Genomic DNA, 57,671 nt, shown 5'->3' with positions numbered 1-57,671 from the left:
GAAGTTGAAGAAGCAATGCTCATGAAGGAAACCGATGAACATTACGAAGTTTCCATTCGGACGGATAACGAAGCCCATATTCACTTGATCGAACATCGTATGGAAGGATGGGAAAGCATTGATGGTGAAGTTGATGATGATACCTTTGATTCGATTGATATTGAGCGGATTGACATGCTTGCATGGATTAACAAGGAAACCTATCAGTTAGACGGCTTTTCAACTAGATATCGCTTTAATATTGAGACTGGCGCGCAACCTTTGCAGATCGATGAAAGACAGGATATCTTTTACAGTTACCATAATAATGTCCCTGAAGACTTGGAAAGCTTTGTTCAACAGGTGCCCGATGAAGAAATAGAAGAAGATCTGTGAATTGAATGTAAAAAGGCGAATGCAGCGAAATATGCATTCGCCCTTTTTACGTGCGAAAAGGGGGAGAAACAGCTAGAAACGAAGATAAATATTCGAATATTGTATATATAAGGGGAAAAAGAAGTGATCATTTGTCAGATCATCCATAAAACAAATTAGGAATGTAGAAAAATATGAGATGATATTAGGAAATAAAGTCTAGTTTTTAATTGACAGGTGATTTTGAAAGTCTTTATAATTATGTTTGTTAGTTCTTAAATACTAGTTCATTGGAAGTGACTGTATTGGGCAATGTCACAATAATCTCAAATCGAGAGCGCAACCGGTTGCTATTAGAGATTGTCTAAAGTCATTACCATGAGCAAAAAATGCACAAGACCATTTTATGAAAGGCTTGTGCCCGATGAATAAGGAGGAGGATGGATTAATGGCTTATCAACCAAAATCTTATCGAAAGTTTATTGCAGGTACAATGACGGCAGCCATGGCTGCGTCTGCATTTGCTGTTTCAACACCTCAGCAAGTGGCTGATGCACAAGATCAAACATTTTCAGATGTATCACCTGATTATTGGGCATTTGAAGACATTGAGCGTATCGCTGAAAGGGGTATTGTAACTGGTTATGAAGACGGTACATATGGCCCTGGGGAGAGCATAAGCCGTGGACAAATTGCAGAGATGATCGCGAATGCAGTCGGCCTTGATGTGCCGGATCGAGAAGATTTAAATGAAGTGCCTTTTGAAGACCTTACCACTAATTCTTATTCTGCACCTGTGGCAGTTGCAGTACAAGAAGCAGGTATCATGCAAGGGCGTGAAGGTGGCACACAATTTGATGTGGCAACGGACCTAAGCCGTGAGCAAATGGCTACAATTCTTGTTCGTGCTTTTGATCTGGAAGATTTGGGGATTGATCATGGCATTGAAGATATTGATGATGTTCATGCGTCCCATGTGGAAAATGTTAAAATTCTTGGTCAGTATGGCATAACGTCAACTGAAGATGGGGTTTTTGACCCACAAACTTCTGTCACTCGAGCACAAATGGCATCATTCCTTGAGCGTGCACTTAATGTCTCTCACACGATCGATTCAGGTCTTATTGATATTGAAGCTGTAAATGAAAACACCGTCGACATTGCATTTGAAAGACCACAAGAAGATGTAGATGTTGACCAGTTCGCATTTAACGATGAGGAACTTGCCGTACTAGATGTACAAATTGTTGGAGGCGAGGAAAACGTCGTCCGTTTGACAACATCGGATCAAAATGAGGATCAATTGTATGAGTTATACTATAATGATGAGCGCACAACACTTACATTTACAGGCAGTGGCGACCTTGAAGCTGCTACACCAACAAACGTAGAAGGTGTAACGGATGGAAGCACATGGTTAACAACCATTACTGCTGATGTTCTTGGTGCAGGTGAAGATGATACTGCGGACATCACAGTAACGACAGAAGATCTCGACGATGAAAATATCGAGGTTGAAGAAGTAGAAATCGTTGATGGCAAATTGGAATATACGTTTGAAGAACCATTGCCAGTAGGTACACATATTGCAGTAGTTAGTGTAGGTGATGTTGACTCCGAACCCGTTGAGTTGACGGTCGAAGAGCCTCAGGTAGAATCTATAGAAGCAATCACCCATCAATTGTTGGTATCAGAAGCGCCACAACAACTTGGTTTTACGGTTAATAGTGGGGATGAAATGTTAATTGGTTTACTTGAGGAACTAGGTTATCAAGTGCAATTTAACTATAATTCTGCTGTCATCAATAGTGGGCAAGATCAAGAGAGCTTGGAAGCTGGACTCGTAAATACATCAAAATTAGCAGAGGATACCTTCGTTTACCAGGTGGAAATCCTTGATGCTGAAGGGAATCGAGTAGCATTAAGCAATCAACAAACGGTTGAGTTATCTGATGCCAGTGAAGTTACGAAAGTTACGGAAGTTGGACTCTTAGACGGAGATGAAGAAGTAGCTGCAGATACCGTTACAAGCAACAATGACGGCGCTATAATTCAAGCCGTTGAAGGATTGAATGCATTCGGGGAGCCAGTTGAAGACTTAGAAGACCTTAAACTCGGCACGGTAACTTCTAGCGATGTAACGGTAGCATTTTATGATCCAGATAACGGGCTTCGGGTTCTTGACGAAGGTGAAGTTACTTTAACCGTAGAATTTGAGGGTGTCAATGAGACCGTGGACCTTAGCTTAACCATTGTAGAAGAAGAGGAAATTACTTCAGTTAAAGGTGAAGGCGAGACATTAGGGTTTTCAACAAACTCTGAGGGCACTACGTTTACAATTCTCGATCAATACGGTGAGAAATGGAGCCATGATCAAGAAGTTAACGTTAACTATGAAATCACCAAAAATGACGAAGTGGTATCCGCTGGGTCATCGAACATTAATGATGGAAATATAACTGTAGACTTCGACGACATCACTGAAGAAGGGGATTACAATCTTACATTTACCTTCGACGATGAAGAGATTGGTTCTGTCACATTAAGATTTGTAGATATTGAGGAAGTAGAAGTTGATGAGTTTACATTAACAGCTGAGCTTGAATCGATTGACATTTTTGAAGAGCATGACGAAGAATTCGAATTTACAATTGAGGCTACCCATGAGGGTATTGAGCTTTCACCTGAGGAAATTAGTGATGCTCTAAATGAGCTGGATGGGAATGTTCAGGCTACCACAAGTAATGAAGATGTCGTAAGCTTTGAAGGTGACGAGACCCTTAACTATGAAGAAGGGGTAGAGTTCTCAGCTACTCCAGAAAGTGAGGGGACAGCGACGATATCCCTTGAACAAGTGGACGGAGACTTCACCTATGAACTTAGTGACGGTATTGAAGTAACTGTTGAAAACAGTACACCTGAGATCACTGGTTTGGAACTGACTGATGAAGAGCAACCTATCGAAGTAACTGGCACTGAGGAAGGATGGGCAATTTCTAATTTTGAGCAATTAACAGTTACTAGCGATGACTTCGAGGGTTCCGTTGAGAATTTTGTTAAAAGTGTTGAATTCACTCCACATGATGAATTAGCTGTTATTACGATTAAAGATGAGTATGGAGGAGAAACTTTTGCACTGCCTGCTGTAGATGTAAGTGACTCTGTAGAATAAATCGAAACGTTCTCTGCTAAGCTCTGAATCTTTGAGTAAATCAGAGGGAATGAACCCCCGCTTGTGCATGAGGCGGGGGTTGTTCTAACTTCGGATTTGATCGGTGAAGTACAAATATGCGATGAAGGCCCAACTGTATGGCTGGGAATGGAGAAATCCAAAAAAGTTTGTGTGAGAAAGGAATCTTTTTGTTCCACATGGAACAAGTATCGAGGAATTCAACCGTTTTTTAGAGGAGAAAGATATGAGAATTAATGTATCTTTTTATACAGAACGAGAGAAGTTATCTTCTAAATTGGAAGAGGATGTTTTCTCTTTCTTCAGAAGATCTGGTGCCTCTCCATTGAGGTAGACTTTTGTTTCTTTTCTATATCAAGGCTCAGTATTCTTCTTACTCCAAAGTCCGATTCATATCATCGACATCAATTGGTCTTTGTTCAGGACTATCCCCGGCTTTAAAAATGCCGTCACCTCCGCATATGGTACAAGGATATTTCCATTGTTCATCATCCATTAAGAGGCCTGATCCATCACAGGCACTACATGTATTTTCCCGGTTATTCATGTAGAATCGCTCCTTTAAGGGAATTGTATAAGGTTTATGATGTCCGCTAGTCGACAAGATCATGCATATTAGCTCAAGAAACGATGAACAAGTGTTCAACAGTATATTCACACTTAGAAAAAATGATAGGAAGAAATCAGAAGTTAACACCACTTACTTTTTAACAATATTCGGAATTATTATAGTGATGTGTTATGCTGTAAGGGAATAGCGATTCTAAAAAGGAGTGCATGAGGATGCTTACCACACTTACCCCGTTGGATTGGAAACGTAGAGCAGTAAAATACTACCCGGATAAAATAGCCGTCATTGATGAGGGCAAACAGTTCACGTACAAAGAATTTGGAGAACGGACGGATCAGCTGTCGGCAGCTTTAAAGGAAGCGGGGATTCGTCAAGGGGACCATGTGGCGGTAATGCTGCCGAATACACATTATATGTTGGAGAGCTTTTATGGAATCTGCCAGTTGGGAGCGGTGATGGTCCCATTGAATTACCGTTTATCGGCGGAAGATTTGGAATACATTATTAATCATAGTGATGCGAAAATGCTCATTGTTGATGAAGAATTCAGTCGTCCAATTGAAGAGATTGAAGGTCAGCTTTCGCTGGAGCAAATGATTACGGTTTCAGTCCCGGGACAAGAAAACAATTTAGAGGGCGTGGATTATGAGGCGTTCATTCAAAAAGTGCCAAAAGGAACCTTGCCCCCGCAGGTGGAAATTGAGGAAAACCAATTGTTGACGCTCAATTATACGAGTGGGACAACTTCCAAGCCGAAAGGGGTTATGCTAAACCATCGGGGTAATTATTTAAATGCTTCGAATTTTATGTATCACCTTAACGTTCGCCACGAGGATGTTTATCTCCATACGCTTCCAATGTTTCACGCGAACGGATGGGGAGGCGTTTGGGCGATTACAGCGGCAGGGGGCACTCACGTTTGTTTGAGAAAAGTTGACCCTGCACATATTCTTGCGCTTTTTGAACGTGAAAATATTACGCTCCTATGCGGTGCTCCAACAGTTATCAATATGCTCGTCAATGATCCTAAAGCAAAAGATACCGATGTTAAGGCCGGTATGCGCATGGCAACAGCCGGTGCACCCCCGGCCGCTGCTCTTATTCACAAGGCACAAGACATTTTAGATTTAGACATCATACACGTATACGGCTTAACGGAAACCTCACCGTTTATCCTTTATTGTGAGTGGAAAAATGAATTTGACGCAAAATCAGCAGATGAACAGGCAGCCATTAAAGCAAGACAGGGAATTGAACTTGCTTTTAATGGGGAAACGAAAGTCGTTCGACCAGACGGCGAAGACGTTGCATGGGATGGGGAGGATTTAGGAGAGATCATAACACGCGGAAACGTGGTAATGGACGGATACTATAAGGACCCAAAAAAGACAGAAGAAGCAATACAGAATGGATGGTATTATACAGGAGATTTGGCGGTTACCTATCCAGATGGATTTATTGAAATCCGAGATCGTGCCAAGGATATGATCATCTCCGGCGGGGAAAATGTTTCTTCAACAGAAATCGAAGGAGTATTGTTCACACACCCCGATGTGAGGGAAGCGGCCGTCATCGCAGTACCCGATGAAAAATGGGGAGAAGTTCCGAAAGCTTTAATTGTGTTAGAACCTAATGCCAGCCTTTCGGAGGGTGATATCATCCAATATTGCCGGTCCCGTATGGCCCACTTTAAAGCACCAAAAGTTGTGGAATTCATAGATGCTTTACCTAAGACTGCAACAGGAAAACTTCAAAAATTTCGTTTGAGAGAAAAGCATTGGTATGGGACCAGAAAGGTGAATTAATTGGAAATGACCCTTTTCCGAAATAAGGAAGAGGGTTTTTCAATGGTTATTATTTGATTCTTAATATAAAGACTGATGGAAAGTGCTGGGATGTTTATCGCTGTCATGTTACAGTAAAGAGCGATAGATAGGGTAAAAAGGGGACTACATATATGGGGCTTATAAGCGAGAAGTTTATTCAGTCTTTGCAGAAAAATAAAATCGGGGTTTTCATAATGTTATTTGCTGCACTTTGTACAGCATTTGGGCAGATGTTTTGGAAACTTTCGGATGGAGCCATTAATGTACTTTTAATGGTTGGTTTTTTGCTTTATTTTATGGGGGCTGCTTTAATGGTCATTGCTTTTCGTTTTGGTTCATTATCTGTACTCCATCCTTTGTTAAGTATTGGCTATGTTTTTGCAGTTTTTCTGGGGGCTTTTTTCTTACAGGAAGCTATCACCATGGAAAATATAATTGGAACGGTACTTATCGTTATGGGTACAGCTTTAATAGGAGGTGGAGATCATTAGTTGGATCCCGCTCATCCTCATTTTTACATTGTTTGGTTCTCTTGGCGGTTATTTTTTTAAACAGGCTTCAAAAAATGGTCTCGGACTGACTTATACGTTTATCGGTTATTTCCTTTTGGGTGGCTTGCTTTATGGAATAGGAGCTATCTTGAACATCTATACCTTGCAATTTCTTCCTTATACAGTTGTTTTTCCGCTGACATCGATCACCTATATCTGGACGTTTCTCATCGCCTATTTCTTTTTAAATGAATCGATCACTGTACAAAAAGTGATAGGGGTTCTTCTGATTATTGCTGGCTCAGTCTTTCTTATTCCAACTTCATAAATCAGCTATATCTAGAGTAGGATATTTGCTATAATTAACTAGTACGAAATAATTATTTTTTGTAATGGAGTGGATGCTGTGGATGTAGCAGTCTTAGTCCCTTGCTATAATGAAGAGCAGACGATTGGCGCTGTGATTGACGAATTTAAACATGAACTCCCCGAATCAACCATCTATGTATATGATAATAACTCCCATGACCGTACGTCTGAAATTGCCAAAGAACACGGTGCGGTTGTTCGGGTTGAACGGAAGCAAGGAAAGGGAAATGTCGTTCGTTCCATGTTCAATGATATCGATGCAGATATCTATGTGATGGTCGATGGAGACTTAACATACCCTGCCTCGTTTGTTCATGAACTCATTGCTCCTATACGGAATGGTGAAGCACATATGGTCATCGGGGATCGTCTTTCCAATGGTACATATACGGATGAAAATCAAAGGGCTTTTCATAATCTGGGGAACGCAATGGTCAAAGGTCTTATCAATAGATTTTACAAAAGTGATCTTAAAGATATTATGACTGGTTATCGAGCATTTGACCGTCTGTTCGTAAAATCAATGCCTGTTATGAGCCCGGGATTTGAAATCGAAACGGAAATGTCCATCCATGCACTTGATAAACGATTAACCTTTAAAGAGGTGGCGATTGATTACAAAGACCGCCCCCAAGGGAGCGAGTCAAAACTTAATACATATTCAGACGGGTTTAAAGTATTGAATAAAATATTTACATTGTTCAAGGAATATAAGCCTTTATCTTTTTTTTCAATCTGGTCTATTCTTTTTCTCGGGGCTGGGTTAGCAACTGGCGTTCCGGTTATTATTGAGTATTTCAGTACGTTATTTATCACTCGAGTGCCATCGGCCATTCTTGCTGTAGGCTTAGTTGTTTTATCGGTCTTATCCCTTGTTTGCGGTCTTATCCTGGATACGGTTGCTTCTAATCATAAAAAGCAATTTGAATTGGACTTAAAACAGATTAACGAAAGTATCAAAAGAAAGGGATAACGTATGCGATATTTGCTGTTGTATGGTGGAAGCCTGATTTTTGGCATACTGAGTACCATTTCGATTCTTTCCTTGATGGAACCAGCTCTTGGAACATTGAACGATAGGCCGGTGAGGTTTTTTGTGTTCCTGGGCTTGTTTTTGATCGTGTATTTTTTGTTTTTTTATAACTTGGTTTACTTAAGGTCCTCGTTTTTAAATTTCTTATCTCGACCTCTTCATTTGATAGGAATTATATTATTTACGGTTGTGTTCTATCTTAGTGTATCGGGGAATCTTTCGCACTTGGAGGAACACAATCTTATCGTTCCGGTATTTGTCGTAAATGTGTCGTTATTTACGTTCTTCATTGGAATCTGGACGCTATTATACATAGTAACCACTACGCACATTAACTTTGTAAATGAAGAGGCTTCAACAAAGTGGCTTATTTTGTTTTATGCGCTGCCGGTTATTTGTGTAGGACTTATTTATTGGATTGGCTTCTATCCAGGAGTGATGACACCTGATTCACTCAATCATTGGATGCAAATTGAGACATATGAATTCAGCAATTGGCACCCGTTTCTATATACGATGCTGATGTTGGGTTTGACTCAGATGTGGGAAAGCCCCGCGATCATCTCATTATTTCAAGTATTGGCTATTGGTTTTGTTTATGGTTATGCAATGTACTCCTTACGTCGAATGGGAATTCCTTCTTACGCGTTGATGATTACAACGGCAGTCTTTGCGATCGTCCCGGTAATGGGGATTTATTCAGTGACTTTATGGAAAGATGTTCTTTATAGTTTGATGATCCTGCTCTTTACGATTATCATCATGAATATTGTCGTGTCGCGGGGAGAGTGGCTTCGTCCGTGGACAAGTATTGTGTTTTTAACGATTGTTGCTATTTTGGTCTCATTTTTACGTAATAATGGGTTTCCGATTGCTGTATTAACACTATTAATGTTAGCGGCTTTCTTTTGGCATTATTGGCGCTCCTTTGTGATTCCGGTCGCCGTGACGGTAGCCACGTATCTGATTGTTACTGGTCCAGTTTTTACAGCCCTTGATGTGAATAGTGCGCAGTTTACTGAATCTCTTAGCATCCCCCATCAACAAATTGCTAATATCATCAGTAATGATGGAGAGATGACGGAAAGTGAAAAGGAGTATTTTGACGCGGTATTGCCGCTGGAAGAATGGGAGGAGAGCTACTACCCATTTCTCTCTGACGAAATTAAATTTCACCCTGAGTTAAACCAAGAATTGATTCTCGATGACGTTCCTCGTTATTTCGGTAATTGGGCATCGCTCGTTTCCAATAATTTTTCACTCGCTGTTGATGCTTATAAGGATCAAACCTCACTCGGGTGGCAAATTTACGAGAGCGGGTATACGGCTGCTTATGCAAATGAGATTTTCGATAATGAGTATGGACTCGAAATGAATCCTCCGAGCGAATTTCTTCACAATCGATTACGATTTTATCTGGATTTTACCCAAGATAATCTTTTAGAAATCGTTTGGCGGCCAGCTCTATTTACGTTTTTCCTTGCACTACTAACATTTGCCTCTTATCTAAAAAATGGTATGCCTTCATTATTGGTGGCTGTCCCGGTTATTTTGAATTGGGGGACACTGATGGCAGGCTTGCCAGCACAAGATTTTCGATATCTCTTGGCGAATTATTTTACACTCTTCGTAATCGCCCTTTTCGCTTTTGTAAGATATAAAAAGTAAGAGTGGATATACAGAAACACATACTAAAATACAGTGATTTTGGTGAAAGTCACTGTCCTTTTTACGAGCGGGGTTTTATAGGCAAGGAGCCTCCCTGCTCTTCTATATTGAAAATTATGGGGATGGCCATGATGATGAAGGTGGAATTGATATGCATCGCCTGCAGAAACCTATAGAAATTATTCTTATTATATCTTTGTTAAGTCAACCCGTTTTAGATGTGCTTACATATTTTGGGTTTCCTGTTTCAACTGCTATTCGCGTGTCACTGATGGTTGTAGGGTTACTTTATATTATTTGTTATCAGGGGAAATTCAAGAAGATCTCTATCATTTATTTTTTAGTGTTAGGTATATATATCTTTGTACATTTTATTAATAACCTTATCGTTAAAGATCCAATGGCCATTGAAACCGAGCTGACATACATTTTTAAAACGATATATTTTATCGTGATGCTTTTTGTATATGTCAAATTATTTTATACCCTTACTTTAAGGAAGTTTTTTCGTAAGGGTATATTTGCCATCGTGTTTATAAATATGGTGTTTATTGGGATCGTTATGATCATTGCGGAAATCACTGGAACTGGAGCTGGAACATATCATACACCGGCTCGTGAAGGGCATACAGGTTGGTTTTTCTCTGGTAATGAACTTAGCGCAATCTTGGCAATGGGATTTATATTATCCATCATGTTTTTTTTACAAATGAATCGTATACTCAAAGGAATTTTGATTGTACCACTCTCGCTCATCATATGGTCGATGCTCAATATTGGGACGAAAGTTGCTTTCGGAGGAGTATTAGTTGCCCTTGGTGTGGGGATCGTAGCAGGGTTGGTCGAAATGATAAAGGAAAGAAAGTTTGTAAGTACTACGATTTTAACCGCTATGTTAGCTGGAGTTATAGCTGTCCTGCCGCTGATGCCAATTGGAAATAATGTGAACGTTACGGTTAGTAACACAGTACCTGATCAAGAGGAACAACTAGTAACATCTGCTGCTCAGTATAGCGTAAATGCAGAAAAATCGATTGAACAGGAACAAAAAGGGGAAGAAGAGACCCAAATGCAAGAGTATATACCTGCTCAGTCTATCTTATTAAGTGGAAGAGAAGAATTTTTATATAATACCTATACCAACTATTTAGATGCTCCACTAACTCAGCAGCTTTTCGGGATGGGGAAGGCTGGCAATTACTCTACGATTGTGGGCATGAACTTGGTTGAAATGGATTTTATAGATTGGTTCTTTAATTATGGTCTTATAGGGTTTCTAATTTTATGTTTTCCATTGTTGTTTTTTGGAGGATATGCGTTAAAAAAAATCATTATATTTAAGTCGATGTCAGTCCCGCTTATGATTGTTTCTACAGCAGTAATGGTTGGTTTAGGGACAGCTTTTATTGCAGGCCATGTGCTTTCCTCGCCTGCATCAGCGATCTATCTTGTGGTTTCGTTAGCTCTACTTATTAGATTTTCAGATAAGGGTCTGTAAATCAAAAGAAAGGATGGTTTGTTCATTTCAAGCCATCCTTTTTGAGTAGCAAGCTAGCCGCTTGAAGCTTCTCCGTTAAAATATGTATTTTTCTTGTGATTCATTGACGCCACATATCCAGATTTCTATCTAGTAGTTTTTCTAGATTTTGGATATCAGTTTCGTACATATCGATTAACTGCTTGCGCGTCTCTTCCCTCATCTTGGGTTTGTTTAGGTTCTTTTTGCTTATCGTTTGGAGCCTCTGCATCAGTAAATCTTCTCGGTTCACAAGACGGGCCCCTCGTTTTAATAAGCCCAATATTCTGTTGGGATGGTTAATCAAGCGATGGAGTCTGCGATTTTTTGGGATGCCAGAAACGTTATGAACTTGGCCAGTATTAATGGGGATCGAATTCACGTCAAGTTTGTCAAATATATCGTTAATCATGGCTTCTTGGTTGGCTCTTAAATCATCATATATGTAGACGGTAGTATTATTGGGAAAATGATGCAAATAAGCTTTGACTTGTTCAAAATAAAAGCCATTGGTCGTATAGCCCCAGTGCCAAGCCCAATTGTTCTCTTTTCGTTCTTTTTCTTGATCAATGGCTTCTTCAAAGGATAAATGCTCCCTGTCATCTCTTACCATGTGTAGATAATGGGAATAGGCACGATCGACTGGGTTTCTTAATATGATAAAAATTTTGACGTCGTCACTCAAATACTCTTTAATGTTTTTGATGCTTTCTTGGTGGTAAAATAGGTATTCCGTTGACATATCTCCCATGCATTTTTCTGTGTGACCCTTAAAGCGCTTTTTATAATCTTCGATATGGCGAATGATGCGTTGATTACATGAACGTTCATCTCCAGGGCCGACATAATCTCCCCGCATATTGGAAAAAAAGCGCAACTCTTTCCCTTTTGGCACAAAGACTTGCTCATGCTGTGTAATATATTTATACAAAGAAGTGGTACCGCTTTTTGCTGCCCCCACAAATAAAAAATTCGGAAGGTTCTCTGTTTGAATCTTCATCAGCCCCTTAATATGAAAACTATCAAGTATTTTCGGGTATTTATTTACAAATTTCAAGGTTTAGAAAAATACAAGAGTGTTTATTAACGTTTATTTATAGTTTTGATTATGACATAATAGTAACAGTGTAATGAAATTATTACATATTATTGAATAGCTAGATAAGGGTTGAATCCATGAAAACCGCAAAAATGTTGTATGAGTTATTTGGAAAAAAAGAGAAGAAAAAATTCTCTCTGCTTTTCGTACTTATGGTTATAGGGGCTCTTTTTGAAACTGCAGGAGTTGGGTTGATTGTTCCGTTTGTAGGGATTATAACAAATCCGGAGCAAATATCAGAGAACGCTTTTTTAAGCTATGTTTATACATTATTTAATTTTGAATCGACAAATGCTTTTTTAATTTTTGCTACGCTTTTTCTTTTGGTTTTTTATATCATAAAGAACATATATCTAACCTTTTTTTTCTATGTTCAATATAAAATTATATACAATGAACAGGTGAAACTATCGAGGCGGATGTTGAAAGCTTATTTATTCAAGCCTTACATATTTCATTTGGAACGAAATACTGCTCAGCTGTTGCGTAACGTCGATCAAGAAGTAAAGAAAATCTTTAATCAGATTGTTGTTTCGGGGTTTAAGGTGCTAACAGAAATAACGGTAATGCTGAGTATCTTAACGCTTTTATTCTTCATGGCTCCGCTTCCGACATTGCTGGCGGTTACTTTGCTGGGTGGTGGAATTATTGGCTTTTTCGCTTACTTTAAGAATAAAATTGCCACTTTAGGTCAGGAAAGACAAACAGCCTTAGGGCGGATGATTAAATGGGTAAATCAAGCATTTGGTTCAACAAAAGAAGTGAAAGTGCTAGGAAAAGAAAGGTTTTTTGTTGATAGTTTTACAAGTGAGAGTAAAACGTATGCAAGATCCATGCGCTTTTATAAATTAATGAAAGAAGCACCAAGAATGTTTGTGGAAACCGTTGTGGTAGGCACGATTTTATTTATTGTTCTTATTATTATGATGCAAAGTCAAGATTTAACGACGTTGATTTCAACCGTTGCTTTATTTGCAATGGCTGCATTTCGTTTAATGCCATCTATTAATCGTATGGTGAGTGCCATTACAGATATACGGTACAATCGACCTTCGCTTGAGGTCGTATACAATGATTTAATGGTAGAAAAGGTAGAAGAAAATCTAGAGCCATTAAATAGAGAGAATAAAGACAAAGACCAGGGAATAGAAAAGTCTGGGCGTTTGTTTAAAGATCAAATTTCAATGGAAAATGTCTCCTTTCAATACCCCAACTCCAATCAATATGTTATCAAAAATGTGTCACTGTCTATTCCCATTGGCTATTCCGCTGCTTTTATAGGGCCTTCAGGATCAGGCAAAACCACTTTAGTAGATCTTATGTTAGGTGTTTTAAAGCCCAATGACGGGGTTGTTAAGGTAGATCATACAGATATTCAAAACCCAGATTCGTTATGGCAGAAAAAGATAGGTTATATTCCTCAGAATATCTATTTAGTGGATGATACGATCCGTCGAAATGTAGCCTTTGGCGTATCCCAAGAGAAGATTGATGATGATAAAGTATGGGAGTCTTTACGTCAAGCGCAGTTAGATGAACATGTCCGAGAGCTTCCAAAAGGCCTTGACACCGAGGTTGGGGAAAGAGGAACGAAGCTATCTGGCGGGCAAAAGCAGAGGATTGGAATTGCAAGGGCACTTTACGGGGATCCGGAAGTCCTGTTTTTAGATGAAGCTACATCCGCCCTTGATCATGACACGGAAAAAGGGATTATGAGAGCAATTGAAAGCCTTAGGGGAGAAAAAACGATCATTCTTATTGCCCATAGATTAAGTACCACTAGAAATTGTGACGTTATTTTTGAAATGGAAAATGGTTGTATACAAAATGTGGAGTCATCAAGAAGTAGTAGGTAATAGAATGTTTTTTATAAGATGAGCCGAAGGTAGTGTGAATCATAATTTTCTAAAATGATACGTCTAAATCATAGATGAGTGGTGAGATAAAGGTGAATAAATCAAGTTCAAAAGCCCTTATAAGCGTCATTATCCCAACAAGAAACAGAGTAAATATGCTGAAACAAGCAGTGAATAGTGTCTTAAATCAAACGCACCAAAATTTGGAGCTGTTTATCGTTGATGAAGCCTCTACAGATCATACCCCTGAGTATATGAAAAGTATCAATGACCCTAGAGTGCATTGTATCTTTCATCAGGAACCAAAGGGTGGGAATGTAGCTAGGAATAATGGTTTTAAACACGCAAAAGGCAATTATATTGCTTTTTTGGACGATGATGATGTATGGGCCAAGACAAAATTGGAAAAACAATACCTTGCTTTCGAAAAGCATCCGGAAGTTGGGTTGGTAAGTTGTAATAACCTAGTCGTTGACGCAGACGATAACGTCCAGCGGCTAAGCAAACGCGGCAATAATAAACTCTTTGATCATGACGAAGCGCTCAAAAAAATTCTGATAGGTAATTTCATTGGAGGAGCTTCATTTCCACTCATTCGTCGAAAATGCTTCGAGGATGTGGATGGTTTTCAAGATCATCTTAAAAGCGCTCAAGAAACGAATCTATATTTACGAATGATTCATGCTGGATATTCTGTATATATTTGTAAAGACCCTTTGCTCCTGTATCGCGAACATTCTCTTCATCGCATTACAGATAGCTATGAGCCTAAATTAAAGGGGTTAGAACAGCTTTATGAGTATAAAAAAGAAAACTTATTTCCATTTATCAATGATGAAGAAGCTAGCCAAGTCACTCATGAACATTTGAGAAAACTAAGCATCGTGTATATGCAGCATAGAAATTATAGAAAATTTATTTACGTAAAAAATAAAATTGCAGATGAAGATTTAGTCAAGAACGCTACATTTTACAAATTGAAAACACACATATTGGTTGCTAGAAACAGGCTTTCTCATTCATTTCCGGGAAGGTTACTAAAAAGTATCGTTCAAAGCTTAAAAACAAGGAAATTAAATAAGGAATGGGAACACTACATGCAATCCGAGTTTACGCATTATGAATTAAGCTACAAGAAAGTAAGCTAATGAGATCTTATGCTTGAAGAAAGGCTAGACCGCACATGCTCAGAGACTTTTATCATTATAGCCGAAGAAAAAGAAAAGAGTTTTATTTAAAGTTGTATAATCTATTTCGCCTTAATAAGCTTTTCCATTCTTTACGGTTTTCTATGGAAACACAGATGAAGTTGATACCGAAGAAGCTGTATAAAACATCAGGTGCTTTATCGCATCCATATTGGGTAGAAGTAGCCAAAGTAAAGTACGGAGGCAGCCCTAGAGCAGAATCAAGAATAGGAAAGGATTTTATTTTTGATGGCGATTGGGATCTTGAAGATCAACAACCCATTAATCAATACTTAGATAACTTTATCTATACGAAAACAGCCAAGCAATTATTGCAAGAAGGTCTTCCTTACTATGAAACGGAACAATACCAAGAGATGAAACAGATTATTCAACATCGAGATTATAAGAATTGGCGGGCAAGAAGCTGTAAAACAGAGGAAGACATTCAAGCGTATTTTAATAGCCTCCACAACATCTATAGTGACATAAATAAGAGTGGATTTAAGACCCAAAGGGATCTTGGAAATAAAGGCAAATTAGATGAAATTTGTGTATTTATCGATCGAAATGGTGAAATCCATAAACAACAAGGCAGCGGACAACATCGGTTGGCCATTGCTAAAATGCTAAATGTCTCAACAATCCCTGTTACAATTAGGGGTGTTCACCGAGCATGGGGAGTACGTGCATATAAAGAGAACAATAAAGATATAATCACGGCTATAAATCATAAAATCGAGAAAGAAATTGCTGTGAAAAATGGCAAATAGCCTACTGTTCACGGATGGATATGAGCCTTTTCGCCGCGATTTTAAGCCATCGCTTGGATAAGAGAATACCTATCCCTGAGTACAAACATGTCGTTACTTCTTATGGTAATATAGAAAGTATGATGTTCTTGAGGAGGGGCTGTCCGTGAGTAGAGCAACTGAAAACACCGGCTTTACATGTGAAAATTGTGGTGGTGAAGTACGCGCCCTTAGTAATGGCAGCTATCGTAATCATTGTCCCTTTTGCTTATATTCTAAGCATGTGGATGAGCATCCGGGGGATCGTACTTCATCATGCGGCGGCTTAATGCAACCAGTTGATTTACGTTATCATTCTAAAAAGGGATATCAAATTGTACACCATTGTCAGGCTTGTGGTCATGAACAATTAAATAAAGTGGCAGAAGACCAAGCACAAAGCGACGATGTGATCGGTTTAATGGATCGGTTGGCCAAACGATAATTTAACTTTCTTATGTTTGAATGGGGCTCAGCCCACCACTTCTGTAATCAGAATTTTAAAAAACATGCTATTATTAAAGCATTATGATTGAATGTTCATTCATTTTCTAGTAGAGTAAAATCAAAAGCGTATCGAGGGTGAATGTGTATGAAGAATAGCAGGGTGGCTGAGATAGATGCCGATAACCTCCGTCCGTTTATTGAGCAGGAAGTGTTGTTTGCAAGCGAAGCTGCGGATTATTTGGGGATCACATCCCAGCGTTTAAATCAGTTGGTGCATACAGGAAAAATAAGGCCGGTTCGTAAGAGTTCCAGTGGAAATTTATATGTGCGTACAGATCTGGAAAATCGCCACCATCGTATAAATGGTAAACAAATGAAGTGTATCACTCAACTATTTGAAAACAATGAGCGGGAACATGTATATGAAGCCATTAACTATTTTACGATTCAAACGATCTATAATGGTTCCGATAAGAAAACATTGCCTGTTTTTTACAATTTAAATAAAAATTGGAACATGGGTCAGGATCTATCGGAAAAAAGCCATGAGATTGCTAAGGAATTGCTGATTGAGACAGAAACATTTAAAAAAGCTCATTCTCAGGTGATGGATGGATTTCAGCAATTGGGAGCTAAAGATTATATTGTAAAAAAGGGGGAACAACATTATCCATCCCGTCTTGCAGTGATAAGTGATGCACCAATGTTTTTATTCATGCGCGGAACCCCTGGGCTTCTTGAGCGTCCCCTTGTCTCGATTGTTGGTTCCCGAAAGCCGTCTGATGATGGGCAAGGAGACGCTTATCAAATGTCAGCGCAAATGTCGAAGAACGACTTCGTGGTCCTTTCAGGGTTATCGGGAGGGATTGATGAAGCAGTGCAACAGGCGGCGTTTGATCATGGGGAGCCAGCGGTAGCGGTACTTGCAACGCCGATCAGTCATTATTATGGTTGGGGGAATCAGGAAATTCAGAAACATTTAGAGACTGATGGTTTAATCATTTCTCAATTTCCGCCTTCAGTTAAAGTTGAACGCTGGCATTTTGCCATGCGGAGTGCCTTAATGAGTGCGTTGTCGATGGCTACAGTCATTGGCGAGGCATATAAAAAAAGTGATGCGTTAAAGCAAGCCGATGCCGCCGTGGAGCATGAACGCCCATTACTTTTATCACAAGAAGCATTGAATAATCGTGAAACCTTATGGACGAACCGTTACATGGAATATTCCCGTGTCTTTGCTTACCGTCGCTATAAGGACGTGATTCGGCGTGTGGCTATGATAGAGCAAGAAGAAGGACAAGCTCAGCTGTAGGGGGAAAATGATATGAATGCCAATAGGGCAGTTGAGGAACTAAAAGATATTTTGCAAACGGAAACGGTGAACCCGCCAGGGAACGAGGAGGCTGTTGCTAAGAAACTGGAAACTTTGTTCACCGAATATGGGATCGAAACGGAGCTTGTTCCACATAGTGAGGGGCGCATCAATTTAATTGCTACCTTGAAGGGGGATGGATCTTCGGATTATGTACTCGGACTGTCGGGACATATGGATGTCGTGCCTCCGGGTGATAATCCTTGGGATTATGAACCATTTGCTGCTAAGGAAGTGGATGGCCAGATCTACGCTCGTGGGGCATGTGATATGAAAAGTGGGCTTATGGCATGTGTGATTGCGTTGATTCAAATGAAAGAAGAAGGAGTGCCGCTTTCCGGTGATGTAAAATTACTGGCTTCTGTCGGTGAGGAGGTTGGTGCAGTCGGGGCGCAGCAGTTGACCAATGAGGGGTATACTGAAGATCTTAACGCGTTGATCATCGCGGAACCAACGAACGGAAATGTAACGGTTACACACAAAGGTGCCCTCTGGGTAGAGATCATCTGTTATGGGAAGACCGCCCATGGTTCCAGGCCTCATAAAGGAACAAACGCGATTCTTCATATGAATGCGGTGATCAATGCATTAGAAAACGGCCGATTAAAGATGGACGACACTGAAGATTCTTTTCTAGGGAAGCCATCGTTTAGCATTAATGCCATTGAGGCCGGTGGTAGTCCGAATATGGTACCAGATATGTGCCGGGCGGTCATCGATTTTCGAACGGTCCCCTCGCAGAAGCATGAAGAGATCTTGGCAGAAATCCATCGTCTTCTGGAAGCATTAAAGGTAGAGGTCCCGGAACTATCAGGAGAAGTTCAAGTGTTGAATGACCTGCCTCCGATGGAAACCGCTGCAAGTGACCCCTTCGTCGATCATCTGTTAAATGTACTCGAAAAAGAAACGGGTGAACGAAAAGAACCGACCGGTATGAGCGGCTATACCGATGGTTCCCAATTTATGAAAAGTAAATCGAACTTCCCGATTATTATTTGGAGCGCCATCAATGGATCGACTGCGCACCAACCTAACGAATACGTAGAAGTTGAAGATTATCTTTGCAGCATTGATCTTTTCAAAAAGATTGCTATCAGCTACGTAGGTCGTAAGGCATGATCCGGCTAAGCTGCGTCGTCTTTTTGTCTTGATAGTATCCAGCTAAGGATGATGGTAACCGCCATTACACTCCAAAAAACGGTTTTCCATGCCCCGCTTTCGGGAAAGTGTTCAGGCAGCAGCGCGATGCTTGGATGTGAAAGAGTGAAGACAGCTAATTTTATACCCACTAACCCGACAATGAGATAAGCACCATGTTCGAGCCCGGGGCGCTTTTCCAATAACGCAATTAATTTACCCGCGGCAAAGCGCATAATAATGACGCCGATGAGCCCGCCAAAGAATACGACGAGAAATTGCGCCCCGTCTAACGGGCCTACTGAAAACATCCCTGTTGCGGGTAATGCCATTGCTAGTGCCACCGCAGCAAGAATGGAATCCACGGCAAACGCAATGTCTGCCATTTCCACTTTAAGGACGCTCATCCAAAAGCCTGATTGTTTGGATGTGGCAGCGATTTGTGTTTGTGCGCTTGAATCGGCTTTTCTTTTCCAAAAGTGATGAATCGATAAGTAAAGCAAATAAAGGGCGCCGATGGCTTGCACTTGCCAGATGTTGATGATATAGACGACAAACATTAAAGCAATAAGCCGAAAGACGACGGCTCCCGCAAGACCGTAAAAAAGGGCTTTTTTACGTTGCTTCTCTGGCAAATGCTTGACGAATGTCGCTAGAACAACAGCATTATCTACGGCAAGAATCCCTTCCAGTGCGATTAGAATAAGCAATGCCCAACTGTATTCGAGTAATAACGATAGTTCCACGTATTTTCGCTCCTTTTTATAGGCAAAAAAAGACCTTTGCCAATTTCAATTGGGCAAAGGCATATATAAATAGACCTCGCCCGTGGTGGCAAAGGTCTTGCGAACAACCAGTCGGTTGTATCAAAGCCGGGGATTTATTTCCCGTCATGACGACTTTGATAAGGAGCTACTCCCCTTTGTCTTATTTTAAATATACTCCTTTTCTATGAATCCGTCAACGGGTAATTCTATCAATAAGGGGGAGAAATGAACAATTTTTCTTTCAATATTAAAGGATTGCTCCCTTTCATGAAGAATAGTATGAATAGAGATCAATAAAGGGGGTAATAGAATGACCTCAATTCACGTTGGCATAGATATTGGGGGGACGTTTACAGATTTTGTTTTTCTTGATGAGGAAGGGAAGCGGTATTTCGGTAAAACGTTAACCACATATCCGAATCCGTCGGATGGTTTTCTTAATGGGCTTGAAGATCATTTACAAAAATATGGTTGGCGTTATGATGACATTGCAACGATCATTCATGGCACAACGCTGGTCGTGAACGCCTTGATTGAGCGAAAAGGGGCGAAAACGGCTTTAATCACTACAGAGGGGTTTCGTGATCAGTTGGAAATTGCGACGGAAAGCCGTTATGATTTGTATGATCTTTTTGTTGATCATCCATCGCCGCTCGTGCCGCGGCATCTCCGTTACACGGTGAAAGAGCGCATCTTGAATGACGGTACGGTGTTAGAGCCTCTGGATGAAACGGCTGTTAAAGAGCGTTTTGAAAAGCTACGCGCTGAAGGCGTAGAAGCGGTCGCCGTTTGTTTTTTACATAGTTATCGAAATGGGGCCCATGAAGCGAGGGTGCGTGAGATTGCAAAAGAGGTGGCGCCAGACCTTTACGTTTCCCTTTCGAGTGAGGTGTCACCGGAAATTCGCGAGTATCAGCGCACATCGACGACAGCGGCGAATGTGTTCGTGCAACCACTTGTGCAACGTTACTTGGGAAAATTAGAAAATACAATGAAAGAACGGGGGTTTAAGGGGAATTTCCTCATGATGTTATCGGGCGGCGGCACATGTACGATTGAGACAGCGGTGCGTTTTCCGATTCGTATTCTCGAATCGGGGCCCGTGGGCGGGACGATGGCTGGAGCCTACTACAGTGAAAATAGCAAGCTGAATCATTTGCTCGTTTTTGATATGGGAGGAACGACAGCAAAAGCAAGCCTCGTCGATCATGGCAAACCGCTTACGACAAATGAATTTGAAGTGGGTCGTGCTGAACGTTTTATGAAAGGTAGTGGTGTGCCGGTGAAAGTACCGGTTGTGGAAATGATTGAAATTGGGGCGGGTGGCGGGAGCATTGCATACGTGAATCAGCTTGGGCTGCTCAAAGTAGGGCCTGCGAGTGCGAGTTCAGACCCGGGGCCTGCCTGTTATGACCGTGGCGGCAGACAGCCGACGGTGACGGATGCGGATCTCGTCCTCGGCTATCTCAATCCGGATTATTTTCTCGGCGGAGAGATGAAATTAAGCAAAACTCGCGCGTACGAATCGATTGAAGCGGAAATCGCGAAGCCCCTTGGTCTTGATGTCGTTGAAGCAGCTTGGGGCATTCATGAGGTCGTTAATGAAAATATGGCAGGAGCGGCGCGCATCCACGCTGTTGAAAAAGGTAAGGACATTCGCGATTATCCCCTGTTTGCTTCCGGGGGCGCGGGTCCAGTACATGTGGGACATGTGGCTGAGATCTTGAATGTGCCGACGGTGATGCTTCCGATGGGAGCCGGTGTAAATTCCGCGTTTGGTTTCCTGACGTCCCCGCTTGCGTTCGATTTTGTGCGTAGTTTTTTTGGAAAACTGGAAACACTCGACTGGAACTACGTAATGGAATTATTGGAAGACATGGAGCAAGAGGGAAAAGCATTGCTCGCGCAAGCCGGTGTTACAGAAGGGGTTGAAATTCTCAGGCGTGCGGAAATGAAGTACGCCGGACAGACACACGAAATCACAGTACCCTTACCCAATGGGGCTCTCACGTCAAAAAGTGTTCCTGAAGTAACAGAAAATTTTAAAGAGGCCTATGCGAAGCTATACGCCGAAGCGCATGATGATATGGCGATTGAAACGTTGAATTGGCGGGTGATTGTGCGCGGCCCCAAACCTGCTTTATCCGTTCAAGTATCAGAGCAACGAATCTCTAAAGAGGCGGTACCGAAAGCACACCGCGATGTTTATTTTCGCACGTACAAGGAATATTGCCAGACTCCTGTATATGAACGGCAGGATTTACTACCAGGTGCTGAAATTCATGGTCCAGCAATCGTGGAAGAACGCGAATCCACACTTGTCGTCGCCCCCGGTTTTATTTTACACGTTGATCATTTATGGAATTTGTGGATGATCAAGAAGGAGGATAGGCATGACAACGTTTGATCCGATTCAATTAGAGGTGCTCTGGAACCGTTTCGGGACGCTTCTTGAGGAGCAGGCAACGACGCTGATTCGTACGTCCTTCACAAGTATTTTGTCCGATGCCAATGATTTGTCAGCAGGTCTTTTTAATAAAAAGGGTGACATGATTGCCCAGGCACGGACGGGAACACCAGGGCATATTAATTCAATGGCAACAGGGGTTCGTTATTTTCTGGAAAATATACCAGTAGAGACGTTGCGCGCGGGGGATGTTCTTATTGGAAACAATCCTTATGAGATTTCCGGGCATCTGTTAGATATTACCATTGTGACGCCTGTGTTTTATCAGGGAAATTTCATTGGCTATTTTGCTTCGACGTGTCACGTCACGGATGTTGGCGGGCGCGGGTTTAGTCCAGAGGGCGAGAGTATTTATGAAGAGGGACTACATATTCCTTATATGAAGTTTTATTCTGAAGGCATGATCGATCAAACGCTTGTGGCACTGATTCGTGCGAATGTGCGCGCACCGGATCAAGTGCTCGGGGATCTTCGGGCACAAGTGACTGCTCAGGAAGTCGCCATCGCTCGATTACGGGAAACTTTGGAGGAGTTTGGCTTACTGGATATAGAAGCCGTAGGTGAAGAGATTATGCGCCTGTCGGAGGCGGCGATGCGGCGGGCTATTGAAGGGCTTCCGGATGGCACGTATGAAAATGAACTGTACAGTGACGGCAGCGAAAAGCCGGTGCGCCTGCAGTGTGCGCTTACTGTAAGCGGGGATGAGGTACACGTTGATTTCAGTGGCACCTCGGAGGGTAGCACGAAGGCGATTAACGTTTGCCTCAACTACACGCTAGCGTACGTGAACTACGTGTTGAAAGCAACGATTGCTCCCGATCTCCCGAGTAACGAGGGGAGCTTTCGACCGGTGAGCGTGAGCGCGCCTGAGAGGTGTGTGCTAAACGCGGTGCACCCGATGCCGACGGCCGCTCGCCACATTATTGGACATTTTGCGCCGGTTTGTGTACTTGGAGCACTTTCTCATGTGCTTCCGGAAAAAATTCCAGCGGAAGGTGCGGCGGCAATTTTTGCACTACAAGTTCACGGGGACGATGCAGCAGGAAATCCGTTCTCGTACGTCACGTTTAATGCGGGTGGCACAGGGGCTCGACCTGGGAAGGATGGGTTGTCGGCAACGACGTTTCCTTCGGGGGTGAAGGGAACGCCGGTAGAGATTATCGAGAACATGTCACCGTTGTTGGTGTACCAAAAGGAGCTGAGGCCAAATTCGGGGGGCGAAGGTAAGTTCCGGGGAGGACTCGGGCAGACGATCCGATTTGGAGTACGTACGAAGCGGCCTTTTTCCTTGCCGCTGATGTTTGATCGTATGCAGTATGCACCTAAGGGGCTGGAAGGCGGCGGTGACGGAGCAAAAGCTGAAGTAAGCATCAATGGCGTGGCTGCTGAGGAATCAAAGAAACTTTATACGCTTTCGCCGGAGGATGTAGTGACATTATTGCTGCCAGGAGGCGGCGGCTTTGGAAACATCACTGAACGTAAAGCTGAGGCAAAGGAAAATGATGTGTTGAATGGATATGTAACGTAACCCTAAGTTTTAAAAGGAGAGAAGCAAAATGCGTTTACAAGAGAAAGTTGCAATTGTCACAGGTGGAAGTCAGGGAATTGGTAAAGGAATTGCAAGGACGTTTGGAAAAGAGGGTGCAAAAGTCATCGTTGCGGATATTAATGAAGAATTAGGTCGTGAATGTGTGCAGGAATTACAAAATAACGATGTAGATGCATTTTTTCATCCGACTGATGTTAGTGATGAAGCAAGCGTGATGGAGCTCGTAAAAGTCGTCAGCGACAATTATGGGGGCATTGACATTCTGGTTAATAATGCGGCTATAAACTTTCGTAAAGCTGTACACGAAACATCGCTTGAAGAGTGGAATCAACTCCTAGGGATCAATTTAACCGGACCGTTTTTATGCTCAAAATATGTCTTACCTTTGATGCAAAAGCGCGGAGGCGGTTCGATCATTAACATTGCTTCCTGGCATGCAGAGAAGACGATCACAAGGCTTGCGGCTTATGCCTCTGCAAAAGGTGGTATCACTGCGCTCACGCGGCAAATGGCCCTTGATTATGGAGCAGATCAAATCCGCGTAAACGCCGTTGGCCCAAGCACCGTCGACACCCCACTGTTACAAAAAACTTTCGAAAGCCTCGACGATCCAGACGAAGCATTCAAACAAACACTCGATTACCAGCCGATGGGGCGTATCGGAACCACTGAAGATATCGCCAATGCCTGTTTGTTCCTTGCCTCCGACGAATCTACCTATGTCAGTGGACAAACGCTTATGGTTGATGGCGGAGCGATTAACAAGATTGCCCGGCCACTCATGTTTGATTAAGGGGGAAAATCGCGGTTTCCAGGATGAGGGGGTACGGTTTTTTTCTTACAAACGCGGGAAATGTTCCAGAAAATGGAGGCTGTTTTTCACGTGTTCTGTATCGAGTATCCAGGGCCGATCGTAAATAATAACTTGGATTCATTAGAAAGAGGGGGAGCGAATGGAGCCAATCATTGGAATAACTACTAATTTACGGGATGAACAAATGATCTCTCTTCATCAGGACAATGTTACTTCCATCCTGCAAAGTGGAGGTGTTCCATTCGTATTACCGAATGTTTTGCAAACGGAGAAGATCGAAAAAATGGTCGAAGCCATAGACGGTTTGCTTGTTACTGGCGGCGGAGATATCGATCCGACGTTATTCGGTGAAGAGCCGCACCCTGAACTACGGGAAATCAGTCCGTTAAGAGATCGTTTTGAAATGGAAATTATTCAAGCCTGTTTAGACAAGGATATCCCGATTTTAGCACTTTGCCGCGGATGCCAAATGTTGAATATTGCTGCGGGTGGAGATATGTACCAAGACATTTACACTCAGAAAACAAACCAACTATTGCAACACCAGCAACGTGCCCCAAGATCCCATGGTTCCCATTATATAGAGGTAAATGAAGGTTCAAAGTTGGCGAAGATCGTCGAAAGTACTCGTTATAAAGTAAACAGTTTTCATCATCAAGCCGTACGATCGATGGCTGAAGGGTTCAAGGTTGTGGGAACAGCTAGTGATGGCGTCATCGAAGCATTTGAGAGCGAGCGGCATTCGTTTGTGATCGGTGTAGAGTGGCATCCGGAGAACATGGCCATTGCGGAAGATGTGTACAGTAAGCGATTATTTAATGCATTTGTCAAAGCAGCGCAGTGATGTGTAGTAGGTAAAAGTTCTGAAGCATAATTAGGAGAGATAGGGAGGCCTGCCTATTCCTGTGTTGATTGAAATAACAAGATAGAGTACCGGCGCTAGGAGAACGCGTTAGGCTTTTTGGTTCCGCCGGGATCGAGTTACTAGAAAGAATTCTTGAAACTTGAAGCAGGTTATATGCCATCGTTTCTACTTGCGGTAAATTCACTTTATATGCCGTCGGCTTCGATAAAGGAAGGTCCGGGCCCAGCCTCTCCTAACCAATAGGCAACTGGTTCCGGATAGACCACTCTCATGTGATTGAAGTGTAAACTTGTTATCAGAATTTTACATGTCGCTAAGCCAGGTGTTAATTCGATAAGTTCTCCTTCACATAAGACTCATTAAGATAAAAGAATCAAATATGGGTTAATAATAAATTACATAAGAATTCTTTAGTAATTATAAATGGAGGATGCGATGAAAAATAAAAAAGATATCATCTCGATCATAGAATCTGATGACTGGATGATGAGCATATTGGAGCTAGCGAGAACCTTGCAGCTTCCAGATTGGTGGATTTGTGCAGGTTTTGTTCGTACGAAAATTTGGGATCATTTGCATGGATTCGAGCAACGTACTCCATTAGCGGATATTGATCTGATTTACTTTGATTCCTTATTTATAGATGAAGGTTATGAGAAAGAGTTAGAAAAGCGTTTGCTTGAGATAAAACCTGAAGAACCTTGGTCAGTAAAGAATCAGGCGAGGATGCATGTGATTAACGACACCCCTTCTTATCATTCGTCTGCGGATGCGATCTCTAAGTTTCCTGAAACTGCAACAGCAATAGGCCTAAAGCTTGACCGTGATCATGCGCTAATCCTCAAAGCACCATACGGAGTGGGAGATGTAATGCAAGGAATCGTTGCCCCCACTCCGCATTTCCAGAAATCTGAAAAAATGATGCGCATCTTTGAAAAACGAAAAAAGGAAAAGCAATGGAAAAAGAAATGGCCGATGCTTTCCTATAGCAGCAGAAATAAATCATGAGTTTTCATAAATTTAGTTTAGGCCTGTGATTAGAACTTCCTCAATTGTTCTAATTGTTTTGCCCGAAAATCAAAAATGTTCTCAAGCCGTTGAAGAACGAAAAGTTCATGGGTGATTCCTTTGGCGATTGTGAACGGCATTAGATAATGGATCGCATCTTTAGAAAAAATGGTGCTGGTGATGGCAGTAGCGAAAACGGCTGTAGCGTTGCTCGTCGATAAAACGTTCCCCTTCCTTGACATGGGTAATTTCGGTGACCTACTGAATGGGAATTGCTAAGAACGGCCGGATGCGGTAGCGAATAATAATGCCCGGATACACATCTCATCTAACATTTCAAATGACATATCAGCTGGCGTAATGTCTGCCAGCTGATTCGGGTTGGAGAAGAACGACCATACCTCCTTGCGGGAAATTGGAAGATACTGTTGGCGGTGTAAGGTGTGTATTTTATTGGGAATCGCTCTTCTCTATCGGCTCTGCTTCCATTAACAGATCCGCGAGATGGATAGCCTCCATCCGTTCACCAACCCCTTCCCGCTCAATTCCCAATTTCATTTGTAGTAGACAGCCGGGATTCGTGGTGACAATCACCTCTGGTTCAACATCCGAAACATCTGCCATTTTCACATCCAGGATATCCATGGCGTCATCGTAATTGAGAATGTTATAGATCCCTGCTGAGCCGCAGCAAAAATCGGGCTTTGACATTTCTGCAAGGTTTAGTTCCGGGATTTGCGCCATTAACGTTCGCGGCGGTTCGGTTACACGTTGGACGTTGGTCATATGACAAGACGGCTGGTACGTGACTGTTTTTCGTACTGGTTTGGTGAACGTTAGATTATCGAGGTGAGCAAGGATCTCTGATATATCTCTTACTTTCGCGGAAAAGTGTTCTGCACGTTCCCGCCATTCAGGCTCATCAGTAAGAAGGTGTCCGTATTCCACCAGTTTAGCTCCGCAACCGCCAGCATTGTTAACGATGTAATCCACGTCTTCATTTTCAAAGATTTCAATATTTCGTTTCGCTAATTCCTTTGCCTTGGATCTCTTGCCATCATGGGCATGAAGTGCCCCGCAGCATGTCTGTTCTAGAGGAGTCACAACTTCAGCACCTGCTCGCCGTAACAATTCAATGGAGTTCCGATTCGTCTCAAAGAAAACACTATCCATCACACAACCTCTGAAAAAAGCGACCGTCATCTGTTTTTTGTTATCAGGCATCACATGGGTTTGTCGGCGTCTTCGTTCCACGGGCGAAGGCATCTTTGGCAGTGCATGTTCGAACTGATCAAGGTTGAGCGGTGCGATCGAGGTAAGCTTTAATGTTTGTGCTATTTTTTGCATGCCGCTCTCCTGATAGAACCAAGTGGCGTTTCCGAGTGTATCCATCCAACGCTTACTCGGAAAGAACGATGTAAACAAGAACTTTTCCGTTACCTTCTGTACGCCGGACTTCCGCTTATGTTTTTCCAAGACCTCTTTGGCTCCTTCAAATATCGCACCATACTGCACGTGCGTCGGGCAAACGGTCGTACATGCCATGCATCCCAGGCATTTTTCAATTGGATCCTCCAAATCCTCAAGCGAAGCCTTCCCTTCCGCCACCATCTTTACAAGATTAATCCTTCCTCGCGGCGAATGTGTTTCTTTTTCCATCGTTTTATATGTAGGACATGCCGGCAGACAATACCCACATTGAACACAATCAAACGTCTTATCATACTCGATTTTTTCCTGCAGAGCCTTTAAATCAGGCGTCATCGCTCCATCCCTGCCTTTCCCCGTATAATCCCCTGCGGATCCCAACGTCTTTTCATCTCTGTCATCAATGTACGGGCAGCTGGACTGTGCTCTTTACGTTGAAAAAATAAATCAGGATCGCCCTCCCTTAGGTGAACCGTTATATACCACATACCATCTCCCACGTGTCCGTAGAGAGAAGGGACTCCTCCATAGGTATCTTTGAGATGCTGGAAAAATGGCTGCAGTTTGTTTACGGGGATATTTGCACGGACACCGGGCCTTTCCTCACGGTAAGTATCCCATAAGGCGTTACCCTCACCTTCAGTGACATTGACCTCTCCAAGCATCGCGGTTAAGGTTTGGGCTTGTGCCTCCACCGTTTTCGGTTGGCCATCAAGGGCAATCAAGAGCTGAGGTTTATCAACCGCTTTTAAGGCCATTTTCGCCGGTAAAATATGAGACATGTATACGTTCCTAGCCGCTTCCCCGGCTTTTTCTAAATCATTAAATGTCGCAATCAACGTACAGTGAGCTGGTGGTTGAGGCATTAATTTTAGCGTTGCCTCCGTTATGAATCCGAGAGCGCCTCTTGCCCCGACGATAAGCTTCGTAACATCGTAGCCGGTAACGTTTTTAATCGTCCGTCCGCCAGTGCGAATCAGCCTTCCTTCTGGTGTAACGATTTCAAGTCCGATCACGAAATTTTTGGTGACGCCATATTTCAGCCGGTGCGCACCGCTCGCGTTCATCGCGAGGTGATCGGCGATCGTTGAAGTGTGTTGTCCGCTTGCATCGGGAGGATACATAAGTCCGTGCTTATTCGCCTCTTCATTAATGGCTGCGGGGATGACATTAGGAGAAACTCTTGCGATCAGATCATCCGGGTATACATCAATCGTTGCAGGCCAGTCGCTCGTAACGATATAAACCCCTTCGGTATTTTCTTTATTGATAGACAGGGGAATGCTATGCTCGTTTGCCCATTGGACCACTTGCACCACATCTTCTTTGCAGGAAGTATGAATCGTAGTACCGTTCATTTTTTCAGGGGAAAACTTTTTCTCCAACTCTAGTAATGCTTGTTTCATAGAATGAGCCCCTTTTACAGAAAAATGTGTCCTTTTATTGTAACATGAATCACGAACCCAGACGTTTGCAAACAAACATAGGTTCCAGTATCATCCAAAGTAAGTGACGACATTGGAGGGATTTTTATGTACCGAAAAGTGACTGACTTTATAAATGAATGGACAGCTGAAACGGAAAAAACAAAGCAAGTCCTTCAATCCATAACAGATGAAAAATTAGACCAGTCTATCGCAGAGGGGCACAATACGCTTGGCTGGCTAGGCTGGCACTTAGCGGTCACACCGACTTTTTTGCTTAGTCAAGCGGGCATTGAAATTATCCCTGTCGGTAAACAAGAAGATGAACCAAAACAGGTAAAAGAAATTCAGGCAGCCTATGAGAAGGTTGCAGACAGTGCGAAGCAGGCAATTGAAGCTGGACTCACGGATGAATCACTGCTTGAAAATGTGAACTTCCTGAGCAGTGAGGCGCCAAGAGGTGCAGTTTTACGCACATTAATCAATCATCAAACCCATCATCGTGGAGAAATGGTCGTTCTGCTCCGCCAGGCAGGTCTTGAAGTCCCTGGCCTTTACGGACCCACAAAAGAACAAATGGACAATATGTAAGAGGTTGTTCAAAAAGTCCGGAAAAATCGCTTGCGTTCCGGCGCTCGGTCTCGTCGACCTACTCGGCTCTTTTTGAACACGCACTGTAAAAGAAAGAGCCGCTCGCCGAGAGCGGCCTTTTTTAGGGCGAATGGTTTAACTTGCAGCCCCTGCCTTCATGACCATACCAGGAAGTGTTTTTTCCATGACTTTTTCCAGCCACCGAGAAGTAGATAGCATTGATTCAAGTTCAATGCCAGTTCTAACGTTCATCTCCTGGAACATGTGAATCATGTCTTCACTAGCGACGTTCCCTACAGCATTTGGGGCAAATGGGCAGCCGCCAAGGCCGCCAAGCGCGGCGTCAAACCTACGTACCCCAGCTTCATAGCCCGCAGCAACATTTGCAAGACCTAGTCCGCGTGTATTATGAAAATGAAGCCCGAGCGGTACCTCATCGCCGAACTTATCCTTAAATGCAGTGACCATTTCGCGCACTTGCACTGGGTTTGCCATTCCCGTAGTATCAGCGAGGACAATTTCCTGCGCACCAACGTCAAGAAACGTCTCCGCGACACGAAAAACACGATCCCGATCAACCGCCCCTTCATAAGGGCAGCCAAAAGCGGTGGCAAGCACAGCAGCAGCGGGCCGGCTGGCTGCACTGGCATCTTCAATGACGGCGGTTAGCTCTTCTACTCCTTCATCCACGGTCCGCCGGGCATTTTTTAAATTAAACGTATCACTTGTAGCCGCGACGATATGCAGAAGATCAACTTTCGTAGAAAGGGCACGTTCTAGTCCAGATCGGCTTAGTACGAGCCCGGCATAAGTAATGGCATCATCTTCGGGGAGAGCTTCCATCACTTGTTCGGCATCTGCCATTTGCGGAACAACCTTAGGGTTGACAAATGAGACGGTTTCGAATTTTTGCACACCTGCTTGAATGAGCTGATTAATGAGGGCTACTTTGTCTTCGGTAGATACATGTTTTTTTTCATTTTGAAGACCGTCTCTGGCGCCGACTTCGCAAAGTTGGATCATATCAAATTTCCCCTTTTTAGTGAGTGTTCAAAAAGACGCAGCCTTCGAGCCTCGTGCTTGCACCATGAAAGCATTCACTTCTCACGAATACGTCAGCTATTTTCCCGGACTTTTTGAACAACTTATTTACTTTATATTGTAACTGAAAGCGCTTATAGAAGCTATGAGTGCGTGAATGGCTCGGCAAAAATGAGGGTTGTTCTCCCTGGGGTAACGGGTATAGAAATGTACAAGCTATCACTGGAGGGATACGATGAAAAAATTAATGAACGATCCTGAACAGATCGTTACGGGATTTCTAGAGGGTTTGGTAGCTGCTAATAGAGAGCAGCTCCAACGTCTTGAGGATACGGATGTGATCACACGACGTGTATTAAAACCACAAAAAGTCGGCATTGTAAGTGGAGGTGGAAGCGGTCATGAGCCGGCGCATGCGGGGTATGTAGGAGCAGGAATGCTTGATGCCGCCGTAGCTGGTGAAGTGTTCACCTCTCCTGGGGCAGATCAGTTTCTGTCCGCGATTCAGGCGGTGGATCAGGGGGAGGGAGTCCTGCTGCTCGTAAAAAATTATAACGGGGATGTTATGAACGTAGAGATGGCTCAAGAAATGGCTGAAGCTGAAGGAATCTCTACGGAAATGGTGATCATAAATGATGACGTAGCAGTGTCAGATGTTAAGCAGCGTCGAGGTATTGCTGGAACGGTGCTCGTGCAGAAAATCACAGGCGCACTTGCAGAAACAGGCGCATCTTTGAAAGAAGTGAAAAGAGTAGCAGAAAAAACGGTGAACCAAACCCGAAGCATGAGTGTTGCTCTTACCCCTTGTACATTACCAGCAGTTGGTCAACCGAGCTTTGATCTTGCTGATGAGGAGATGGAAGTCGGTATTGGCATTCATGGTGAGCGAGGCGTGGATCGCCGGGAAGTGGTGACCTCAGAAGAAATAGCTAAACTTTTGCTGGATCACATTCTTGAAGAAATTCCGGAGCAGATGCCTTTGGCTCTACTTGTGAACGGCATGGGCAGCACACCCCTCATAGAGCAGTATGTGTTAGCGAATGACACGATCAAGCAATTGGAGAAAAAAGACCGGGATGTACAGCACGCCTTTGTAGGGGAATATATGACAAGCCTTGATATGGCAGGAATATCTCTTACATTATTAGCCCTTGATGAGGAATTGTCGGGGTATTTACAAGCACCCGTACAAACCGTGCAATGGAAGCAATAAAAAGGAGGTCTTCCATGAATGTAGAACAGGCAAAGCAATGGCTACGGCAAACATCAGCACGGCTTAGTGAACATAAGGATGAATTATCTACACTCGACCATGCCCTTGGTGATGGAGATCATGGGGTGAATATGCACCGTGGTTTTCAGGCGGTTGTAGAAGGTTTGGATGAGTGGGAAGACTTGTCCTTGTCATCCTTGATGCAAAAAGTAGGCAGTACACTCGTTTCCAAGGTTGGCGGCGCAGCAGGACCCTTATATGGTACGGCCTTTATGAGGATGGGAGCTGCATGGAAAGGGATAGAACAAGTGAACGGTTCAGCATGGTCGGAGGGGCTTAGTAAGGCCGTGGAAGGTATCGCCCAACGCGGAAAAACGAGCACTGGTGATGGAACGCTTTTGGATGTCTGGTCCCCTGTCGCTGAAGCTTTCACTGAAGGGGAACCGAGCTGGGATAATATCGAAAGTGCCGCTTATAAAGGGATGGAAGCTACTGAAGAAATGGTTGTAAAAAAAGGACGAGGTGCCTTATTAGGTGAACAATCGGTTGGTCATATCGACCCCGGGGCTGTATCCAGTTATTATCTTTTTCAAGAGCTGGCGAACACGATGAAAGCAGGTGAACAATGATGGAAGAAAATAACGTCGCGTTATTATTCGTCTCGCATGTTGAGGCTTTAGCGGAAGGGGCCCGCGAGTTATTGCAACAAGCCAACCCTGATGTTGGGATTTATTCATGTGGAGGGCTCGAAGACGGTGAAATCGGTACAAGCATTGATCGGATTGAGGCTTCCTTGAATAAGATTGATTCAGAAACCGATGTGCTCGTTTTTTATGATATTGGAAGTGCAAAAATGAACGCGGAAATGGTGCAGGAAATGCATGAAGAAAGAAACATTGTCATCAGCGATGCTCCAATGATTGAGGGAGGGTATGTAGCTGTGATTACGGCTGGTCTTGGTGCCTCCCTCGAGGAAGTTAAGCGGGACGCAGAGGAAGGATATAGTAAGGGAGAGTAAACGAATCCCCCCATTTACAGGAGGTGGATGAACGGGGGCTTATCAGCAAAATGCTCGCCTAAAATCGTTCGCTACATGTGCATGTCCAGGGACACATACTTTTTCTTTTACAGGAAAAAGTAATCCTGGAGGTGAAAAGCATGCGCATGCTGAAATTATTTCTCGTACAACTATTTTTGTTGATTTTACTGATCGGTTGTAATGGAACTGCGGAAGGTCCTGGATACATCAAACATGAGGAATCTCCTGAAAATGAGGACTTGGAAGATATAGAAGACTCGTTGGATGTGCAGGAGATTGGTCATGGTCAGCAAACGACAGATGAAGATCAGGAGCAAAGCTCTACCAAAACCTATGACCAAACCCCTGGATTGAGAGGAGGGTCCGAGCAAGAAGCTCGAGAGCCCAACCCGGTTGATAATTTTGAACTGCAGCAAGCCTTCCCTGACGTGGTAGCTTTACAAGGGCCTATGGATGAGATGGAAATGGCATTGACGTTCGATGATGGGCCGGATGAGGTGATCACACCAGCTGTATTGGACAAATTAGATGAATACGATGTAAAAGCAACTTTTTTTCTCATTGGTGAACGGGCTGAAGCTCATCCGGATATTGTTCAACAAATCGTGGACGAAGGACATATGATTGCCAATCACAGTTGGGATCATCCAAAATTTACTGATATCTCCAACGAGGAAGTAGAGGAACAAATTGACCGGACCGAAACCGCTCTCCATGATATTACTGGTGAAGCCGTACGTATGTTTCGACCTCCTTATGGTGCACAAAATGAAGACACCGTTCGTACTGTAGGAGCATTAAATTATTCAAATGTCATTTGGTCGCAGGATTCTTTGGATTGGAAAGAGATGGAGGCAGAAGATACGGCCGACAATATACTAAGTGATATTACCTATGGAGCAATCGTTTTGCAGCACAGTGCTGGCGGGGAAGACGATGAAGACTTAATGAATACGGTCGAGGCTTTGGATAAAGTGATTCCGGAATTAAAAGATGATGGAATAGAATTTGTTACAGTGGATGAATTGTTGGACATCCGGCCGTACAGGTAGCAGGCTAGGGATAAAAAGTGACAAGCCCTGTGATTTCAGTCAATGGGCTTGTCAAATTACATGATTTGGGTCATTCCTCAATAAAACTGATTCCATGAGCCATAGTTATACTACTTTGTAAACATATGTATGATGGAAACGTAGGAACTCATATAATACGAGCTACTTGATCATTTTTCATGAAAGTGATAATGTTTAATTTAACATTTTAATAATCGTTCAAAACTTCGGGGCAGGGTGAAAGTCCCTACCGGCGGTGACAGTCCGTGACCCGGTTTGCGTAGGCAAAACGGTGGATCTGGTGGAACTCCAGAGCCGACAGTGAAAGTCTGGATGGGAGAAGTTGAGAATTGCGTAGAACCAAGCTTTTATGCTTGATTTATACGCGATGCCTTATAATACGTGTAATTCGGTACGTATATAAACCTATTTAACCCCGGAGTTTAAGTAACTCCGGGGTTTTATTTGCCCTAAAAAAGGGAGCGTTATTATGAATGATCATTGGTATATGAAACATGCGTTGCAGTTGGCTGCTGCAATGAAAGGACAGACGACACCAAACCCGATGGTGGGCGCGGTTGTTGTGAAAGATGGCATGATCTTGGGTACCGGTGCCCACATGCGTGCCGGCGAAGATCATGCAGAAGTTATAGCGTTAAGAATGGCTCCAGGACACACAGATGGGGCGACGATGTATGTAACGCTTGAACCGTGTAATCATTTCGGCAAAACCCCTCCATGTACACAAAAAATTATCGAGGCAGGAATTAAACGCGTCGTCGTTGCTGGAAAAGATCGAAATCCACAGGTAGCTGGCAGTGGAATTGATACACTTCGTAAAGCGAATATTGAAGTTGAAGTAGGAGTGCTTCAGGAAGAAGCAACGAAGCTCAATGAAGCTTTCTTTCACTACATGGAAACGGGAACACCATTCGTGACGGTAAAAACTGCGGCAACGCTCGATGGAGAAATGGTGACACCTAATGGAGAACCAAGGTGGATTACTGGGGAGACAGCTCGAAAGGAAGTTCACCAGCTACGGCATGTCCATGACGCGATTCTCGTTGGAGTTGGAACAGTACTTAGGGATAACCCGTCCTTAACGACGCGCTTGGAAGTCGACGGGAGAAACCCGGTTAGAGTGGTACTCGATCGATCTTTAAAAACACCATTGGATGCACAACTCGTCATAGACGAAAAGGCTCCCTTGTGGATATTTACCGAAGTGGAGAGTACAGACGAGAGAGTTTCTCTGTTGCGGGAAAAGGGGATCTACGTTTTCTCAATAGACTCGGTTACACCTCAGGCTGTACTTGAAGAACTCGGACGTTTAAATATACAGACTGTGTTGGTTGAAGGGGGTAAAACCATCAATGATGCGTTCATTTCCGCGCATCAAGTTCAGCGTTATATTACGTATATTGCCTCGAAATTGTTTGGAAATGTAAATGCTTTCCAATCGGATGTTTCTACAAACGGAGCAGTCAATCTTGAAATCGAAGAAGTAACGGTAGTTGGTGATGATGTGAAAATTACAGCCAAACATAAAGAAGGTGTAGATGATGTTCACCGGTCTAATTGAAGAAGTAGGCATAGTTGAAGATATGGCGCAGACAGGGAATAAAGGTCGCATAACCATTCAATGCAGCCATGTACTAGAAGATGCGAATATTGGCGATAGCATTGCTGTCAATGGTGTCTGTCTCACGGTTACATCTGTGGATAAGAGGCAATTCACTGCTGATGTGATGGCAGAAACAATCAAAAGTACAGCTTTATCTCAACTTAGAAAAAACCAACAAGTCAATTTGGAACGAGCAATGGCCGCATCTGATCGCTTTGGTGGTCATATAGTATCCGGTCATATCGATGGCATTGGAGAAATTATTCGGCATACAGAGGGTAGTGAGGCGACGTATTTTCAAATACAAACGTCACATGAGCTGCTTCGTTACATTGTAAAAAAAGGTTCTGTCGCTGTGGATGGTATTAGTTTAACCGTTGCCGATGTGGACACGAAAAGTTTCACGATTGCGCTTATCCCCCATACCCTTAGAGCAACAAACCTTGGCGTCAAATCCAAAGGGGATGCCGTTAATATCGAATGCGATATTATCGGAAAGTATGTGGAAAAATTACTCAAACCGAAAGAGGAGCCAGATGCTACCATGAGTGATCTTCTCGAAAGAAACGGATTTGTATAAAAGGGGGAAGTTGCATGTTTGATTCGATTAAAAAAGCGATAGATGCGCTGGGTGAAGGAAAAATGGTTATCGTTTGTGACGATGAAGATCGTGAAAATGAAGGTGATATACTAGCTCTTGCTGATTCAGTAACCCCTGAAACCATTAATTTCATGGCTAAACACGCCCGCGGTTTAATTTGTACACCGATCACTGGGGAGCGGGCCAGAGCTTTGGCATTGCCTCAAATGGTCAATGACAATACAGATCCACATGGCACAGCGTTCACTGTTAGCGTTGATCATCATGATACAACGACAGGCATTTCTGCAGCCGAACGTGCAAAAACGGTTCAAGCACTTGCGAGTAATGCCATACAAGCTGCTGATTTCAAACGTCCCGGTCATATTTTTCCTCTTGTCGCTCAGGATGGAGGGGTTCTTAAGCGAGCAGGGCATACAGAAGCGGCTGTTGACCTCGCTAAATTGGCTGGTTCGAAATCTAAAGCTGCTGTAATTTGCGAAGTGATGAATGCCGACGGAACGATGGCTCGGGTGCCTGATTTAAGAATCTTCGCTGATGAGCATCAGCTACCAATGATTACAATCACCGATTTAATTCATTACCGGCGTAAACATGATACACTCGTTCACCGAGAAGTGGAGACCGCACTTCCCACTAAATTCGGTCACTTCCGGGCGATTGGTTATACCGACGTTGATGAAGGGCAGGAAAATATTGCCCTTGTCAAAGGAGATGTAGCAAATGGAGAGCCTGTACTTGTCCGTATTCATTCTGAATGCATGACCGGTGATGTATTTGGCTCGGAGCGTTGTGATTGCGGTCCGCAATTGCATGCCTCCCTTGAAAAAATTGAAGAAGAAGGCCGAGGGATCGTGCTTTATATGCGCCAGGAAGGTCGAGGCATTGGTTTAATGAATAAGCTCCGTGCCTACAAATTACAGGAAGAAGGTTTTGATACGGTAGACGCTAATGAGCAGTTAGGCTATCCAGCTGATTTGCGTGATTATGGTATCGGGACCCAGATTCTACGCGATCTGGGCGTAGATTCGGTGCGGTTATTAACGAATAACCCCTGGAAAATCAGCGGTCTTGAAGATTACGGAATGAAAGTGGAAGAACGTATCGGCTTACAACTTCCCCATGTCCATAACAATGAATCTTATTTAAAGACAAAATTTCATAAGCTTGGGCATATGCTTGAATTTTAGGAGGAATGAACAATGGGAAAAACATTTGAAGGTCACTTGGTCGCATCAGGTTTAAAAATAGGCATCGTCGTCGCTCGCTTTAACGAGTTCATTACAAGCAAATTATTGGCAGGTGCTGAAGATACGTTAACTCGTCACGGCGCAAGCCCGGAAGATATTGATACTGTCAAAGTTCCAGGTGCATTTGAAATCCCATTTGCTGCAAAACAAATGGTGAAAAATCAGGACTATGATGTGGTCATTACCCTAGGAACCGTTATCCGCGGCTCAACCCCCCATTTTGATTATGTTTGCAATGAAGTCTCTAAAGGTGTATCCTCTCTATCTCTTTCGTCTGATACCCCTGTAATCTTTGGAGTGATTACAACAGAAACCATTGAGCAGGCGATTGAACGCGCTGGCACGAAAGCCGGGAATAAAGGGGCAGAAGCAGCCACCGCAGCGATTGAAATGGCAAATTTGACGCGTTCACTCAATGAATGATCCAAACCCACTCCGTGAAGTGGGTTTACTTGTTCTTGATCGTTGGCTGATTCCGTTGCAGGTGTAAATAGGCCTGGAAAGGGGCTATTATGAACGAACATAAGCAGGTGTCTGATTTAACGGGGGCGCTTGCCCATGGCTTTTGACTCCGTTTATTTTCAACTCCAATATGAATATGTTCTGCAGTTGAGAATACCAATGTAAAGTAAAGGATGTGGCTGCAAGGATGTGTCATCACAAAAAAGCTGTCCAAACAACATTCTCTCGTTCAGCAGGGAAATATGTAAGCAGTGCCCTTCATGCTAAGGGCGAAGACCTACAAACGCTTGTGGAAATGATGAAAACGACAGGGAAAGAAAAGGTGTTAGATATCGCTGTCGGGGGCGGGCACGTAAGTAATGCTTTAGCACCTAAGGCAAATGAAGTCATTGCAATGGATGTGACAAGGGAAATGCTCCAATCAGCGGAAGCATTTATCCGCGGAAACGGTCATGAAAATGTCCGTTATGTTGAAGGGGATGCGGAAAATATGCCCTTTGAAGACCGTGAATTTGAAATCGCGGTTTGTCGTATTGCTGCCCATCATTTTACTCGGCCAGACGTATTTTTAGAAGAAGCCTTTCGAGTGATCAAGGAAGGTGGTACTTTTTATTTGCTTGATAACACCGCACCTGAAATCAATGAATTTGACTCTTTTTACAATAAAATTGAAAAAAAGCGGGATCCGAGTCATGCCCGTGCCTGGAAGAAAAGCGAATGGATGGCCAAAATTGAAGCAGCAGGTTTCACAGTACAACACCTGCAGCGTTTTCCTAAAACATTTCACTTCCAGGATTGGTGTGACCGTCTAGACGTTTCGAACAGTATAAGAAAAGAATTACACCAGCAAATGATGGCATCCTCTAAGGCGATTCAAGGAAAATTTAAGATTGAGATGTCTGATGGTGAGGTTTCTTCCTTCAGCGGAGAGTCGGTGTTGTTAAAAGCGACTAAATGATTTTGTAGTGAAAATGTTCATTATAATCCAAACATGGAAATCGTAAAACCATTATCTTTCTTAGAGGACAACCGTTCAGGCCACGAGTTGTCCTCTAAATGTTTATTGAATTTGGCGCATGAACTCCCGCATAAATCCGGGGAGATCATCCCAGGCATGTCCAGATACGAGGTTATCGTCAACATAAACTTTTTCACTCCTGAACTCTGCGCCAATGGCTTCAACATCAGGCTTACATGCAGTATATGCAGTCATTTTACGCCCTTTTAAGCGGTCCTGGGTAACAGCTGATAGTAGTTGTGCAGCGTGACAAATGGCTCCAACCGGCTTATTTTCGTCCAGAAAGTGGTTAACGATGTCAGGAACGTTGTGATCCATGCGGATATACTCAGGTGCCCTTCCACCTGGAATGATCAATCCAATGTAATCAGACGGAGTGACATCTTCAAAGGGGATGTGACTTTTCAACTGATACGAGGGCTTTTCAATAAAAGTTTCATAGCCTTCTACAAAATCATGGTTCACAGTGTACAGTGTCTTTATCGACGGCGCGGCAATGTCAGCTTCCAATCCAGCTTCGAGAAGACGGTAATACGGATAAAAAACTTCCAATGCTTCAACAGCATCCCCGGTTAATATCAAAACTTTATTTGCCATTTTTCCCACCCTTTCTTGGCAGGTAAGAAGTATAAATCAACTTTCTTATCTGCATAAGTACAACTAAGACTTTCGCCATAAAAGCATGGCGAAAAGCCAAGTTTTCTACATGATTCTTTTCCCTATTGGTGAAGCCCCAAAACATGTTAGATGAACGTTTATTTAAACATAAAAAAACCGTCCCTACTACACCTAGGATAGGAACGGTGTGCCATTGGAGGATTCAATCTCTAGAAGTATGTTCGGAGCATGTGTACACGGAGGGATCATTGAAGGGTGGATCGAAGATTTGTTGGCACAATTCATGACTGATACACAAGGCTATGTTCGTTGTTTTTCTCATTATGTGCTCGTCAGGGGAAAACGATCAGCTGTCCATCTTTAACGTAGCCTTGGTATAGGCGTATAAAAAATTAGCATTAGGATCTTGTGAGAGAGCCCCAAGCATTATCAGGCACACAAGGAAGTTATATCGAGAATGGTTTTTTAGGTGATGATTTTCCTTGTGGCGTCTCGTTTCATGATGAAGACGTCTGTTTGACGGGTGAATCTTCCTGATGATTTGTTGTAGGTTGAAGTTTCAGAAATTGCACATCCTCGCCGATGACTTCTGTCATAAACACTCTTTCATCATGTTTATTGGTGAACTGGCGGGTCTGAATGCGTCCTGAAATACCGATGAGTGAACCTTTTCGGCAATAATTTGCGGTGTTTTCAGCTTGTTTTCTCCAAATGGTACAAGGAATGAAATCCGTATCATACGTACCTTCGTTGTTCTTAAAACGTCGTTGAACGGCGATAGACAACTTTAAAAAAGAGACTCCTTGATTGGTAAACATGAGCTGTGGGTCTTTCGTTAATCGGCCAGTTAAAGAAACTTGATTTAACAAACTTTCACGACCCTTCTTAATAACATTTGAAGTACAAGGCTAGGTAAAGGAAAATACATAGGCGGGAGTTAAAAGTGGAAATTCGAAGGGTTTGCAAAAGAAGATAAAGACTTTTTCGTTACATTAACATTTCCCCCTTTCTTTAAATTCACATTAAATATAACATAAGTCCTAGTATTTTTGAATATATAATCGAAAAAATTATTAAAAAATGGTGGTATGGTGATTCCTCGTTATGTCCAATGTTGCAAGTGGTATGGAATTAATACGTGATTGGTATCTTCTAATATAAGCTTCTCCTCATTCTTCTTGTTCGAACGGGTGCCCCATCTTATAATGTTCGTAGGGAGGAGTAGATGTCATGAAGATAAAAAAAGCAGTGATTCCTGCTGCAGGGCTTGGCACACGATTCTTACCGGCGACGAAAGCGTTACCAAAAGAAATGTTACCTGTTGTTGACAAACCTACGATCCAATACATTGTTGAAGAAGCAATTGAATCTGGGATTGAGGATATTCTTATTGTGAGCGGCCGGGGAAAAAGGGCTATTGAGGATCATTTTGATAAATCGTATGAGCTTGAAGAAACGCTGGAACGTAATGAAAAATGGGAACAGTTAGAGCAAGTAAAGGAAATCTCGAACATGGTCAACATTCACTATGTTCGGCAAAAGGAACCGAAGGGATTAGGTCATGCTATTGCTTGCGCCCGAACTTTTATTGGAGAGGAACCGTTTGCGGTCATGCTCGGTGACGATATTGTTCGCTCGGAGGATCCCTGTTTAAAACAACTCATGGAGATTTATGAACAAAGGGAAGTATCTGTATTAGGAATTCAAAATGTTGCGAATGATAAAGTGTCAAAGTACGGAATCGTTTCAGCTGTAAATGGAGATGCGGATTCGGATATTGTCAGCGTCGCTGATCTTGTTGAAAAACCTTCAAAAGAAGAAGCACCTTCAAATTTAGCGATTATGGGTCGATATGTACTCACACCTGAAATTATACCTATTTTAGAAAACTTGCCTCCAGGAGCAGGTAACGAAATCCAGCTAACGGATGCGATTAAAGTTTTGGCGGATCAACAGGAAATCACCGCTTATCGTTTTGGTGGTGAACGCTATGATGTAGGGGATAAAGTTGGCTTTATTCAAGCTACCATAGATTTTGCGTTAGAACGTGAAGATTTAAGTGAGGACATTAAGGCTTATATTCGTGAAGTATTATAAAAAGAGACAATCTAAAAAGCCTCAACAAGCGATCCCGTACCACTTTTTAAAGTGATACGGGGTGATTTTTGGCGCAGCCTTTTTTGTGTCTAGGGAACATAACAGATAGTGATTAAGCATCAGGGTTGGCAATGCCAATGGAGACTTTTAAGTTGGCATTTAATTGCCGAATGGCATCGATAAATTCTTTATCGGTGACATTTTCTTTTGTCGTAATTAAATAAGTAAGTTGATACATCGTGCCTAAGTTCGTGGTTTCAACTGTGGTCAACGTGTAATGGTCCAAATAACGATCAAACGTTTCTTCAAATACTCCTTCGTAATGCATATTTTCAGGAATAGTCACACGCATTCTTTTTTGAACCGACTGACCGCCGCCGTAATCAGAGAGATGTAATATATAGATAATGATGGAGACGGTGATCGTAAAGAGAATTGCTAACAAATAGAATCCAAGACCAGAAGCGATTCCGGCTGCCATCCCAAAGAAAATAAAGGCAATATCTTTAGGGTCACTCATCGCGCTTCTAAAACGAATGATCGAGAAAGCACCAACGAGACCGAATGCAACGGCAATATTATTCCCAATGACGATCATGATAATAGAGACTACAATAGACATGATAATGATCGTATGTATAAACGACTGGGCATACCGTGCACCCTTGTGAGTTTTCTGATAGACAAAAGTAATGATTAAAGAGAGTACAAAAGATAATAAGATTGCTAAAAAGCCCTCGATGATTGAGCTTTGCGTTGTCATATCTGAAAGATTATTCAGTTCTTCCAAAAAAGCATTCATGTTCATTCTCCTTGATATTAGACCACCTAAATCATATTCAGACATCCTTGTCAGGAAAAGCTTAAGCGTCACAAATTAATTATGTATCCCGAAATGATTGTTTACGACATTTGATGCCTAGGTGGCTGGATCAAGTTTAGATGCTGATTCCAGCCACATCATGTTCCGGTCTTGCTGGTTCATAAGGCCTAACAATTCCATTTGCCATATCAATGCTTGTGCAAAATTTAGATACTGATTTTCGTTCACACTCAAATTCACTTAACATTCTTGATAGCCAAAAAGGTACGCTATTGGACACCTTTACTTCCATAATGACCATGTTCGGATCGACGAAAAGATCCCCCTCCGGGCCGTCTTCAATCTGTAAATTATCGCTGCGCGTCATTAAGTTAAAATCAAATGTTACTCTTAAGTCAGGTTCTTCAATCCCAGCCAAGGCTTGCCGGTCGTAACTGACGACAACTTGTGGCTCTAATTGATACAGACCGCTAAAATTATTAACTTCCCTGAGAATCTGTTGGTTAGAGACATTATAATATTCTTCATGCTTACTTTTGTGATAAATGAAATCATAAGCGTCTGCCAGTGTGATTATCGTTCTTCGTTTATTAACAACACGATTATATTTTTGTTTGAGTTCCAAAAACGAATCACTCTCGGGGCTTGCTGATCCATATACACGTAAACGGAGTTTTTGGCGAAAGTCCAGTTTGTTCCGGGTTTCGTAGTATATTTTATCATCGGCGGAATCAAAATATAGGCTGACGATGTTGTAACAACCATTGCTATCACCGTAGGGGTCGAATGTCATTCGCTTTTGAAGGTGTCTCGTAATTTCTTGATATGCTTCATAAGGGATGAGGTACTTTAATTCATAACGTTGAAAAATTTCAAGAGCTTCCACAGTAAGCCTTCACCACCTTGTTGTAAGATCAAAATGGGCTTATAACATACCGTAGTCGCTGTAAATGTACAGCGACCTTTAATTGTAACCATTCGTTTATTATATCATTCGTACTCATTGATGTCTTCAAATTTTTAATATTTCACGTATTGTAATCCTTCTCTATTATTTCTGATAATTCAGCAATGGACATAAAAAACCATAAGCAATTTTTAAATCCTCGCTTACGAGCAGAAGGGGAGAAAAATCCTTACAATCATTAACGGCGGATTAAGCTTCCCCCTAAACGATGAAAAAATCTCGTGAAAGGTTTGTATTCTTGATTGACGAGCCCCACTTTTTCTGCACCGAGTTCAATTAGGATGAACAATGTAATGGCAACAAAAGCGGTTACCCATAGTGTTGAGATAGTAAGGACAATGGCCGATAACCCGAATATTGCACTCATGGCGTAGATCATCAAGACCGTTTGTTTATGAGAAAAGCCTAAGTTTAATAGACAGTGATGCAAGTGTGATTTATCGGCTGTTGACAAAGGAGTCTTATTGACGATTCTGCGGATGATTGCAAAAAACGTGTCCGAAATGGGCACTGCCAATAAAATAACCGGAACAAGCAATGAGAACACGGTAATATTCTTAAAACCTAATAAAGCGATGACCGAAATCATAAAACCAAGAAATAAAGCGCCCGTATCCCCCATAAAAAGTTTGGCCGGATTGAAGTTATGGACAAGGAAACCGAGTGTACTGCCAAGCATAATTGCTCCGAGAGCCATGACAAAAACATTTTGATCGATAACTGCGACGGCCGTAATTGTAAGTAGAATAATGGATGAGACACCAGCTGCAAGACCGTCAAGCCCATCGATAAGATTAATTGCGTTTGTTATGCCAATGATCCATAACAGGGTAAGAGGAATGCTTAGCCACCCTAACTGCCATTGGTAATCAAACGGTAAATTAATAAATTCAATGTGTACGCCTCCTGCGACGACGACAACAGCTGCGGCAATCTGCCCTAATAGTTTCCATTTTGCGGATAGTTCAAAGAGATCATCGAGAAAGCCTGTAAGTGTTATGATCAAAGCCCCAATCACAATAGGAATGATAAAAGGGTGTTGTGGTTGTGCGATAAAAAGCCCAATAATAAAGGAGATGAAAATGGCCAAACCGCCGATACGGGCCATCACTTTTTGGTGAACCTTTCGGTTAGAGGGTTGATCGGTTGCTCCAATTTTTATTGCAAATCGTTTAACTAATGGTGTTATAACGAGAGTTGCAATGAAGCAGACGATCAAAGACGTAGCCGTTACCATACCTTGACCTCCAATTTTACCATACCCATATTAAAATGGATTCATCATGAAAAGTTGAATTAAACGTTACTATTTTTTACCTTGAATCATTATAGCATAAAACAGTCAATAAATATGTTTTTTACATGATTTTATAAATGATCTTTTTAGCATACCCGTTCTGTCAAGGGATATTTTACCTAATGAAATCTACAATTCTAGTGAAATATTTGGTATAATTTTCATACATATATAACATCAGGAGGGTTGAAATATGATAAGAAAATTAGCAATTGGAGGTTCATTAACTGTTTTTGTTTTCCTGCTGGGGAGCCTGCTTATGAAAAATGACATGATTGCAAATGCCTCTCCTGTCATTGCCAGCGTGGACTGGGTGCTTGAACAACTAGCACCTTTCAGTGATCGCATTAGTGATCTGGAAGAAGAGATTAAAGAACTAGAAGAAGAAGTTGAACAGTTAAAAGCACGGTAAACAAAATAAGAGGTAGGTAAATAGCATGGGTATAAAACGGTCCATTACGAGCCTAATCGTTCTCATTGTAGGTGTAATCGTTTGGGAGGGGCTCGGCGATAAGCAGGTATACGCCATTGAGTATGATGAAACAGTGAATGTTCGGTTAATACCGTCACAAACTTTTACAGTAACGCCAAGTGGCTCTTATCGTTTAGTCAACCTTGATACGGGAAGACTTGTGAACTATAGTGGAACCATCGAATTTCGCTACTCGTCAACAGGCCGGGTGGGTATTCGTCTGAGCAGTAGTGACAGTCTCAAGTATTCAGCTCAAGGATTTCGTTTGGAAGAAGAAACAGCAGAGTATGGGCAAGACTTAAGTATTACCAGTGTTCAAGTGGCAGGTGCCCATCGATTCACAACGAACAGATACCGCGGATCATTGGAAGTTCGCCCGGCATTAGAAGGCGAAAGTCGTTTACGGGTACATAATTTGCTTGATATTAACGACTATTTGCGTGGAGTAGTGCCTAGAGAAATGAGTGCTAACTGGCATTTGGAAGCATTAAAAGCGCAATCCGTAGCCGCTCGAAACTTTGCCAAATCTGCCATGGATACAAAACCATACCTTGTTGATACAATCATAGACCAAGTTTATGTCGGCAAAACTGGTGAACATAGTCGTACAAACCAAGCGGTTGATGAAACGAGTGGTGAGTATGTAACCCACAATGGTACTATCATCAATGCGTTTTATCATTCTAGTTCAGGAGGTCATACAGAGAATAGTGAAAATGTATGGGTGAGTAATGTTCCTTACATACGCGGAGTAGAAGATTCGTATGACAGTCACCCTAATAATCCACGTCATCGCTGGGAAAGCAGCATTTCTGCCTCTGAGATGGGGGCGTACTTGTTCGGTGATGGCTGGACTGTCACGGATATCCAAGTGACGGATCGAAGCCAAGCGGGCCGAGTTCAGCAGCTTACGATTTCGGGTGCCCATGGTGACACCACGGCAGTGAAAACTGTTCCTGAAGGCAGTAGTTCAGCTGACTCCATTCGTTCTGCACTCGGCCTAACACTCAATAGCACACTGTTTGATGTAAGGACGGATGGACAAGCCAATATGGAAGTACGGGTCGCAGGAGGAGGTACGGAGAATGTCGGTTCATTAAATGGTTTAGAAATGGTATTGGCGGATAATGAAACCACGATATTATCAGGGTACAACTTGCCAGTACGGACGAGTGATGGAGTGGAGTATGTAAACCATGCTAGAAAAATGGACGAGGCAATCACATTTACCGGTGGCGGCTGGGGCCATGGACTTGGCATGAGCCAGTGGGGTGCGCTAGGAATGGCTGAAGCAGGATACACATACGGTGAGATTTTGAGACATTACTATACGGATGTTCAAATCGAACAAAGGAAATAAAAATCGTCGGGACGGACTTCGTTTCTGCGGTTGAGATTGGCTACTCAATGGGGATAACCATTACAAGGGATAATATATTAAATGAAGGGGTTATCCCCAAATAGGATAAGCAATTAGCTAGCTCTCAAAATAATCCCGTATCACTTTAATAGTGGTACGGGATCGCTTGTTTTGGGATTCAAATTTCGTAAATAACTTTGGATACAGCCTCTGAAATGACCTTTCATCCTAACGAAAGGATTCCTCTGTCGTTCTGGCCATAAAAAGTGCAAATTGAGCGCGGCTGGTTGCTTCATTCGGGCGAAAAGCACTTTCAATGGTGGTTGTTATATTCGCATCTGCAATACGGTTCACTTCAACGTAACCAGAGGTATTTTCATTCATATCTGTGAAAAGGTGATGGCTAGATGCTTCTGGAATTTTCTCTGGCATTGCTCGAACGAGTACACGAGCCATTTGCGAGCGTTTGAGGGGTGCATTCGGCTGCATTTCTCCCTTATGACCATTCATGATGCCGTGATATTCCATTGCGCGAAGCTCGTCATAATATTCGTTGCTAGAAGATACGTCAGTGACCTGTAGTTCATAATTGTCGGGGATAGAAAGGTTAAGTTCCCTGTCAATCATCGCTGCAGTTTGCCCGCGAGAGATCTCATTCCCAGGTCGGAAGTTCCCGTCTCGATAACCATTGATGGTTCCCCGCTCATATAAAAATTCAATTTCATCAAAGGCATGATAATGACTTTGAACATCGTAAAATGTACGGCCCTCACTGAGCAATTCCACTTCATCGGCAAGTGTATCCACACGACCTTCAACATCCTTCAAGTTACTGTCCATCGATTCCAATTCGCTTTCAACCCAGTCATCACTTGCGGCTTCTGCTTGTTCATCAGCGTCTGCATCAAGTTCAGAACAAGCAGTTACAAAAAAGGTGAATAGTAAAGGAATACTTAACAGCGGCCATCGGTGTTTTCTTAATTTCATAGAAGTCCTCCTTATCAGTTCAATATGTAGGGTGAAGACTAAACGGTCTCGGTTCCTTTACAAACGAAACGTCAATCTTACTGTTTTTTTCCTATTTTCCTATTCAAGGTCTCTCTTACATAATCGAGTTCAGGGAAGCGAAGAACGAATAACAAGATGGTAAATAATGATAAAAACACCACTCCGCCACTTAGTAAGGCGAAAAATGGGTTGGACGGATCGAATAGCGTCATAAATCCTGCTAAACCAATACATAGGCTGGCGACTAGGAGACCTAGTTTTCCAACAGTAATGAACATGGCTTTCCACTGGATGTTTTTTTCCCATTTTAGTATACCTCTGATCCCAATGAAGAGAAGGAGGAAATTACATCCTGCACTAATGGTTGTCCCCCATGCGAGTCCTACCGCACCGTAGGGTTCGATAAGAATAAAGTTAAGGGCTACATTTATTCCCAGTACTGATATCAGACTCACAACTAACGGGTAGATGGATCGTTCATATGCGTAGTAGAAACGCGTGATATACACGTTCGCTGCATGAAAGAACATCCCGATGATAAATACTTGCAATAGCGGAACCGCCATATCTGTTGATTCTTCGGTGAAGTTTCCATATTGAAAAATGGCACTTACAAGAGGCTCCGAAAAAAAATATATAAATACAGAGACCGGGATGATCGCAAGAGCCATCATATTTAAGCCCTGACCATAAAGCCTAGAAATACTGTCGTATTCTCGCTTTGCCACTTGTCTTGAAAGAAGCGGATATATCACCGTAGTTACTGCAGTCATCAGCACAGTTTGGGGCATTTGCACTAACTTAGATGTATGGTTTAACGCAGTTATAAACCCTTCATCCAGCCAGGATCCAAACATACGATGAAGTAAAAAATAAAGCTGTAGAGATGTACTCCCAAGCATAATCGGAATCATCATTTTCATCGTCCTCCCTAGTTCAGGGGAACGCTTTATACGAGGGCGAAAATGAAAAAATTGATTTCTTTTATTATAATAGACGAGAAACACAAACATTAAGATAGCACTTGCAATGGCCCCATATCCATGCGCAAAAGGGCCGAGCCTTGGAAAGAATACAATAGCTATAACCAAAAAAGAACCATTCATAATTAAGGTTGCTAATGCTGCTTTTGTGAAGCGGTTGTTAACATTTAACAATCCCATGAGCCACATGGAGAGAATTAAAAACAATGTTGCCGGTGCCATGACTTGAAATAGTTGGTTGGATAAATCAGCCGTTTTCGTATCTAAACCGGTGAATAATAAGTCAATCAGAGCATCTGAGAAAAAAACGAAAATGAGGGTTAAAACAATAAGTCCCAGCGAGAGCCAACCGAAAAAGGATTCTAGATATTTACGTTGCTCTATGGGATCGTTGATTTTGCTATATATCGATATAAATGCTGTTGTTATAGCGCCGCCTGCAACCACATATAGAAAGTTAGGGACAGTGTAAGCAATAATCACGCTGTCTGCCTGGTAGCTTGTGCCAAATTGATAGCTGGCAACCACCTCGCGAAAAAAGCCGATAAACCTTGCGAGAAGGTTAATAAGCGCGACGGAACCAATAATGGCTAATAACTGCTTTCCTTTCATAATCTCAGCCTTTCCAAAGGTGCTGTCGTAATCTAACTATCTTCGATAAAGCTTCTCAGCTTATTCAAAATCTTTTTCCTCCCGCTTTCAAAAGGGGCAGGAAGAAACCCTTCATTTACACTGTCCAGATCTTTGGCCAAATCACCGCTACTCAAAATATGCTTGGTTTCCACGAATTGAGCGATGATTTCTTCTTGATGATCATCATTATGCTCTCCATATTTTGAAAGCCGAGCACTAGCGATGACAGGTTTCCCTTTTTTAATGCCGGTAATCAGTGAGCCTGTTCCACCATGTGAAATAATCACACGCGCTTGATCATAGAGCTCATCCATTTTTTCGTAGCTAAAAAAGGGGGTGCAGTCTAAGTAAGAAAAATGTTCAACGGGCGTATGCCCATTCTGTACTAGAACCTTCTCTTGGATACTTCCTGTTTTAACAAGGTCCTCAACCTCTTGCAATAATCGTGTGAATGGGAGTTCTTGGGTTCCTACGACGACAAGTATCAATAAATCGACCCCCCATGTACGGCTTTTGGATAATGGGTGAGCATGCTTTCCCATTGGACGATGAAGAGGTCAGCAATTGGATAAACCATTCGGCCCGATAATGTCGGGGAGTTCGTTTTTGCAAAACTTTCGATGTAAACGACTTTTTTTCGAAAGAGTTTTGCGATGTAACACATCGGGACGGCTGTATGTGTTCCAGTTGTAATGACTACATTTGGCCTCTCGCAAATAAAAAGAAATAGGGATTTAAACACGTTATAGGAGAACTTGAAAAAATATCGAAACAGATAATTACGTGCACCATAGACAAGAAAAGACATTTGATAACGATCGGCCATTTTTTTCGTGACTTCTGTTTTTTCGGTGACTAAATGATAATCATATTCTTCAACGAGCGGTTGTAACTGCATCAGTTGGGTAAGATGTCCGCCAACCGAGGAAATAAGCATGATTTTCTTTTTATTTTTCATTGCGTTGATTTCTCCTCTACAGCTCGGTGATAGAGGTTAACGACCTCCTGGATAATACTTCGAGCATCAAAACTTTCTGCTTTCCCGAAGCCTGCGTTTATTTGACATTTTTGTACTTCTGAGTTTGAAAGGACTTCATCGATGGCTGAAGTTAAGGAGTCAATATTTTGGGGTTCCGCTAATGTACCCGCTCCTCCAGAAAGTAAAAAAGGCAAACCGCCCGTTCGGCTAGCGACAACAGGTGTTCCACAGGCCATGGACTCCAAGGCGACAAGTCCAAAACCTTCAATGTGCGAGGGGAGAATAAACAAGTCCGCATAGGTCATGTAACGGGCAACATCGTCCTGAGACTTCGGACCGTGAAACTGAACGCATTCCTCCAAGCCCAGTGTTTGAACAAACTCATGAAGTTTTTGTTCATAGTCATTCGATTTGGGGGCACCGACAAGGTGCAAGCGAACGTTTTGCCCATCGTAATACATTCTGGCGACAGCAGAAAGCAGCTCTTCAATACCTTTTTCTTTGATAAGATTACCAACAAAAAGAAGATGCTTTTGTTGACGATTGGTTTGAAAAGGATTTCGCTCATTTATTCGCGGGTAAAATATACTTCTGTCTACCCCCATATTCAGAAGGGAGACACGTTCTTCGGGAATGTTGTATTTAGATGTCACTTCTTTGTAGAGGTCAGGGCCTACCGTAATGACATGAGCTGCATCTTCTAAAATTCGTTTCGTTTGTTTTTTAAAAAAAGACCCCTTCTGTGCCATTTTATTCAAATCTCCACCATGTACGGTTACGATATAAGGGACCTTACGAATGCGATAATGTAACCGGGCGAGCCACCCTGATGGGAAGGCGTAGTGCGCATGAACGAGATCATAGTTTCTTGTGAAACGGAGGAGGGAATGGGTCACCCAGCGTAAATATTTTTTCAGAACATTCCATTTCTCAGTTCGAGGGTCACGAATGGCGGCTACAGTAAGATCCATTCCTTCCGCCTGTAAACCTTCAACTTGGTTTTTGACGAAGATTCCGAATGCGGGAGAAGAGGGGCTAGGGTACATATTACTAATCACAAGTATTCGCATTGGCTACGTCTCCTTTGCAGCAGTTTTACCCCGGTTGTACCAGTTCACAGCGATACCAAGGAATAGCCAGAAAAAGATCGAGATTGGCTGGTTTTCCCAGACGGTGGATAATGTGCCCATTAGCAGAAAAGCAATACCAAAGGCTAATACGAACACCGAAATCCAAAGAACGGCCGGGGAGAGACTTTCCGCCATGGATATCATCAGCTTGAAAATACGGAAGAATAAATACAAGAACAGGATCGTACCGATAATGCCGTACTCAACGAAGACATAAAGGGCGTTATTGTCAACCGTTGTCATATCATCTGGTATGTCATCCATCATAAACTCATGGAAAGGTGAATTAAAGAAAAATGCAGCGTTGCTCCCAAACATCCCGGGCCCCACACCAAAAATAGGGTTAAATGTAAAAACCATAAGTCCGCTTAAAATCATTAATACACGGTAGTTTCTTAAGAGATCGAATGTATTTAAGTTTCGTTGGGCGAAACCTTCCAGGAAAATCATAGCCAAACCGTAACCAACAATAAATAGAACCAGTAATGTAGCAGACGAAATCAGCATTATTTTAAAGGCTTTATTTTTTCTAAAGAGTAGCCCCAACAAACCGAAGCAGCCAATTAATGCCAGGAAGGCTTGCCTTGAAAACGTAAGCGTTAAAGCAATCATTAGTATTGAAAGCAATACGATATATAGTATTTTTGACTTCCGATTTAATTGAGATCGATACATAAATATGTACAGAACCGTTAAAAGAACAGCTACAATGATAAAAGCGGCAAGTGTATTGCTCGAGTCCATAAAGCCAAATGCACGGATTTCTTCTCCAATGGATACACTTCTTCTTCCTTCCATATCAGTAAGAGGCAAAGGGACACCCAGAATCACTTGTCCAATTCCAACTATCGACTGTATGACAGCCATACCAAGAATGACATGGAACAGGCGCTTCACCCAACTTTCAGGGATATCCAATAATAATACGATAATGGTAAGTAGAATAAATTGAAATATTGCGCGAACTCCCAATACCCCTTGGGCAAGCGGCACGTTGTTAATAAACATGCTGATCAACGCAAAACCGATAAAAAGAAGGAAGGCGAAATTGATTGGATTCTGTAATTTTTTAAAAATATGTTTACGGCCAATGTCAGGATGAAACAGGACATAGCCTAAAATCAGCAAGAGTAAACCTTCAGTTACGTAGCCGATAACACCGGGGAACGTATCCGACCATATGCGTGTGAACAGTAAGACGATGCTTGTCCAGACGACAAGGGCGAGAATGAGTGTTAACGCCAGCTGGTTGGCTCGTTCTTTAGGGTAAGAAAAGATGTTCATAAGGGAGGTCCACCATCTCTTTCTGAACTTGTGTTCTTAGGGCTCCTTAACAAATAATTTTACATACACTATCCATGTAACCACTCGTATGAATCAAGACTCCTGACGGCTTGATCTTGAATGGTTGATGATTTTCTTGCAAAACGGTTCTGTGTCGCTTCCCAATGATTCTGGAAATGATGAATAGAATGTATGATTCCTTCTTGAGAATTGGGAATTTCATGAGAGAACGGAGCTTCGTCCATCTGTTCCATGAAATGTCTTACTTTATGGTGGTACTCGATGCCAATAACTGGCGTGCACACCTTTACTGCAAGGATAAGGGAATGCAGCCTTGTTCCGATGACCACGTCTTGTTTAGCAGCAGTTTCTAAGATTGCATCTGGACCTAAATGTGTATCGATCAACGTAGCTGACTTTTGGTTGGTCATGGCTGCGTGGATATCCCTGCTTACATCTACATCCTCCGGGTATTTTGTAGAAAAAAAAGTAAGTGCAGCCCCGTGGGTTTCGATAATTTTGTCTGCAGCAGCAGCGATTCCTTTTATGTATTTCTGGTATTTATCCTCATCATGTGTCGGCCAGTATCTCTTACTGTAGTATGGAGCAGCCGTAATACCTATTCTTTGAATAGATGCTGTTTTCTCTTTGCTTGGAGCATTGGGGATTGCAAAAGCAGGGTCATCAATGACTGTTATATCTTGCCGGCCAGTTATATTTGATAAAAGACGCTGTGATTGCTCGTCACGTACAGTTACAGCATCCGCCTGTTTAACAAGACGTTTGATAAAAAACTTGCCAGCAGTGGTTGTAATCGGACCTGCCCCAACGGCGTGAATGAGTAAACGACACCCGCTTTTTTTAGCTAGACTCCCTAACGTACTATATAAAGGAGCATCGCGTTTGTACATATCCATAAGTAAGCCGCCGCCGCCAAGAATGACAACGTCAAGATCTGCCATGGTTTTCTTGGCTTGTTGACTTGTTGAAATTACTGAAGAAATTAGGGTGCCACGTTTTTCAAGTAAAGGGACGGCCTGTACTTGGAAACGTTCTTTCGTTTTATCTGGGTTATTACTAAAAATCACGATATTTTCTATAGAAACACCAATCTCTTTAAGTTGTGACAGTACACCCTGCAATATCGCTTCGTCACCATTATTATCATGGCCGTAATTACCGATAATTCCTATCTTCATCGGATCAACTCCCTTAAATTACACAATAACCCCGGATCTACGTGAGCGTTTCTGAAGCCCCGCGGAAAAGTGACATACACGGGAGTATCGAATCGAAACGGACATAGATGTATCCAGTGGCTTTCGGTATACATTTATATATATTTTAAACATTTATCGGCATGGCCGAATACATTTGTATCTTAATAGGGCTCTGGGATATTGAACCTTAAATACTTACAACCATCTATTATACACTGGCTGAACAAAATTCGATAGATGATTTTTGCAGGAATATATGATGAAGCATAAAAACCTTCTAAGCAGGTGGGTGAGATAAAAAAACTGCCACAGCTTTGCGAAAGCGTGGGCAGTTTTCATGGAGAATCTTGAGAAACTTATTCACCTAGGGTTTCAAAGTGATCGATATGCACATTCTGATTTTGAGCAGCCTCGTTGGCATCCTCGCTAACGATAATCTCAACAGTGTATATATCCTCTTCTAAGTCATCAATTTCATAAATCAGTTCCTGAAATGCAGAATCATTGCTATAACTATCTACGGTATCGACCAGTTCATGATCAATGTAGATTTCAGCCATTCCCTGTCCTGTGCCTTTATATCCATACCATTGAAAACCCGTTCCTTGAAAAGTAAAAGTGACGGAGTCTCCAGTTTGATTTGAATAATAAGCTAACGACTGAGAGTGTTCATCTAAATTACTTTCTTCCCAGGATCCTTCGTAGATTAATGCATTGTTGTCAGCATGAATGGTACGATTAGAACCTTCAATGACTTTAAAGTGATGAAGGTAAATCACTTCTCCACTTTCATTATGCGCCGTAACCGTTGCCTCTCCTGCATCCATACTGCTCAATTCTCCATCTTCACTGACTTGAATAACTTCTTCATTACTACTTGCCCAAGTGGAGTCATTAATAGACTCAAGGGCTAGCTCAGTTCCTGTTTCAATGAAGTCCTCATGTTGCGGGATATGCTCTACTTCAAAAGAGAGCGTAAGTAAGGGATTCTCATTTTGATCAGTGTAGATGACCGTGGATGTTCCTTCTTCATCAAGGATAATCTCACCATTATCTGTGGCTGTCGCTACATTTTCGTCCGAGGAAGTTATACTCACGTTATCCTCTTTATCAAACTCGATCGGAATGGTTGTTTCCGTATAATAGATTCCGCTCCATCCTTCTGATAACTGGGAAGCATCCGTTCCAGCTATTGCCCACTCATCTATGTTTACTTCTTCAACAGTCATCGTAACGAGTCCTTGTAAGTCAAAATGCTGAAGGAGATGAGCCCTGACATAATTTACACGATCAGATCCGAAATCCCGAAGCACTTGAACTTCATCTTCCCATGCCTCATAGGACTCTGGCTCTCCCCAATGATCGATGTGCTCTTCGATTTCCGGCTCAATAGCCGCTTGCATCTCATTAATTTGGTTAGCCACTCTTTCTTCGGTAAAAAGGGTGTTCATGTAGTGAGCAAAGCGGTTGACGAACTTCGCCTGGAAATCATCGTTCTCAAGTAATGAACGTAATAAGAAGGTAGACCATCCAGCGTTTTCGTCAGATGCCCGACTGAGCATGTCATGGGAGGTCGACCCAATTGCACCAGGGAGGTTAAATCCAAAATCAGTATCGAAGATGGCCCAGCGCCACTTTCCGTTCGGACGTTCTCTCCAAACATTTACATTGTTACGTGGCCAATCGGTATTATCAAAATAGATTTGAGCGATGTTGTAATCAATGAAGTTCTCCATATCTATGTGATTACGAATGACTTCATAGTGCTCGGAATCCGCTGCTCCATTTTCTTCGATATACTCAAAAATGCTATTGTAATCGAGGTTACTTCCCTCGACAACTTCTGCATTGTTTTCGAGTAAATCTAAATCGTTCTCACTAACGTCATGGGCAAAGCGAAAGTAGTGATTATCATAGCGTTCGCGAATGTTATAAATCCCCCAGTTCTCCCCGTTCACATAGAGTTTCACAGGTCGATACAATTGGGTTTCAACGTTTAGACCTTCCACTAAGCTCTGCATCATGGCATCACGAAAAAGGGTGTCATTCCAATCTTGACCGGAGTTTCTCAAAATAAATCGATTAAATACGTCTCGTTCTTCTGAACCGAATAGATCATGCCTGAAACGGTTGTCTTCTTGGTAGTCTGTACGTGCATAGAAACGTAGTGATTTACGGTCTAAACTTCTGGAGGCCCCGCCATGAATGCGAATTCCAGCTTCTTGGGATAAGGCTATCTCCCCATCAGGTTCAAACATTTGCATATATACCGGTCGTTCCCACTCCTGACCACTTTGCATATAATTTCCAGTCAGATTCGGGTTCTCTGCATCTGGATCATGGAAAATTCCATCGACATAAATCCCATACTCATCGTTGAAAAGATTTTGCTCGTCCGTTGCAATGGAGATGATCGGAAGCTCAGAAGGTTCATCAATGAGATAAGCATTCGCCTCTTCGAAACTTTCTTCCCCGTTGTCGGCATAAAAGCGGGCCCGCAAGGTTGCACTCTCATCCACATCGATAGAGCCGCCCGTATATTCGGGTGCTTCTTCATCGACCTCACTGCCATCCAGGGTATACCGAATCGTTCCCTCTGGTTCACCGGCGGTTTCCATATGAACCGCTAACGGATCTGTGTAGACACCGCCCTCCTCAGAAAAGGAGAGTTCATACTCCGGACGCGGGATATCAATGTCACCGATGGCATCATACACCGGCGATAAAGCCATTCCGTCTTCGATGGGATTCCCTTCCACATACAGACGTTCCCGCAATCGGGGCAGGCCAACGATAGGCTCGATAGAGGTGATCTCGTTATAACGCAGATTAAGATCCTCCAAGGTTTCTAGGCCAGCCAGCGGGGAGAGGTCTTCGATGCGGTTTTCCCGGACATTCAGATTTTCAAGGTAGATCCATTCAGCTAAAGGCTCCAAGGATCTAATCTCGTTTTCCCGAACATTGAAATCTGTGATCGCCGGTAAATCTTCCAGGGGCGATAAATCTTCGATGTTATTATCTTCGAGTATCAGGCTGTCGAGCTGCCCCAATTCAGCGAGAGGGGTAATATCGGTGATTTTATTGTTCGTCAAATCTAATGAAGTAAGGTTATCAAAATTTTCGAGCCCGGTAAGGTCGGTAATTTGGGCTTCTGTTAATTCTAAGCTTCGGACTTGTTGGATGTCATCGAGTTCCACATGTTCATCGCCAGGAAGTTGTAAGTCTTCACGAACCGCTTGTTCTAACATCGGGTCATTGAAACTGATGTTCTGACCTTGGGTTAAGAGAAAGCCGGCTCCCCATGCAACCCCGGTTAGAGCAGAAAGGCTTACAAAAACCGGTAATTTTTTAATTTTAACCCACTCCTTCTACGACTTTCTCTTCTCATTTTATCTTTGGTCTGAACACTCTCCATTTGTTCAAGTGTATCTGATTTTTTTTCAGTATGTGCTTAGGGAAGATAAAGGCCCATGGTTTGCTTGTATTTGCCTTTACGGTCAATTGCTTTGGAGAAAAGAACGCCCTGGCTAATACATCCCCGTTAGCATCTTCTAGTGCAAGTGGGAATTTTTCTAGATGTACAGTTTTATTTGATCCATTGCGAATAAGTATGATTACTTGAACATCTCCTGTCTCTTTCACAGAGGCTTTTAAACCCGAAAAATTCACTTCACCTGCCT

The 57,671-nt window shown here is 42.6% G+C and carries 52 protein-coding genes and 1 riboswitch (2 of these 53 only partly in view); of the genes, 32 read left to right on the top strand and 20 right to left on the bottom strand.

What is annotated here, in order from left to right:
- Both HNR44_RS11830 and HNR44_RS11825 read left to right on the top strand, forming a co-directional pair.
- A protein-coding gene (locus tag HNR44_RS11830; protein WP_184404490.1) for a DUF6612 family protein crosses the window boundary here: on the top strand, positions 1-375 show its end. 393 nt of this gene lie to the left of the window's left edge; 375 of the gene's 768 nt are visible here — the last part of the coding sequence; its start codon lies beyond the left edge, outside the window; the stop codon is at positions 373-375.
- Between the two features lie 427 nt (positions 376-802).
- The gene (locus tag HNR44_RS11825) at positions 803-3,526 is read left to right on the top strand and encodes an S-layer homology domain-containing protein (RefSeq protein ID WP_184404489.1); all 2,724 of its coding nucleotides are present in this window, start codon (positions 803-805) and stop codon (positions 3,524-3,526) included.
- A 391-nt stretch (positions 3,527-3,917) separates the two neighbouring features.
- Here the strand turns inward: HNR44_RS11825 and HNR44_RS11820 are convergent, their stop codons facing one another.
- Positions 3,918-4,091 carry a hypothetical protein gene (locus HNR44_RS11820; RefSeq protein ID WP_184404488.1) on the bottom strand — a complete coding sequence of 58 codons (174 nt, stop codon included), beginning with the start codon at positions 4,089-4,091 and terminating at the stop codon, positions 3,918-3,920.
- Between the two features lie 236 nt (positions 4,092-4,327).
- Here HNR44_RS11820 and HNR44_RS11815 point away from each other — a divergent pair, with 236 nt between their 5' ends.
- From HNR44_RS11815 to HNR44_RS11790, 6 genes are all read left to right on the top strand, one after another.
- Positions 4,328-5,920: a long-chain-fatty-acid--CoA ligase gene (locus tag HNR44_RS11815; RefSeq protein WP_184404487.1), complete on the top strand. Its 1,593-nt coding sequence runs from the start codon at positions 4,328-4,330 to the stop codon at positions 5,918-5,920.
- A 152-nt stretch (positions 5,921-6,072) separates the two neighbouring features.
- The gene (locus HNR44_RS11810; RefSeq protein ID WP_184404486.1) at positions 6,073-6,432 is read left to right on the top strand and encodes an EamA family transporter; all 360 of its coding nucleotides are present in this window, start codon (positions 6,073-6,075) and stop codon (positions 6,430-6,432) included.
- Positions 6,419-6,760 (top strand): EamA family transporter, encoded by a 342-nt coding sequence (locus tag HNR44_RS11805; RefSeq protein WP_343069478.1) that lies wholly within the window; start codon positions 6,419-6,421, stop codon positions 6,758-6,760. Before HNR44_RS11810 ends, HNR44_RS11805 begins: the two co-directional genes overlap by 14 nt.
- 78 nt (positions 6,761-6,838) lie before the next feature.
- Positions 6,839-7,774, top strand: a complete 936-nt coding sequence (locus HNR44_RS11800; RefSeq protein WP_184404485.1) for a glycosyltransferase — start codon at positions 6,839-6,841, stop codon at positions 7,772-7,774.
- 285 nt (positions 7,775-8,059) lie between these two features.
- Entirely contained in the window at positions 8,060-9,502 is a 1,443-nt protein-coding gene (locus tag HNR44_RS11795; RefSeq protein ID WP_184404483.1) for a DUF6020 family protein, read from the top strand.
- Between the two features lie 151 nt (positions 9,503-9,653).
- The gene (locus tag HNR44_RS11790) at positions 9,654-11,000 is read left to right on the top strand and encodes an O-antigen ligase family protein (protein WP_184404482.1); all 1,347 of its coding nucleotides are present in this window, start codon (positions 9,654-9,656) and stop codon (positions 10,998-11,000) included.
- A 100-nt stretch (positions 11,001-11,100) separates the two neighbouring features.
- On the opposite strand, the gene HNR44_RS11785 is transcribed toward HNR44_RS11790, so the two are convergent.
- Positions 11,101-12,018 (bottom strand): sulfotransferase family protein, encoded by a 918-nt coding sequence (locus HNR44_RS11785; RefSeq protein WP_184404481.1) that lies wholly within the window; start codon positions 12,016-12,018, stop codon positions 11,101-11,103.
- A 176-nt stretch (positions 12,019-12,194) separates the two neighbouring features.
- Between HNR44_RS11785 and HNR44_RS11780 the strand changes: the two genes are divergently transcribed.
- The 6 genes from HNR44_RS11780 to HNR44_RS11755 all read left to right on the top strand — a co-directional run bounded on the left by HNR44_RS11780 (position 12,195) and on the right by HNR44_RS11755 (position 18,889).
- Positions 12,195-13,973 (top strand): ABC transporter ATP-binding protein, encoded by a 1,779-nt coding sequence (locus HNR44_RS11780; protein WP_184404480.1) that lies wholly within the window; start codon positions 12,195-12,197, stop codon positions 13,971-13,973.
- A gap of 92 nt (positions 13,974-14,065) precedes the next feature.
- Positions 14,066-15,121, top strand: coding sequence for a glycosyltransferase (locus HNR44_RS11775; protein ID WP_184404479.1), 1,056 nt, complete (start codon positions 14,066-14,068; stop codon positions 15,119-15,121).
- A gap of 155 nt (positions 15,122-15,276) precedes the next feature.
- Positions 15,277-15,933: a hypothetical protein gene (locus HNR44_RS11770; RefSeq protein ID WP_184404478.1), complete on the top strand. Its 657-nt coding sequence runs from the start codon at positions 15,277-15,279 to the stop codon at positions 15,931-15,933.
- Positions 15,934-16,078: 145 nt separating this feature from the next.
- Positions 16,079-16,396 (top strand): RNHCP domain-containing protein, encoded by a 318-nt coding sequence (locus HNR44_RS11765; protein ID WP_184404477.1) that lies wholly within the window; start codon positions 16,079-16,081, stop codon positions 16,394-16,396.
- 147 nt (positions 16,397-16,543) lie between these two features.
- Positions 16,544-17,710, top strand: a complete 1,167-nt coding sequence (locus HNR44_RS11760; RefSeq protein WP_184404476.1) for a DNA-processing protein DprA — start codon at positions 16,544-16,546, stop codon at positions 17,708-17,710.
- A gap of 12 nt (positions 17,711-17,722) precedes the next feature.
- Positions 17,723-18,889: a M20 family metallopeptidase gene (locus HNR44_RS11755; RefSeq protein WP_184404475.1), complete on the top strand. Its 1,167-nt coding sequence runs from the start codon at positions 17,723-17,725 to the stop codon at positions 18,887-18,889.
- 5 nt (positions 18,890-18,894) lie between these two features.
- Here HNR44_RS11755 and HNR44_RS11750 read toward each other — a convergent pair whose 3' ends face one another.
- Positions 18,895-19,653 carry a TerC family protein gene (locus HNR44_RS11750; protein ID WP_184404474.1) on the bottom strand — a complete coding sequence of 253 codons (759 nt, stop codon included), beginning with the start codon at positions 19,651-19,653 and terminating at the stop codon, positions 18,895-18,897.
- A gap of 331 nt (positions 19,654-19,984) precedes the next feature.
- On the opposite strand from HNR44_RS11750, the gene HNR44_RS11745 reads away from it, so the two are divergent.
- From HNR44_RS11745 to HNR44_RS11725, 5 genes are all read left to right on the top strand, one after another.
- Positions 19,985-22,081 carry a hydantoinase/oxoprolinase family protein gene (locus HNR44_RS11745; protein ID WP_184404473.1) on the top strand — a complete coding sequence of 699 codons (2,097 nt, stop codon included), beginning with the start codon at positions 19,985-19,987 and terminating at the stop codon, positions 22,079-22,081.
- Complete coding sequence (locus HNR44_RS11740) at positions 22,068-23,669, top strand: hydantoinase B/oxoprolinase family protein (RefSeq protein WP_184404471.1); 1,602 nt, start codon at positions 22,068-22,070, stop codon at positions 23,667-23,669. Before HNR44_RS11745 ends, HNR44_RS11740 begins: the two co-directional genes overlap by 14 nt.
- Before the next feature lie 28 nt (positions 23,670-23,697).
- Complete coding sequence (locus HNR44_RS11735; RefSeq protein WP_184404470.1) at positions 23,698-24,483, top strand: SDR family NAD(P)-dependent oxidoreductase; 786 nt, start codon at positions 23,698-23,700, stop codon at positions 24,481-24,483.
- 160 nt (positions 24,484-24,643) lie between these two features.
- The gene (locus tag HNR44_RS11730; RefSeq protein WP_184404469.1) at positions 24,644-25,348 is read left to right on the top strand and encodes a gamma-glutamyl-gamma-aminobutyrate hydrolase family protein; all 705 of its coding nucleotides are present in this window, start codon (positions 24,644-24,646) and stop codon (positions 25,346-25,348) included.
- Between the two features lie 456 nt (positions 25,349-25,804).
- Positions 25,805-26,377, top strand: coding sequence for a nucleotidyltransferase family protein (locus HNR44_RS11725; RefSeq protein WP_184404468.1), 573 nt, complete (start codon positions 25,805-25,807; stop codon positions 26,375-26,377).
- A 450-nt stretch (positions 26,378-26,827) separates the two neighbouring features.
- On the opposite strand, the gene HNR44_RS11720 is transcribed toward HNR44_RS11725, so the two are convergent.
- Together HNR44_RS11720 and HNR44_RS11715 are read right to left on the bottom strand one after the other, a co-directional pair.
- A complete protein-coding gene (locus HNR44_RS11720) occupies positions 26,828-28,141 on the bottom strand; it encodes a (Fe-S)-binding protein (protein ID WP_184404467.1) in 1,314 nt (437 codons plus the stop codon).
- Positions 28,138-29,211, bottom strand: a complete 1,074-nt coding sequence (locus HNR44_RS11715) for an FAD-binding oxidoreductase (RefSeq protein ID WP_184404466.1) — start codon at positions 29,209-29,211, stop codon at positions 28,138-28,140. The genes HNR44_RS11720 and HNR44_RS11715 overlap by 4 nt, the downstream gene beginning before the upstream one ends.
- Before the next feature lie 126 nt (positions 29,212-29,337).
- On the opposite strand from HNR44_RS11715, the gene HNR44_RS11710 reads away from it, so the two are divergent.
- Entirely contained in the window at positions 29,338-29,820 is a 483-nt protein-coding gene (locus HNR44_RS11710; protein WP_184404465.1) for a DinB family protein, read from the top strand.
- A gap of 135 nt (positions 29,821-29,955) precedes the next feature.
- Here HNR44_RS11710 and HNR44_RS11705 read toward each other — a convergent pair whose 3' ends face one another.
- Entirely contained in the window at positions 29,956-30,843 is an 888-nt protein-coding gene (locus HNR44_RS11705; RefSeq protein ID WP_184404464.1) for a hydroxymethylglutaryl-CoA lyase, read from the bottom strand.
- Positions 30,844-31,096: 253 nt separating this feature from the next.
- Here HNR44_RS11705 and dhaK point away from each other — a divergent pair, with 253 nt between their 5' ends.
- The 9 genes from dhaK to HNR44_RS11660 all read left to right on the top strand — a co-directional run bounded on the left by dhaK (position 31,097) and on the right by HNR44_RS11660 (position 39,060).
- The gene (dhaK, locus tag HNR44_RS11700; protein ID WP_184404463.1) at positions 31,097-32,074 is read left to right on the top strand and encodes a dihydroxyacetone kinase subunit DhaK; all 978 of its coding nucleotides are present in this window, start codon (positions 31,097-31,099) and stop codon (positions 32,072-32,074) included.
- 14 nt (positions 32,075-32,088) lie between these two features.
- Positions 32,089-32,703: a dihydroxyacetone kinase subunit DhaL gene (gene dhaL / locus HNR44_RS11695; protein WP_184404462.1), complete on the top strand. Its 615-nt coding sequence runs from the start codon at positions 32,089-32,091 to the stop codon at positions 32,701-32,703.
- On the top strand, positions 32,700-33,092 hold the full coding sequence (gene dhaM, locus HNR44_RS11690; protein WP_246407358.1) for a dihydroxyacetone kinase phosphoryl donor subunit DhaM: 393 nt from the start codon (positions 32,700-32,702) through the stop codon (positions 33,090-33,092). Before dhaL ends, dhaM begins: the two co-directional genes overlap by 4 nt.
- A gap of 140 nt (positions 33,093-33,232) precedes the next feature.
- Positions 33,233-34,165, top strand: a complete 933-nt coding sequence (locus HNR44_RS11685) for a polysaccharide deacetylase family protein (protein WP_184404460.1) — start codon at positions 33,233-33,235, stop codon at positions 34,163-34,165.
- Between the two features lie 219 nt (positions 34,166-34,384).
- Positions 34,385-34,514, top strand: a riboswitch (FMN riboswitch).
- 141 nt (positions 34,515-34,655) lie between these two features.
- Complete coding sequence (gene ribD, locus HNR44_RS11680; protein ID WP_184404459.1) at positions 34,656-35,747, top strand: bifunctional diaminohydroxyphosphoribosylaminopyrimidine deaminase/5-amino-6-(5-phosphoribosylamino)uracil reductase RibD; 1,092 nt, start codon at positions 34,656-34,658, stop codon at positions 35,745-35,747.
- Positions 35,728-36,369 (top strand): riboflavin synthase, encoded by a 642-nt coding sequence (locus HNR44_RS11675; RefSeq protein ID WP_184404688.1) that lies wholly within the window; start codon positions 35,728-35,730, stop codon positions 36,367-36,369. Before ribD ends, HNR44_RS11675 begins: the two co-directional genes overlap by 20 nt.
- Before the next feature lie 14 nt (positions 36,370-36,383).
- Entirely contained in the window at positions 36,384-37,580 is a 1,197-nt protein-coding gene (locus tag HNR44_RS11670) for a bifunctional 3,4-dihydroxy-2-butanone-4-phosphate synthase/GTP cyclohydrolase II (protein WP_184404458.1), read from the top strand.
- A 12-nt stretch (positions 37,581-37,592) separates the two neighbouring features.
- Positions 37,593-38,063, top strand: coding sequence for a 6,7-dimethyl-8-ribityllumazine synthase (gene ribH / locus HNR44_RS11665; RefSeq protein WP_184404457.1), 471 nt, complete (start codon positions 37,593-37,595; stop codon positions 38,061-38,063).
- A 226-nt stretch (positions 38,064-38,289) separates the two neighbouring features.
- Positions 38,290-39,060, top strand: a complete 771-nt coding sequence (locus HNR44_RS11660; protein ID WP_184404456.1) for a class I SAM-dependent methyltransferase — start codon at positions 38,290-38,292, stop codon at positions 39,058-39,060.
- Between the two features lie 102 nt (positions 39,061-39,162).
- Here the strand turns inward: HNR44_RS11660 and HNR44_RS11655 are convergent, their stop codons facing one another.
- Both HNR44_RS11655 and HNR44_RS11650 read right to left on the bottom strand, forming a co-directional pair.
- On the bottom strand, positions 39,163-39,717 hold the full coding sequence (locus HNR44_RS11655; RefSeq protein ID WP_184404455.1) for a DJ-1/PfpI family protein: 555 nt from the start codon (positions 39,715-39,717) through the stop codon (positions 39,163-39,165).
- A 518-nt stretch (positions 39,718-40,235) separates the two neighbouring features.
- Positions 40,236-40,607 carry a single-stranded DNA-binding protein gene (locus HNR44_RS11650; RefSeq protein WP_184404454.1) on the bottom strand — a complete coding sequence of 124 codons (372 nt, stop codon included), beginning with the start codon at positions 40,605-40,607 and terminating at the stop codon, positions 40,236-40,238.
- Positions 40,608-40,968: 361 nt separating this feature from the next.
- On the opposite strand from HNR44_RS11650, the gene galU reads away from it, so the two are divergent.
- Positions 40,969-41,835, top strand: a complete 867-nt coding sequence (galU, locus tag HNR44_RS11645) for a UTP--glucose-1-phosphate uridylyltransferase GalU (RefSeq protein WP_184404452.1) — start codon at positions 40,969-40,971, stop codon at positions 41,833-41,835.
- 112 nt (positions 41,836-41,947) lie between these two features.
- Here galU and HNR44_RS11640 read toward each other — a convergent pair whose 3' ends face one another.
- From HNR44_RS11640 to HNR44_RS11630, 3 genes are all read right to left on the bottom strand, one after another.
- Positions 41,948-42,637 (bottom strand): DUF4956 domain-containing protein, encoded by a 690-nt coding sequence (locus tag HNR44_RS11640; protein WP_184404451.1) that lies wholly within the window; start codon positions 42,635-42,637, stop codon positions 41,948-41,950.
- Between the two features lie 136 nt (positions 42,638-42,773).
- Entirely contained in the window at positions 42,774-43,544 is a 771-nt protein-coding gene (locus HNR44_RS11635) for a VTC domain-containing protein (protein WP_184404450.1), read from the bottom strand.
- Between the two features lie 259 nt (positions 43,545-43,803).
- Entirely contained in the window at positions 43,804-44,862 is a 1,059-nt protein-coding gene (locus HNR44_RS11630; protein WP_184404449.1) for a glycosyltransferase family 4 protein, read from the bottom strand.
- Between the two features lie 253 nt (positions 44,863-45,115).
- On the opposite strand from HNR44_RS11630, the gene HNR44_RS11625 reads away from it, so the two are divergent.
- Positions 45,116-45,334, top strand: a complete 219-nt coding sequence (locus HNR44_RS11625) for a hypothetical protein (protein WP_184404448.1) — start codon at positions 45,116-45,118, stop codon at positions 45,332-45,334.
- Between the two features lie 25 nt (positions 45,335-45,359).
- On the top strand, positions 45,360-46,754 hold the full coding sequence (locus tag HNR44_RS11620; RefSeq protein WP_184404447.1) for a SpoIID/LytB domain-containing protein: 1,395 nt from the start codon (positions 45,360-45,362) through the stop codon (positions 46,752-46,754).
- 228 nt (positions 46,755-46,982) lie between these two features.
- Here HNR44_RS11620 and HNR44_RS11615 read toward each other — a convergent pair whose 3' ends face one another.
- The 9 genes from HNR44_RS11615 to HNR44_RS11575 form a co-directional block, all read right to left on the bottom strand.
- A complete protein-coding gene (locus HNR44_RS11615; RefSeq protein ID WP_184404446.1) occupies positions 46,983-47,741 on the bottom strand; it encodes an S-layer homology domain-containing protein in 759 nt (252 codons plus the stop codon).
- Positions 47,742-47,818: 77 nt separating this feature from the next.
- Positions 47,819-49,357, bottom strand: coding sequence for a murein biosynthesis integral membrane protein MurJ (murJ, locus tag HNR44_RS11610; protein ID WP_184404445.1), 1,539 nt, complete (start codon positions 49,355-49,357; stop codon positions 47,819-47,821).
- Between the two features lie 32 nt (positions 49,358-49,389).
- Positions 49,390-49,866 carry a glycosyltransferase gene (locus HNR44_RS11605; protein WP_184404444.1) on the bottom strand — a complete coding sequence of 159 codons (477 nt, stop codon included), beginning with the start codon at positions 49,864-49,866 and terminating at the stop codon, positions 49,390-49,392.
- Positions 49,863-50,336 (bottom strand): PssD/Cps14F family polysaccharide biosynthesis glycosyltransferase, encoded by a 474-nt coding sequence (gene pssD / locus HNR44_RS11600; RefSeq protein ID WP_184404443.1) that lies wholly within the window; start codon positions 50,334-50,336, stop codon positions 49,863-49,865. Before pssD ends, HNR44_RS11605 begins: the two co-directional genes overlap by 4 nt.
- Positions 50,333-51,427: a glycosyltransferase gene (locus tag HNR44_RS11595; RefSeq protein WP_184404442.1), complete on the bottom strand. Its 1,095-nt coding sequence runs from the start codon at positions 51,425-51,427 to the stop codon at positions 50,333-50,335. Before HNR44_RS11595 ends, pssD begins: the two co-directional genes overlap by 4 nt.
- 3 nt (positions 51,428-51,430) lie before the next feature.
- Entirely contained in the window at positions 51,431-52,771 is a 1,341-nt protein-coding gene (locus HNR44_RS11590; protein WP_184404441.1) for an O-antigen ligase family protein, read from the bottom strand.
- 68 nt (positions 52,772-52,839) lie between these two features.
- Positions 52,840-53,970 (bottom strand): polysaccharide pyruvyl transferase family protein, encoded by a 1,131-nt coding sequence (locus HNR44_RS11585; protein ID WP_184404440.1) that lies wholly within the window; start codon positions 53,968-53,970, stop codon positions 52,840-52,842.
- Between the two features lie 377 nt (positions 53,971-54,347).
- Complete coding sequence (locus HNR44_RS11580; RefSeq protein ID WP_184404438.1) at positions 54,348-57,239, bottom strand: CotH kinase family protein; 2,892 nt, start codon at positions 57,237-57,239, stop codon at positions 54,348-54,350.
- Between the two features lie 136 nt (positions 57,240-57,375).
- Positions 57,376-57,671 carry the 3' end of an accessory Sec system S-layer assembly protein gene (locus tag HNR44_RS11575; protein WP_184404437.1) on the bottom strand. Its footprint extends 610 nt past the window's final position, so the window shows 296 of its 906 coding nt (coding positions 611-906); its start codon lies beyond the right edge, outside the window; its stop codon occupies positions 57,376-57,378.

Source organism: Geomicrobium halophilum, from assembly GCF_014207655.1.
GTDB classification, from domain to species: Bacteria; Bacillota; Bacilli; order Bacillales; family Marinococcaceae; genus Geomicrobium; species Geomicrobium halophilum.
Note: the sequence above shows the minus strand (reverse complement) of the source record. Positions and strands in the feature narration are given on the sequence as shown.

Coding starts and splice junctions, on each gene's coding strand:
- dhaL (WP_184404462.1), top strand. CDS start 32,089: ATGAATGTAGAACAGGCAAAGCAATGGCTACGGCAAACATCAGCACGG.
- HNR44_RS11770 (WP_184404478.1), top strand. CDS start 15,277: ATGAAGTTGATACCGAAGAAGCTGTATAAAACATCAGGTGCTTTATCG.
- HNR44_RS11710 (WP_184404465.1), top strand. CDS start 29,338: ATGTACCGAAAAGTGACTGACTTTATAAATGAATGGACAGCTGAAACG.
- HNR44_RS11790 (WP_184404482.1), top strand. CDS start 9,654: ATGCATCGCCTGCAGAAACCTATAGAAATTATTCTTATTATATCTTTG.
- HNR44_RS11585 (WP_184404440.1), bottom strand. CDS start 53,970: ATGAAGATAGGAATTATCGGTAATTACGGCCATGATAATAATGGTGAC.
- HNR44_RS11785 (WP_184404481.1), bottom strand. CDS start 12,018: ATGAAGATTCAAACAGAGAACCTTCCGAATTTTTTATTTGTGGGGGCA.
- HNR44_RS11720 (WP_184404467.1), bottom strand. CDS start 28,141: ATGACGCCTGATTTAAAGGCTCTGCAGGAAAAAATCGAGTATGATAAG.
- HNR44_RS11820 (WP_184404488.1), bottom strand. CDS start 4,091: ATGAATAACCGGGAAAATACATGTAGTGCCTGTGATGGATCAGGCCTC.
- ribD (WP_184404459.1), top strand. CDS start 34,656: ATGAATGATCATTGGTATATGAAACATGCGTTGCAGTTGGCTGCTGCA.
- HNR44_RS11715 (WP_184404466.1), bottom strand. CDS start 29,211: ATGAAACAAGCATTACTAGAGTTGGAGAAAAAGTTTTCCCCTGAAAAA.
- HNR44_RS11660 (WP_184404456.1), top strand. CDS start 38,290: ATGTGTCATCACAAAAAAGCTGTCCAAACAACATTCTCTCGTTCAGCA.
- HNR44_RS11705 (WP_184404464.1), bottom strand. CDS start 30,843: ATGATCCAACTTTGCGAAGTCGGCGCCAGAGACGGTCTTCAAAATGAA.
- HNR44_RS11755 (WP_184404475.1), top strand. CDS start 17,723: ATGAATGCCAATAGGGCAGTTGAGGAACTAAAAGATATTTTGCAAACG.
- HNR44_RS11630 (WP_184404449.1), bottom strand. CDS start 44,862: ATGGTAACGGCTACGTCTTTGATCGTCTGCTTCATTGCAACTCTCGTT.
- murJ (WP_184404445.1), bottom strand. CDS start 49,357: ATGAAAGGAAAGCAGTTATTAGCCATTATTGGTTCCGTCGCGCTTATT.
- HNR44_RS11675 (WP_184404688.1), top strand. CDS start 35,728: ATGTTCACCGGTCTAATTGAAGAAGTAGGCATAGTTGAAGATATGGCG.
- HNR44_RS11620 (WP_184404447.1), top strand. CDS start 45,360: ATGGGTATAAAACGGTCCATTACGAGCCTAATCGTTCTCATTGTAGGT.
- HNR44_RS11685 (WP_184404460.1), top strand. CDS start 33,233: ATGCGCATGCTGAAATTATTTCTCGTACAACTATTTTTGTTGATTTTA.
- HNR44_RS11730 (WP_184404469.1), top strand. CDS start 24,644: ATGGAGCCAATCATTGGAATAACTACTAATTTACGGGATGAACAAATG.
- HNR44_RS11745 (WP_184404473.1), top strand. CDS start 19,985: ATGACCTCAATTCACGTTGGCATAGATATTGGGGGGACGTTTACAGAT.
- HNR44_RS11810 (WP_184404486.1), top strand. CDS start 6,073: ATGGGGCTTATAAGCGAGAAGTTTATTCAGTCTTTGCAGAAAAATAAA.
- HNR44_RS11725 (WP_184404468.1), top strand. CDS start 25,805: ATGAAAAATAAAAAAGATATCATCTCGATCATAGAATCTGATGACTGG.
- ribH (WP_184404457.1), top strand. CDS start 37,593: ATGGGAAAAACATTTGAAGGTCACTTGGTCGCATCAGGTTTAAAAATA.
- HNR44_RS11815 (WP_184404487.1), top strand. CDS start 4,328: ATGCTTACCACACTTACCCCGTTGGATTGGAAACGTAGAGCAGTAAAA.
- dhaM (WP_246407358.1), top strand. CDS start 32,700: ATGATGGAAGAAAATAACGTCGCGTTATTATTCGTCTCGCATGTTGAG.
- HNR44_RS11760 (WP_184404476.1), top strand. CDS start 16,544: ATGAAGAATAGCAGGGTGGCTGAGATAGATGCCGATAACCTCCGTCCG.
- HNR44_RS11580 (WP_184404438.1), bottom strand. CDS start 57,239: ATGTTAGAACAAGCGGTTCGTGAAGACTTACAACTTCCTGGCGATGAA.
- HNR44_RS11590 (WP_184404441.1), bottom strand. CDS start 52,771: ATGAACATCTTTTCTTACCCTAAAGAACGAGCCAACCAGCTGGCGTTA.
- HNR44_RS11780 (WP_184404480.1), top strand. CDS start 12,195: ATGAAAACCGCAAAAATGTTGTATGAGTTATTTGGAAAAAAAGAGAAG.
- HNR44_RS11670 (WP_184404458.1), top strand. CDS start 36,384: ATGTTTGATTCGATTAAAAAAGCGATAGATGCGCTGGGTGAAGGAAAA.
- HNR44_RS11625 (WP_184404448.1), top strand. CDS start 45,116: ATGATAAGAAAATTAGCAATTGGAGGTTCATTAACTGTTTTTGTTTTC.
- HNR44_RS11655 (WP_184404455.1), bottom strand. CDS start 39,717: ATGGCAAATAAAGTTTTGATATTAACCGGGGATGCTGTTGAAGCATTG.
- HNR44_RS11595 (WP_184404442.1), bottom strand. CDS start 51,427: ATGCGAATACTTGTGATTAGTAATATGTACCCTAGCCCCTCTTCTCCC.
- galU (WP_184404452.1), top strand. CDS start 40,969: ATGAAGATAAAAAAAGCAGTGATTCCTGCTGCAGGGCTTGGCACACGA.
- HNR44_RS11615 (WP_184404446.1), bottom strand. CDS start 47,741: ATGAAATTAAGAAAACACCGATGGCCGCTGTTAAGTATTCCTTTACTA.
- HNR44_RS11825 (WP_184404489.1), top strand. CDS start 803: ATGGCTTATCAACCAAAATCTTATCGAAAGTTTATTGCAGGTACAATG.
- pssD (WP_184404443.1), bottom strand. CDS start 50,336: ATGAAAAATAAAAAGAAAATCATGCTTATTTCCTCGGTTGGCGGACAT.
- HNR44_RS11735 (WP_184404470.1), top strand. CDS start 23,698: ATGCGTTTACAAGAGAAAGTTGCAATTGTCACAGGTGGAAGTCAGGGA.
- dhaK (WP_184404463.1), top strand. CDS start 31,097: ATGAAAAAATTAATGAACGATCCTGAACAGATCGTTACGGGATTTCTA.
- HNR44_RS11740 (WP_184404471.1), top strand. CDS start 22,068: ATGACAACGTTTGATCCGATTCAATTAGAGGTGCTCTGGAACCGTTTC.
- HNR44_RS11640 (WP_184404451.1), bottom strand. CDS start 42,637: ATGAATGCTTTTTTGGAAGAACTGAATAATCTTTCAGATATGACAACG.